The 57,465-nt window shown below is 69.2% G+C and carries 45 protein-coding genes (2 of these 45 cut by a window edge); 21 read left to right on the top strand and 24 right to left on the bottom strand.

The features are described 5' to 3' along the window. Window positions 1–284 carry the 3' portion of a symmetrical bis(5'-nucleosyl)-tetraphosphatase gene (locus AB4Z46_RS22285; RefSeq protein ID WP_442285723.1) on the top strand. 559 nt of this gene lie to the left of the window's left edge, so only the last 284 of its 843 coding nucleotides appear in the window; its start codon lies beyond the left edge, outside the window; it ends in the stop codon at window positions 282–284. 9 nt (window positions 285–293) lie between these two features. Here the strand turns inward: AB4Z46_RS22285 and AB4Z46_RS22280 are convergent, their stop codons facing one another. The 4 genes from AB4Z46_RS22280 to guaD form a co-directional block, all read right to left on the bottom strand. Continuing rightward, window positions 294–1,760, bottom strand: coding sequence for a DEAD/DEAH box helicase (locus tag AB4Z46_RS22280; RefSeq protein ID WP_442285722.1), 1,467 nt, complete (start codon window positions 1,758–1,760; stop codon window positions 294–296). A gap of 86 nt (window positions 1,761–1,846) precedes the next feature. Then, window positions 1,847–2,734: a KPN_02809 family neutral zinc metallopeptidase gene (gene ypfJ / locus AB4Z46_RS22275; RefSeq protein ID WP_442285721.1), complete on the bottom strand. Its 888-nt coding sequence runs from the start codon at window positions 2,732–2,734 to the stop codon at window positions 1,847–1,849. 66 nt (window positions 2,735–2,800) lie between these two features. After that, complete coding sequence (gene dcd, locus AB4Z46_RS22270; protein WP_286371529.1) at window positions 2,801–3,367, bottom strand: dCTP deaminase; 567 nt, start codon at window positions 3,365–3,367, stop codon at window positions 2,801–2,803. Between the two features lie 61 nt (window positions 3,368–3,428). Beyond that, a complete protein-coding gene (gene guaD / locus AB4Z46_RS22265) occupies window positions 3,429–4,712 on the bottom strand; it encodes a guanine deaminase (protein ID WP_442285720.1) in 1,284 nt (427 codons plus the stop codon). 183 nt (window positions 4,713–4,895) lie between these two features. Between guaD and AB4Z46_RS22260 the strand changes: the two genes are divergently transcribed. Continuing rightward, window positions 4,896–6,041, top strand: a complete 1,146-nt coding sequence (locus AB4Z46_RS22260) for a glycosyltransferase family 4 protein (RefSeq protein WP_442285719.1) — start codon at window positions 4,896–4,898, stop codon at window positions 6,039–6,041. Continuing rightward, complete coding sequence (locus tag AB4Z46_RS22255) at window positions 6,038–6,700, top strand: acyltransferase (protein WP_442285718.1); 663 nt, start codon at window positions 6,038–6,040, stop codon at window positions 6,698–6,700. The genes AB4Z46_RS22260 and AB4Z46_RS22255 overlap by 4 nt, the downstream gene beginning before the upstream one ends. A 12-nt stretch (window positions 6,701–6,712) precedes the next feature. On the opposite strand, the gene AB4Z46_RS22250 is transcribed toward AB4Z46_RS22255, so the two are convergent. Further along, window positions 6,713–7,315 carry a short chain dehydrogenase gene (locus AB4Z46_RS22250; RefSeq protein WP_442285717.1) on the bottom strand — a complete coding sequence of 201 codons (603 nt, stop codon included), beginning with the start codon at window positions 7,313–7,315 and terminating at the stop codon, window positions 6,713–6,715. Window positions 7,316–7,415: 100 nt separating this feature from the next. On the opposite strand from AB4Z46_RS22250, the gene AB4Z46_RS22245 reads away from it, so the two are divergent. Then, complete coding sequence (locus AB4Z46_RS22245) at window positions 7,416–8,297, top strand: LysR family transcriptional regulator (protein ID WP_442285716.1); 882 nt, start codon at window positions 7,416–7,418, stop codon at window positions 8,295–8,297. Window positions 8,298–8,306: 9 nt separating this feature from the next. On the opposite strand, the gene AB4Z46_RS22240 is transcribed toward AB4Z46_RS22245, so the two are convergent. Next, complete coding sequence (locus AB4Z46_RS22240; RefSeq protein ID WP_442285715.1) at window positions 8,307–9,401, bottom strand: BMP family ABC transporter substrate-binding protein; 1,095 nt, start codon at window positions 9,399–9,401, stop codon at window positions 8,307–8,309. Window positions 9,402–9,570: 169 nt separating this feature from the next. Here AB4Z46_RS22240 and AB4Z46_RS22235 point away from each other — a divergent pair, with 169 nt between their 5' ends. Beyond that, complete coding sequence (locus tag AB4Z46_RS22235) at window positions 9,571–10,923, top strand: threonine/serine ThrE exporter family protein (protein WP_442285714.1); 1,353 nt, start codon at window positions 9,571–9,573, stop codon at window positions 10,921–10,923. A 2-nt stretch (window positions 10,924–10,925) separates the two neighbouring features. Here the strand turns inward: AB4Z46_RS22235 and AB4Z46_RS22230 are convergent, their stop codons facing one another. The 10 genes from AB4Z46_RS22230 to xdhA form a co-directional block, all read right to left on the bottom strand. Beyond that, window positions 10,926–11,978 carry an adenosine deaminase gene (locus AB4Z46_RS22230; protein ID WP_442285713.1) on the bottom strand — a complete coding sequence of 351 codons (1,053 nt, stop codon included), beginning with the start codon at window positions 11,976–11,978 and terminating at the stop codon, window positions 10,926–10,928. Then, window positions 11,978–12,976, bottom strand: a complete 999-nt coding sequence (locus AB4Z46_RS22225) for a Rieske 2Fe-2S domain-containing protein (protein WP_442285712.1) — start codon at window positions 12,974–12,976, stop codon at window positions 11,978–11,980. The genes AB4Z46_RS22230 and AB4Z46_RS22225 overlap by 1 nt, the downstream gene beginning before the upstream one ends. Before the next feature lie 68 nt (window positions 12,977–13,044). After that, on the bottom strand, window positions 13,045–14,214 hold the full coding sequence (locus AB4Z46_RS22220; RefSeq protein ID WP_442285711.1) for a BMP family ABC transporter substrate-binding protein: 1,170 nt from the start codon (window positions 14,212–14,214) through the stop codon (window positions 13,045–13,047). A 51-nt stretch (window positions 14,215–14,265) separates the two neighbouring features. Continuing rightward, window positions 14,266–15,186, bottom strand: coding sequence for an ABC transporter permease (locus AB4Z46_RS22215; protein ID WP_442285710.1), 921 nt, complete (start codon window positions 15,184–15,186; stop codon window positions 14,266–14,268). Then, window positions 15,186–16,340 carry an ABC transporter permease gene (locus AB4Z46_RS22210; protein ID WP_442285709.1) on the bottom strand — a complete coding sequence of 385 codons (1,155 nt, stop codon included), beginning with the start codon at window positions 16,338–16,340 and terminating at the stop codon, window positions 15,186–15,188. Before AB4Z46_RS22210 ends, AB4Z46_RS22215 begins: the two co-directional genes overlap by 1 nt. Further along, entirely contained in the window at window positions 16,333–17,874 is a 1,542-nt protein-coding gene (locus AB4Z46_RS22205) for an ABC transporter ATP-binding protein (protein WP_442285708.1), read from the bottom strand. Before AB4Z46_RS22205 ends, AB4Z46_RS22210 begins: the two co-directional genes overlap by 8 nt. A gap of 39 nt (window positions 17,875–17,913) precedes the next feature. After that, complete coding sequence (locus AB4Z46_RS22200; RefSeq protein WP_442285707.1) at window positions 17,914–19,281, bottom strand: NCS2 family permease; 1,368 nt, start codon at window positions 19,279–19,281, stop codon at window positions 17,914–17,916. Between the two features lie 80 nt (window positions 19,282–19,361). After that, window positions 19,362–20,315 carry a LysR family transcriptional regulator gene (locus tag AB4Z46_RS22195; protein WP_442285706.1) on the bottom strand — a complete coding sequence of 318 codons (954 nt, stop codon included), beginning with the start codon at window positions 20,313–20,315 and terminating at the stop codon, window positions 19,362–19,364. 65 nt (window positions 20,316–20,380) lie between these two features. Beyond that, on the bottom strand, window positions 20,381–22,807 hold the full coding sequence (gene xdhB / locus AB4Z46_RS22190) for a xanthine dehydrogenase molybdopterin binding subunit (RefSeq protein WP_442285705.1): 2,427 nt from the start codon (window positions 22,805–22,807) through the stop codon (window positions 20,381–20,383). Window position 22,808: 1 nt separating this feature from the next. Next, entirely contained in the window at window positions 22,809–24,392 is a 1,584-nt protein-coding gene (xdhA, locus tag AB4Z46_RS22185) for a xanthine dehydrogenase small subunit (protein WP_442285704.1), read from the bottom strand. 248 nt (window positions 24,393–24,640) lie between these two features. Between xdhA and AB4Z46_RS22180 the strand changes: the two genes are divergently transcribed. Further along, the gene (locus AB4Z46_RS22180; protein WP_442285703.1) at window positions 24,641–25,021 is read left to right on the top strand and encodes a hypothetical protein; all 381 of its coding nucleotides are present in this window, start codon (window positions 24,641–24,643) and stop codon (window positions 25,019–25,021) included. 18 nt (window positions 25,022–25,039) lie between these two features. Here AB4Z46_RS22180 and AB4Z46_RS22175 read toward each other — a convergent pair whose 3' ends face one another. Beyond that, window positions 25,040–25,951: a LysR family transcriptional regulator gene (locus tag AB4Z46_RS22175; protein WP_442285702.1), complete on the bottom strand. Its 912-nt coding sequence runs from the start codon at window positions 25,949–25,951 to the stop codon at window positions 25,040–25,042. 94 nt (window positions 25,952–26,045) lie between these two features. On the opposite strand from AB4Z46_RS22175, the gene AB4Z46_RS22170 reads away from it, so the two are divergent. The 11 genes from AB4Z46_RS22170 (at window position 26,046) to AB4Z46_RS22120 (ending at window position 43,202) form a co-directional block, all read left to right on the top strand. Continuing rightward, a complete protein-coding gene (locus AB4Z46_RS22170; protein WP_442285701.1) occupies window positions 26,046–27,242 on the top strand; it encodes a PQQ-dependent sugar dehydrogenase in 1,197 nt (398 codons plus the stop codon). Further along, complete coding sequence (locus tag AB4Z46_RS22165; RefSeq protein WP_442285700.1) at window positions 27,239–27,883, top strand: c-type cytochrome; 645 nt, start codon at window positions 27,239–27,241, stop codon at window positions 27,881–27,883. The genes AB4Z46_RS22170 and AB4Z46_RS22165 overlap by 4 nt, the downstream gene beginning before the upstream one ends. Window positions 27,884–27,896: 13 nt before the next feature. Next, window positions 27,897–30,050: a thiamine pyrophosphate-dependent enzyme gene (locus AB4Z46_RS22160; protein WP_442285699.1), complete on the top strand. Its 2,154-nt coding sequence runs from the start codon at window positions 27,897–27,899 to the stop codon at window positions 30,048–30,050. 5 nt (window positions 30,051–30,055) lie between these two features. Next, a complete protein-coding gene (locus AB4Z46_RS22155) occupies window positions 30,056–31,678 on the top strand; it encodes an indolepyruvate oxidoreductase subunit beta family protein (RefSeq protein ID WP_442285698.1) in 1,623 nt (540 codons plus the stop codon). Window positions 31,679–31,739: 61 nt separating this feature from the next. Next, complete coding sequence (locus AB4Z46_RS22150) at window positions 31,740–32,732, top strand: Bug family tripartite tricarboxylate transporter substrate binding protein (protein WP_442285697.1); 993 nt, start codon at window positions 31,740–31,742, stop codon at window positions 32,730–32,732. Window positions 32,733–32,839: 107 nt separating this feature from the next. Next, window positions 32,840–33,868, top strand: coding sequence for a TRAP transporter substrate-binding protein (locus AB4Z46_RS22145; RefSeq protein WP_442285696.1), 1,029 nt, complete (start codon window positions 32,840–32,842; stop codon window positions 33,866–33,868). Between the two features lie 34 nt (window positions 33,869–33,902). Then, window positions 33,903–34,427, top strand: a complete 525-nt coding sequence (locus AB4Z46_RS22140) for a TRAP transporter small permease (protein WP_442285695.1) — start codon at window positions 33,903–33,905, stop codon at window positions 34,425–34,427. Continuing rightward, complete coding sequence (locus tag AB4Z46_RS22135) at window positions 34,424–35,725, top strand: TRAP transporter large permease (RefSeq protein WP_442285694.1); 1,302 nt, start codon at window positions 34,424–34,426, stop codon at window positions 35,723–35,725. Before AB4Z46_RS22140 ends, AB4Z46_RS22135 begins: the two co-directional genes overlap by 4 nt. 147 nt (window positions 35,726–35,872) lie before the next feature. Further along, window positions 35,873–36,286: an acyl-CoA thioesterase gene (locus tag AB4Z46_RS22130; RefSeq protein ID WP_442285693.1), complete on the top strand. Its 414-nt coding sequence runs from the start codon at window positions 35,873–35,875 to the stop codon at window positions 36,284–36,286. Between the two features lie 109 nt (window positions 36,287–36,395). After that, the gene (locus tag AB4Z46_RS22125; protein WP_442285692.1) at window positions 36,396–37,238 is read left to right on the top strand and encodes a caspase family protein; all 843 of its coding nucleotides are present in this window, start codon (window positions 36,396–36,398) and stop codon (window positions 37,236–37,238) included. Between the two features lie 9 nt (window positions 37,239–37,247). Further along, window positions 37,248–43,202 carry a CHAT domain-containing protein gene (locus tag AB4Z46_RS22120; protein WP_442285691.1) on the top strand — a complete coding sequence of 1,985 codons (5,955 nt, stop codon included), beginning with the start codon at window positions 37,248–37,250 and terminating at the stop codon, window positions 43,200–43,202. A gap of 9 nt (window positions 43,203–43,211) precedes the next feature. On the opposite strand, the gene AB4Z46_RS22115 is transcribed toward AB4Z46_RS22120, so the two are convergent. Then, complete coding sequence (locus AB4Z46_RS22115) at window positions 43,212–43,574, bottom strand: SPW repeat protein (protein ID WP_442285690.1); 363 nt, start codon at window positions 43,572–43,574, stop codon at window positions 43,212–43,214. Window positions 43,575–43,688: 114 nt separating this feature from the next. Next, window positions 43,689–44,591 carry an alpha/beta fold hydrolase gene (locus AB4Z46_RS22110; RefSeq protein ID WP_442285689.1) on the bottom strand — a complete coding sequence of 301 codons (903 nt, stop codon included), beginning with the start codon at window positions 44,589–44,591 and terminating at the stop codon, window positions 43,689–43,691. 211 nt (window positions 44,592–44,802) lie between these two features. Here AB4Z46_RS22110 and AB4Z46_RS22105 point away from each other — a divergent pair, with 211 nt between their 5' ends. Together AB4Z46_RS22105 and AB4Z46_RS22100 are read left to right on the top strand one after the other, a co-directional pair. Continuing rightward, window positions 44,803–48,375 carry a S8 family serine peptidase gene (locus AB4Z46_RS22105; RefSeq protein ID WP_442285688.1) on the top strand — a complete coding sequence of 1,191 codons (3,573 nt, stop codon included), beginning with the start codon at window positions 44,803–44,805 and terminating at the stop codon, window positions 48,373–48,375. 13 nt (window positions 48,376–48,388) lie between these two features. Beyond that, window positions 48,389–49,714, top strand: coding sequence for a hypothetical protein (locus AB4Z46_RS22100; RefSeq protein ID WP_442285687.1), 1,326 nt, complete (start codon window positions 48,389–48,391; stop codon window positions 49,712–49,714). A 395-nt stretch (window positions 49,715–50,109) separates the two neighbouring features. On the opposite strand, the gene AB4Z46_RS22095 is transcribed toward AB4Z46_RS22100, so the two are convergent. Further along, on the bottom strand, window positions 50,110–51,345 hold the full coding sequence (locus tag AB4Z46_RS22095) for an MFS transporter (protein ID WP_442285686.1): 1,236 nt from the start codon (window positions 51,343–51,345) through the stop codon (window positions 50,110–50,112). Between the two features lie 113 nt (window positions 51,346–51,458). On the opposite strand from AB4Z46_RS22095, the gene AB4Z46_RS22090 reads away from it, so the two are divergent. Next, window positions 51,459–52,244, top strand: coding sequence for an AraC family transcriptional regulator (locus AB4Z46_RS22090; RefSeq protein ID WP_442285685.1), 786 nt, complete (start codon window positions 51,459–51,461; stop codon window positions 52,242–52,244). A gap of 18 nt (window positions 52,245–52,262) precedes the next feature. Here the strand turns inward: AB4Z46_RS22090 and AB4Z46_RS22085 are convergent, their stop codons facing one another. The 4 genes from AB4Z46_RS22085 to AB4Z46_RS22070 form a co-directional block, all read right to left on the bottom strand. Beyond that, a complete protein-coding gene (locus tag AB4Z46_RS22085) occupies window positions 52,263–53,138 on the bottom strand; it encodes a carbohydrate ABC transporter permease (RefSeq protein ID WP_442285684.1) in 876 nt (291 codons plus the stop codon). Continuing rightward, on the bottom strand, window positions 53,135–54,028 hold the full coding sequence (locus tag AB4Z46_RS22080) for a carbohydrate ABC transporter permease (RefSeq protein ID WP_442285683.1): 894 nt from the start codon (window positions 54,026–54,028) through the stop codon (window positions 53,135–53,137). The genes AB4Z46_RS22085 and AB4Z46_RS22080 overlap by 4 nt, the downstream gene beginning before the upstream one ends. Before the next feature lie 141 nt (window positions 54,029–54,169). Beyond that, window positions 54,170–55,498, bottom strand: coding sequence for an ABC transporter substrate-binding protein (locus tag AB4Z46_RS22075; protein ID WP_442285682.1), 1,329 nt, complete (start codon window positions 55,496–55,498; stop codon window positions 54,170–54,172). Between the two features lie 94 nt (window positions 55,499–55,592). Continuing rightward, complete coding sequence (locus AB4Z46_RS22070; protein ID WP_442285681.1) at window positions 55,593–56,666, bottom strand: ABC transporter ATP-binding protein; 1,074 nt, start codon at window positions 56,664–56,666, stop codon at window positions 55,593–55,595. Between the two features lie 172 nt (window positions 56,667–56,838). Between AB4Z46_RS22070 and AB4Z46_RS22065 the strand changes: the two genes are divergently transcribed. Then, window positions 56,839–57,465 carry the 5' portion of a FadR/GntR family transcriptional regulator gene (locus tag AB4Z46_RS22065; RefSeq protein ID WP_442285680.1) on the top strand. It continues 174 nt past the right edge of the window, so the window shows 627 of its 801 coding nt (coding positions 1–627); its start codon is at window positions 56,839–56,841; its stop codon lies beyond the right edge, outside the window.

Raw genomic sequence — 57,465 nt, 5'->3', positions numbered from 1 at the left:
TCTGCACGGCCGAGGGCGAGATGGAGTTCGACAGCAAGGACGGCTTGGCGGCCGCGCCCGAGGGCTTCATGCCGTGGTTCGACGTGCCCGGCCGCAGGACGGCATCGGCCACGGTGGCCTGCGGCCACTGGTCGACGCTCGGCTGGCTGTCACGGCCCGACCTCCTGGCGACCGATACCGGTTGCGTCTGGGGCCGCTGCCTCAGCGCGGTCCGGATCGGGGCGACGCTGCAAGAGCGGGAACTGATCCAAATCCGCTGCCCGCCAGCCCGGCAACCGGGCTGATCCCGCGGATCAGCTGGTTTCGGTTGCCTTGAAGAGCGCCGCCACCTTGCGCTTGGTCTTGATGTTGGCCGAGATGCCGCGTGCGGGGGCGGCCTTGGCGGCAGCCTCCCAGGCCGGCTCGGCCTCGCGCTCGGGCGTCTCGTAGGGCTGCTCGAAGAAGGGGTCGCGCGGCCCGGCAGGTGCGCGGTGCGGACGGGTGCTGCGCACCGGACGGGATTCGGCACGCTCGCGCGGGCGCTCCAGGGTGTCGAGCACGTCGCGCGCGTCGCCGGCCTCGCCCTCTTCGCGCCAATGGCGGCGCCCGTCGTTGATGCGGCCGCGCGGACGGTCTTCCTCGAACTCGACCGGCTCGAGCTCGATCTTCTTCTTGATCAGCTTCTCGATGTCGGCCACCAGGCGCACGTCGTTGCCGCCGCTGGCGAAGCTCACCGCCAGGCCCGAAGCACCGGCCCGGCCGGTGCGGCCGATGCGGTGCACGTAGTCCTCGGCATTGAACGGGATGTCGAAGTTGAACACCGCCGGCACGTCCTTGATGTCCAGACCGCGGGCGGCGACGTCGGTCGCCACCAGCAGGTCGACTTCGCCGGCCTTGAAGGCCGCCAGGGCCTTCAGGCGCTCGTCCTGGCTCTTGTCGCCGTGCAGCGCCGTGGTCTTGAGGCCTTCGCGCTCGAGCGAGCGCGCCAGCCGGGCGCAGCCCAGCTTGCTGTTGACGAAGACGAAAGCCTGCGTGATGCCGCGCTGACGCACGATCTGCTTGAGCGCGCGGCGCTTGTCGTCATCGCTGACGCTGTAGAAATGCTGCTCGACGGTGGAGGCCGTTTCGTTCGGCCGCGCCACTTCGATCGTGACCGGGTTCTGCAGGTAGCTGCCGGCCAGGCGCTTGATCTCGGGCGAGAACGTGGCCGAGAACAGCAGCGTGGTGCGCTGCTTGGGCAGGTAGGACAGGATGCGCTGCAGGTCGGGCAGGAAGCCGATGTCGAGCATCCGGTCGGCCTCGTCGAGCACCACGTACTCGACCTGGTTGAGCACCGCGTTCTTGGCCTCGATGTGGTCGAGCAGCCGGCCGGGGGTGGCGACCAGCACCTCGACGCCCTTCTTGAGCTCGAGGGTCTGGGGCTTCATGTCGATGCCGCCGAACACCACCGCACTGCGCAGGTTCGTGTACTTGGCGTAGAGCTTGACCTGCTGGGCGACCTGGTCGGCCAGTTCGCGCGTGGGCAGCAGCACCAGCGCGCGCACCGGATGGCGCGCGGGCGACGTGGAGGTGTTCTCATGCTTGAGCATCCGCTGCAGCAGCGGCAGCGAGAAGGCCGCCGTCTTGCCGGTGCCGGTCTGTGCCGCACCCATCACGTCCTGGCCCGACAGAACCACCGGAATGGCCTGTTCCTGGATCGGCGTCATTGTCTCGTAGCCCATTTCGGCGACGGCGCGCGCGAGGGGTTCGGCCAGGGAAAGATTGGAGAAGGAGCTTGTCATGAAGCCCTCGATTGTCGCACTTTGGCGAAAAACGACGGTGACAGCACCGTAACCGCCGCTTTTGTCTCCCGAAAACGCGGCCCGAACTAGAGAGATTTGCTGGCGAAAGTGTCGCAATCCTGCATGTTGCCGGACTTGAAACCGGCACCGAACCAGCGCTGGCGCTGGGCGCTGGTGCCGTGGGTGAAGCTGTCGGGCACCACGGCGCGGCCGGCGGAGCGCTGCAGGGCATCGTCGCCGATCTTCTGGGCGGCATTCATGGCCGCTTCGATGTCTCCGGGGTCCAGCCACTGCTTGGACTGCTGCGAGTGGTGGGCCCAGACGCCGGCCAGGCAATCGGCCTGCAGTTCGACGCGCACGCTCAGCGCATTGTTCTGGGCCTGGCTCAGGCGACCCCGCATCTGGTCGACCTTGCCGGTGATGCCGAGCTCGTCCTGCACGTGGTGGCCGATTTCGTGGGCGATGACGTAGGCCTGCGCGAACACGCCCGGCGCACCGAGCTGGGTCTTGAGGGTGTCGAAAAAGCCCAGGTCGATGTAGACCTTCTGGTCGCCGGGACAGTAGAAGGGCCCCATGGCCGACTGCCCGGTCCCGCACGCGGTCGGCGTGGCGCCGCGGAACAGCACCAGCCGCGCGGGCGCGTAGCTGCCGCCGTTCTGGCGGAAGAGGTCGCTCCAGACCACCTCGGTGTTCTTCAGCACGGTCGAGACGAAGGCGGCCTCGCGATCCTCGGGCGGCGGCTTGTGGGCCGGCCCCTGCTGCTGCACCTGCGGCGACGGTTCGCCGCCGCTCAGCAGACCCAGCACGGTCAGCGGGTTGATGCCGAAGACCCAGCCGGCGATCAGGGCCACCGCGATGGTGCCGATGCCGATCCCGCGCCCGCCGATGCCGAACCCGCCCCCGCCTCCGCCTCCGCCACCGCCTTCACGGCGGTCTTCGACGTTGTCGGATTGTTCGTTGCCTTCCCATCTCATGACGCGCTCCTTGCGGCCTGCCAGACGGCCGTCGCAGGATGGTACGCCCTCACCAAGACCTCGTCCTCAGGCTTTCGGAAGGGTGACGCCGCGCTGGCCCTGGTACTTGCCGCCGCGGTCCTTGTAGCTCACCTCGCAGACCTCGTCGCTCTCGAAGAACAGGACCTGGGCGCATCCCTCGCCGGCGTAGATCTTGGCCGGCAGCGGCGTGGTGTTGCTGAACTCCAGCGTGACGTAGCCTTCCCATTCGGGCTCGAAGGGCGTGACGTTGACGATGATGCCGCAGCGCGCGTAGGTGCTCTTGCCCAGGCAGATGGTCAGCACGTTGCGCGGGATGCGGAAGTACTCGACCGTTCGCGCCAGCGCGAAGCTGTTGGGCGGGATGATGCAGCTGTCGCCGTGGAAGTCGACGAAGCTCTTCTCGTCGAAGTTCTTCGGGTCGACCACGGTGCTGTGGATGTTGGTGAAGACCTTGAATTCAGGGGCGCAGCGGATGTCGTAGCCGTAGCTCGAGGTGCCGTAGCTGATGATCTTGTGGCCGTCCTGCTCGCGGATCTGGCCCGGCTCGAAGGGCTCGATCATGCCGTTCTTCTCGGCCATGCGCCGGATCCACTTGTCGCTCTTGATGCTCATGTCGGGGGTCCTTCCTCGGGGCCGCTATTCTAAGGAGGCGCCCAGGGACGGAGCGTGGGGGCTATCCGGCCTGCGAAATGACCGTGCGCTCGATCAGCCGGTCATCACCCAGCACGATCAGCGAGAACAGCAGCTCCTCGAGGTTGTTCGCGAGCGCCGTCTTGCGCGCCAGCAGCGGCGTGGCCTTCGGATTGATCACCAGGAAATCGGCCTCGCAGCCCGGCTGCAGGTTGCCGATGACGCCGTCGAGCCCGAGCGCACGCGCCGCGCCGCCCGTGTGGCGCCACCACAGCTGCGACGGCGCCATGCTGACGCCGGGCTTGGTCTGGCCCTCGCGGCCGACGTAGTAGGCCGCGAGCATGGTCGCGAACGGGCTGAAGCTGGTGCCGCCGCCGACGTCGCTGGCCAGGCCGTAGCGGTAGCCGATGCGGTCGGCCCCCTCGAAGTCGAAGAAGCCGCTGCCGAGGAACAGGTTGCTGGTCGGGCTGACGGCCGAGGCGGTGCCGGTCTCGCGCATCAGGCGGCGGTCGTCGTCGTCGAAATGGATGCAGTGGGCGTAGACGGCTCGCTCGCGCATCAGGCCGAAGCCCGCGTAGACGTCGAGGTACGAGCGGGCCTTCGGGAACAGCTCGCGCGCCCACTTGATCTCGTCCTTGTTCTCGGCCACGTGCGAATGGACCCAGGTGTCGGGATATTTCGCGGCCAGTTCGCCCGCGCCGCGCAGCTGCGCGTCGGTGCTGGTGGGGGCGAAGCGCGGGGTGATGGCGTAGCCCAGGCGGTCCTGGTTGTGCCATTGGCGGATCAGCGCCTCGGTGTCGATCAGGCTCTGCTCGGTTTCGTCGCGGACGCCGTCCGGTGAATGGCGATCCTGCAGCACCTTTCCGGAGATCATGCGCAGTTGCCGCCGTCGGGCCGCCTCGAAGAAGGCCTGGACCGACTGCGGGTGCGAGGTCGCGAAGGTCAGCGAGGTGGTGACGCCATTGCGCAGCAGTTCGTCGAAGAACACCTCCGCCACCTCGGCCGAATGGACCGGGTCGGCGAACCGGCTCTCGGCCGGGAAGGTGTAGTTCTCGAGCCAGGGCAGCAGTCCGTCGGCGGGCGCGCCGATGATGTCGGTCTGCGGAAAATGGATGTGCATGTCGACGAAACCCGGCGCCAGGATCCGGCCCGGCCAGTGGGTGACCGGCACGGCGGGATGGCGGGCCACGACGTCGCCAAAGGCACCGGCGTCCAGCACCCGCTGGCGGCCCTGGGCGTCGGGGCCGACGACCAGCAGGCCGTCGGTGTCGAAAACCGGCTGGCCGGCGGCGTCGAATCGCAAAAGAGAGGCGCGGTAGGCTTGCATGGCCCCGAGGGTAAGGCGGCAACGCCGGGATGCAATGTGCTTGCTCGTATGGAGGCTATATGTCACAAAGAGGTCGACTGCCCGCGCGACTGTCGGCGTCGATCCGGTCGACGGTCGAACATAATCCCGCAACCCTTTTTCTTACAGGATGACTGCTCGCGACGCCAGCGACCCCCAAGAACGATGAAAGTGCTTCTCGTCGCGAACTACGAACCCGACGCCCAGACCAGCATGCTCGCCTTCCGGCGTGTGCTCGAACGCGAGCTTCCCCGCCTCGGCTGCGAAGTCCGCGTGGTCGCCCCGCCCCCGCGCGTGCAGCGCTTTGCCAGCTCGTGGCGCTGGCGCAAGTGGTTCGGCTACGTCGACAAGTTCATTCTCTTCATCCCGTCGCTGGCGCGGCAGGCGCGCTGGGCCGACGTCGTCCATGTGACCGACCATTCCAACGCGATGTACATCCCGTGGGTCGACGGCAAGCCCAATGTCATCAGCTGCCACGACGTGATCGCGGTGCAGGCCGCCCAGGGGATGGTCGAAGGCTGGAACGTCGGCTGGAGCGGCCGGCTGTTCCAGCGCCTGATCGTCAAGGGACTCGCGCGCGCCGACGTGGTGGCCTGCGCCTCGGACCTGACCCGGCGCGAACTCATCGCCCTGAGCGTGGTCCGGGAGTCGAGAGTGACGACCGCGCGCCACGGACTCAACGACGATTTTTCTCCGGTGCCCCTCGAGGAGGCGCAGCCGCTGGTCGCAAGCCTGGGAATCCCCGCCGGGGAACCCTTCCTGCTCCACGTCGGCCTGGAACTGCCTCGCAAGAACCGCCGAAGGGTTCTGGAGACCTTCATCGCGCTGCGGCAGCGCGCCGCCGCCGAGGGCCGGCCCGCCATGGTCGAGCGGCTGGTCTTCGTCGGACCCGAGCCCGGGCCCGAACTGGTCGAACTGGCGCGCCAGCATGGCGTCGCGGACCGCGTCATGGCCGTACAGGGCGTCTCCCACCAGCAACTGCGGGCGGTCTATGCCAGCGCGACGGCATTGCTCTTTCCTTCGCTTCAGGAAGGCTTCGGGTGGCCCGTGATCGAGGCCCAGGCGTGCGGCTGCCCGGTGTTCACCTCCGATCTCGCGCCGATGAACGAGATCGGCGGCGACGGCGCCGTCTACATGGACCCCAAGGATCCCGCCGCCATGGCCGCCGCGATCGAGCGCGCGGGCCCGCGCCTGGAAGAGATGCGCCGCCAGGGGCTCGCCAACGCCGCGCTCTACGCCCCGGCGCAGATGGCCGCCGCCAACGTGGCCGCCTACCGGCGCGCGATCGAAGAACGCGGACGGCAGCCGTGAAGCGGCTGCTGTCGCTCGGCGTGGTGTTCCTTCCCTGGGTGCTGAAGCGCTGGCTGCTGCGCCGCTTCTGGGGCTACCAGATCGCGGACGGCGCCCGCATCGGACTGTCCTACATCTTTCCGGGCCGGCTGGTCATGGGGGAAGGCGCCTACATCGGCCACCTGAACGTCGCCATCCACCTGGAACGGCTGGAGTGCGGCGCGCATTCCATCATCGAGCGCTCCAACTGGATCACCGGGCACGCGCTCGCGGGCGGGCATTTCAGGCACCGGACGCAGCGGGATCCGGCGCTGCTGCTCGGCGAGCACGCCGCGATCACCAAGTCGCACATCATCGACTGCACCGACAAGGTCGAGATCGGCGCCTTCACGACCATCGCGGGCTACCACTCGCAGCTCATCACGCACGGCATCCACGTGGTCGACGGCCGGCAGGACTGCAAGCCGATCCGCATCGGCGCCTACTGCCTGGTCGGAACGCGCGTCACGGTCCTCGGCGGCGCGGCGCTGCCCGACCGATCGGTGCTCGGCGCGGGCTCCGTGCTCAACAAGGTCCACACCGAGGAATTCGCGGTCTATGCGGGACAGCCGGCGGTGCGGGTCAAGGGCCTTCCCACCGACGCCGCCTACTTCCATCGCGCCAGCGGCTTCGTGGACTGAGCCGCGCGGACCTCACTGCCAGACCCGGTAGACGCGCCCGGTCTGCGCCCCCTCGACGCTGCGGACGTAGGCCAGGGCCGCGCGCGCGGCAGGCACCGATTCGAAGCCGGGAAAGAAGGCACCGTAGTCCGCCAGCGATTCGGTCAGCACCGTCGGACTGACCGCATTGATGCGCAGGCCGCGCGGCAACTCGATGGCGGCCGCGCGCACGAAGCCTTCGACCGCCGCGTTGACCGCGGCCGCGTTGGCGCCCTGGCGGATCGGCTCGTCGGACACGATGCCGGTGGTCAGCGTGATCGAGCCGCCGTCGCGCAGCGCCCGCTGGCCGAGCAGCGCCAGCCGCACCTGGCCAAGCAGCTTGTCCTGCAGGCCGAGGTTGAAATCGGCCGGACGCATCGCCTCCAGTGGCCCGAAGAAAACGCCGCCCGCGGCCGAGACGATCGCATCGAGCGGGCCGACGGCGTCGAACAGCGCCGCCACGCTGGCATCGCTCGTGATGTCGACCGGGTGGTCGCCATGCTGCCGGCCGGCGCCGATGACCTCGTGCCGGGGCGCCAGGGCCGACGCGACCGCGCGGCCGACGGCGCCGCTCGCGCCGACAAGAAGAATCTTCATGGGGAACTCCAGATCAATGAGATGACCGCCATTGTTTTACGAAGAATCTATTTGATAAATAGGCTTAAGCTTTGCCCATTCGAAACTTGAAGTTCTGAATATGGACAAACTGCGCGCCATGGAAGTCTTCGTTGCCGCCGTCGATGCCGGCAGCTTCGCGGGCGCCGCGCAGGCGCTGGGCCTCTCGGCGGTGATGGTCGGCAAGCACATCCACGCCCTCGAAACCCGGCTCGGCGCGCGCCTGCTCGAGCGCAGCACGCGCCGCCACCGGCTGACCGAGATCGGCGCGGCCTACCTGGAGCGCTGCCGCGACGTGCTCGCCAGCGTGCACACCGCCGACGGGGTGGCCGAATCGCTGCGCGCGGTGCCGCAGGGCACGCTGCGGGTCACGGCGCCCGTGGCCTACGGCGCGCACCGGCTGATGCCGGTCGTCGGCGACTACATGGCGGCCTATCCGCAGGTGCGGGTGGAGCTCAATCTCAACGACCGGGTGGTCGACCTGGCGGAGGAAGGCTTCGATTGCGGCGTGCGCTCGGGCGCTCCGGTGGCAGACGGCTTGGTTGCACGCCCGCTGGCGCGCTCGCGCATGTTCGCGGTCGCGAGCCCGGGCTTCGTCGCCCGCCACGGGGCGCCGGATCATCCTTCGGCGCTGGAAGCCTTGCCGCTGCTGTCCTTCGCGGCCTGGGGCCCGGCGCATGCATGGCGCTTCACGCGCGAGGGCCAGACCGTGCACGTCCGGGTCAACGGCCCGCTGGTGAGCAACAACGGACAGGCGCTGCTCACCGCGGCCATCCAGGGCGTCGGCGTGATCGTGCAGGCCGATCCGCTGCTCGCCCCGGCGCTGGCAGCGGGCCAGGTCGTGCAACTGCTGCCGGACTGGGAGCTGCCCACGAGCGACGTGTACGTCGTCCGGCTGCCCGAGGCACGGCCGAGCGCCAAGCTGCGCTCTTTCGTGGACTTCGTGATGGATCGGCTAGGCTGAGGCCGAGGCTCAGGGCGTCCGGCGCGCGACCCTGCCTTGCACGCCTTCAACCAGCCAGTTCATGTTAAGGATCTGCTCGTCGCTCAGGCTCTGGCCCTTGGCGATCACCACCCGGCCCTCGTTGTCGCGCACGTCGGCCGCGGCGCGGAAGGGCTGCAGCCGACCGGCCGCGATGTCCTGCTGGCGCGCGAGCACCTCGTCCTGCACCGGCTTCGGCACCTTGGGGCCGAAATCGCCGACCCGGATCATCCCCTCCTTGACGCCGCCCCAGACGCTGCCGCTCTTCCAGCTGCCGTCGAGGACCGCGCGGGCGCGCTCGGTGTAGTAGCCACCCCACTGGTGGGTGACGGCGACGATCTGCGCATCGGGGGCGACCTTGCGCATGTCGGAGTGGTAGGCCACGGCCATCTTGCCGCGCTCCTGCGCCGCGGCCATGACCGCGGTCGAACCGGTGTGGAAGGCGATCACGTCGACGTCCTGGTTGAACAGGGTCATCGCGGCGTCGCGCTCCTTCGGCGGATCGACCCAGGCGTCGAGCCACACGACCTTGACCTGCGCCTTCGGATCGACCGAGCGCATGCCGAGCGCGAAGGCGTTGATGCCCTGCAGCACCTCGGGGATCGGGAAGCCGGCGACGTAGCCCGCGACGTGGGTCTTCGTCAGGCGCCCGGCGGCGACGCCGGCCAGGTAGCGGCCCTCGTAGTAGCGCGCGTTGGCGATCGCCACGTTGGGCGCGGTCTTGTAGCCGGTGATCGACTCGAACTTCACGTCGGGGAAGTCGCGCGCCACCTTGAGCGTCGGCTCCATGTAGCCGAAGCTGGAGGTGAAGATCAGCTTGTGGCCCTGGCGCGCCAGGTCGCGGATCACGCGCTCGGCGTCGGCGCCCTCGGCGACGTTCTCGACATAGGTGGTCTTCACCTTGGCGCCGAGCGCGGCCTCGACCGCCTTGCGGCCGTCCTCGTGCTGGCGGACCCAGCCGGCGTCGGTCACCGGCGCGACGTAGACGAAGCCGATCTGCAATGGATCGGCCGCCGGCGCGGGTTGGGAAAAAGAAGGCGATAAAAAGCAGGCGGCCGCAAGCGCGGCTGCGAGGTTTTTGTACATGGTGTTCCTCTACATGGCCCCAGAATGAAAGAGACGCTGCGGGGCAGCAGCGCCGGCGGTGATTTTACCCGCAGCGTCGGCCACGCCATGGCGCGGCAGAATGCGGGCACCAAGGATGGGCACTCATGCAGCGATCACTCCGATCGGACAGATCCCGCAAGCAGGTCGCATGGCGATAGACGCCACGCTGCCGGGCGCCGCCGAAGCGGTCGCCGCGGTCTCGCCGGCCGATGCCGAGCGCCAGCTGCGCGAGCGCCGGCGGCTGCTGCGCTTCCTGCTGCGCCTGGGCCACCTGCTGCTGGCCACCGGGGCCCCGGCAGGCGTGGTCGAGACCAGCCTGCGGCGCGTGGCGCAGACCTGCCAGGTCGACCACTTCAACGCGCTGGCGCTGCCCACCGTGGTGTTCGTGAACTTCGCCGACGAAGAGGTGCAGCAGATCGAATTCACCGCCGAGCAGGGCCTGGTGCTGCGATTCGACCAGATCGAGGCCGCCTACGAGCTGGCGCGCGATGCCGAGCGGGCGCCCATCGATCCCGCCGAGGGACTCAAGCGCATCAACGCCATTCTCGCGATGCAGCCACGGCTCGGCCTCGCATGGGGGGTGCTCGGCCATGTGCTGGTGACGGTGGGCATCGCGCTGGTGCTGCGGCCCTCGGCCGACGTGGTGGGTGCGGCGGCCTTTTTCGGCCTGGTGGTCGGCGTGCTCAAGGTGCTGGCGCGCGACCGCGGCGTCATCACCACGCTGCTGCCCACGGTGGCGGCCTTCGTGGTGACGCTGGTGTCGCTGCTGGCCGCCCGCCACGGCTTCGCGGCCAGCCCGATCTACGTGCTGGTGGCCTCGCTGGTCACCTTCCTGCCCGGCGGCACGCTCGCCATCGCCACCATCGAGCTGGCCTATGGGGACGTGGTGTCGGGGGGTACCCGCCTCGTGTCCGGCCTGCTGCAGCTGGTGTTCCTGGTGCTCGGCATGCTGGCGGCCGCTTCGATCATCGGCCTGCCGCCCGACACGCTGTTCGTGCCGGTGGCCGACGCCGCCGTCCGTGCCTGGGCGCCGTGGCTCGGCGTGTTCCTGTTCGGCATCGGCCACACGCTGCACTACTCGGCCCGCCTGAGCACCCTGCCCTGGCTGCTGGCGCTGCTGTGCGTCGCGCAGGCCGGCCAACTGGTCGGCAATGCGGCCTTCGGCGGCTACATGAGCGGCTTCTTCGCCGCGCTGCTGATCACGCCGGCCTCCTACATGGTCCAGTACCGCCTGGGCGGACCGCCGTCCATGGTGACCTTCACGCCCGCGCTGTGGCTGCTGGTCCCCGGCTCGCTGGGCCTGATCGGCATGGCGGAACTGGTCGTCAACGACCGGCTCGCGGGGGTCGAGAACTTCGTCGCGACGCTGTTCTCGATCGTGGCGATCGCGCTCGGCTCGGTGATCGGCACCGGCGTCTACAACGCGCTGTTCGAGCCCGTGCTGCAGCGCGCCGGCACGATGGCGGACGTGATGCTTCGCTACTTGCGCCTGCGGCGCTGAGCTCAGGCGAACGAGGCGAACACCGCGTCGAGCTTGTCGGCATAGGCCCGCTTCGCGGCGGCGTCGACGAAGCTGCCCTCGAAGCTGTTGGCCGCGAGCTGCCAGGCGTGCTGCGCCGTGAGGCCGGTGGCGGCGAAGGTCTCGACGAAGTTCTGGTTCAGGTAGCCGCCGAAGTAGGCCGGGTCGTCCGAGTTCACCGTGGCGACCAGGCCGCCATCGAGCAGCGCCCGCAGGTTGTGCTGGCGCAGGTCGGGGAATACGCAGAGCTTCAGGTTCGACAGCGGGCACACGGTCAGCGGAATGCGGTCCTGCGCCAGCCGCTTCATCAGCGCCGGGTCCTTGGTGCTCTGCACGCCGTGGTCGATGCGCTCGACCTTGAGCACGTCGAGCGCGCTCCACACGTAGGCCGGCGGCCCCTCCTCGCCCGCGTGCGCGACCAGGTGGAAGCCGAGCTCGCGGCAGCGCGCGAACACGCGCGCGAACTTCTCGGGCGGATGGCCCAGTTCGCTCGAATCGAGTCCGACGCCGATGAAGCGGTCGCGAAACGGCAGCGCTTGTTCGAGCGTGGCGAAGGCCTCCTCCTCGCTCAGGTGGCGCAGGAAGCACAGGATCAGCGCCGCATCGACGCCGAGCTTCGCCTTGGCGTCGACACAGGCGCGGTGCAGGCCGTCGATCACGGTCTGCATCGCGACGCCACGCTCGGTGTGGGTCTGCGGGTCGAAGAACATTTCGGTGCGCAGCACGTTGTCGGCCGCCGCGCGCTCCAGGTAGGCCCAGGCCATGTCGTAGAAATCCTGCTCCTTCAGCAGCACGCTGGCGCCGGCGTAGTAGATGTCGAGAAAGGTCTGCAGGTTGGTGAAGGCATAGGCGGCGCGCAGGTCCTCCACGCTCGCATAGGGAATGGCGACGCCGTTGCGCTGCGCCAGCGCGAAGATCAGCTCGGGCTCGAGCGAACCCTCGATGTGGATGTGCAGCTCGGCCTTGGGCATGGCACGCAGCAGCGCGGGCAGGCGTTCGGCGGCGATATCGGGAACGGTGTGGCGGGGCGGGTTCATCAGCAGACTCCGAAGGTGATGCCGCGCGTCTTCAGGTGGCGGCGGTAGAGGGAAGAGGCCTTGTCGGCCACCGTGTGAAGCTCGGCCCGCAGGTCCAGCGGCAGGCGGCGCGGCCGCTGCGATTCGAGCACCGGCTTGTCCTGCAGGAAGATCGTGTCCTGGAAGGCCCGCAGCGCCGCGTCGTCGCGCTCGAAGTCGGCGGTCGCGAAGCGGAACCAGACCCGGCTGCGCTCGGGGTCGACCGGGCAGATGTAGAGCGCGATCGCTTCGCGGTAGCCGTCGATGCCGACGCTCGCGGCCTCGGGCACCTTGGTCAGCACCGCGGCATAGGGGTCCATGACCTCGTAGCTGTACTCGACCTGCGCCGGCGCGGTCGAATGGACCGTCGACTGCGGCTGCCAGGCCTTGCAGCCGGTCGCGAGCAGGCCTCGCGGCGTCGGCTCGACCCGGTAGTCGTCGATCGCCGCCATCTCGCGGGCGCCGAGCCAGCCCTCGTGGACGAAGCCGAAGTGCGCCATGTCGAGGAAATTCTCCACCAGCCGCGGTGCGCTGGTTTCGACCTCGTAGGGGCCGCAGTTGAGCTTGCGCAGGCGCGGGTCGGCCTCCGCGGCGAAAGCCGGTGGCGCTTCGTCGCCCGCCTCCGCCGCCTCGAGCCGGACCCACACCAGCCCGTGCGCTTCACGCGCCTCGTGGACGGTGGTGCGATGCGTGGCCGGCGGCACGAAGTCCGGCAGCGCCGGCACCCGGGTGCAGCGGCCGCCGGCCTCGAAGCGCCAGCCGTGGTAGGGGCACTCCAGGGTCGCGCCGCCTTCGCAGGCCACCACGCGGCCCAGCGAAAGCTGCGCGCCGCGGTGCGGACAGCGGTCCGCCCAGGCGTGGACGGCCGACGCCTCGTCGCGCCACAGCACCAGGTCTTCGCCGAGCAGCCGCACGGCCAGCGGCGCGTCCCGCACCTGGTCCGCCAGCACCACCGGATGCCAGAGTCGTCTTTCAATCATCGTGGAACCTCAAACGAAAAAGGGTTGCCCCAAGGACAACCCTTCGCACCGGAATCCGGGGCCTTCGATTACTTCTTCTCGCCGCCCGGCACCTTGCCTTCGACGCCCTTGACGTAGAAGTTGACGCCGCTCAGGAACTTGTCGTCGGCCACCGCACCGGCGGCCACCACTTCCTTGCCGTCCTGGTCGACGATCGGGCCCTTCCAGATCGAGAAGCTGCCGTCCTTCAGGCCCTTCTTGACTTCCTCGACCTTGGCCTTGGTCTCGGCCGGAACGTCCTCGGCAATCGACACCAGGTCGATCGCGCCTTCCTTCACGCCCCACCAGGTCTGGCCCGTGGTCCACTTGCCGTCGAGCATTTCCTGCACCGCCTTGGTGTAGTACGGCGCCCAGTTGATCACGGCCGAGCCCAGGTGGGCCTTGGGGCCGTAGGCGGTCATGTCGGAATCCCAACCGAAGGCGCGCTTGCCCTTTTCCTGCGCGGTCTTGAGCACGGCCGGCGAATCGGTGTTCTGGAACAGCACGTCGGCGCCGCCGTTGATCAGCGCGGTGGCGGCCTCGGTCTCCTTCGGCGGGCTGAACCACTCGTTGACCCACACCACCTTGGTCGTGACCTTCGGATTGACCGACTGCGCGCCCAGCGTGAAGCTGTTGATGTTGCGCAGCACTTCGGGGATCGGCACCGAGCCGACCACGCCCAGTGTGTTGCTCTTGGTCATCGAGCCGGCGATGACGCCGGCCATGTAGGCACCCTCGTACGTGCGGCTGTCGTAGGTGCGCATGTTCTCGGCCGTCTTGTAGCCGGTGGCATGCTCGAACTTGACTTCCTTGTTGTCCGCCGCGACTTTCAGCATCGGCTCCATGTAGCCGAAGGTGGTGCCGAAGATCAGCTTGTTGCCCTGGCTGACCATGTCGCGGAACACGCGTTCGGCATCGGCGCTCTCGGGCACGCTCTCGACGAAGGTGGTCTTGATCTTGTCGCCGAATTCCTTTTCGACCGCCTTGCGGGCGTTGTCGTGTGCGAACGACCAGCCGCCGTCGCCGACCGGGCCGACATAGGCGAAAGCGATGTTCAGCGGTGCCGCCGGCGCGGGTGCCGCAGCGCTCGGCGCCGGGGCCGCGGGTGCGGCGGCCGGCGCGGCTGCTTCTTCCTTCTTGCCGCAGCCGATGAGGGCGGCCGAAGCGACCGCCGTGACGGCGGCCAGCTTGAGCAGGGAACGCTTGTTCAGATCATTCATTGTTAGAAATCCTCGAAGGACAGGTTGACGGAGAAACAAAACGACACGCGATTATGAGCCGGGGTAGAACGGTTTTCCTATGGAGGCCGGCATGTTGACGCGGATGAACGCCGGGTTGCGCGAGATCAGCGCCAGCACCACGATCGGCGCGATGTAGGTCAGCATGCTGAGGAACTGGCTCGGGATGTTGACGCCGGTGCTCTGCAGGTGGAAGCCCAGCATCGAGACGCCGCCGAACAGGTAGGCGCCGAGCAGCACCCGCACCGGCCGCCAGGTCGCGAAGGTGGTCAGCGCCAGCGCGATCCAGCCGCGGCCGGCGACCATGCCCTCGACCCACAGCGGCGTGTAGACCGTCGACAGGTAGGCGCCCGCGAGCCCGCACAGCGCGCCGCCGGCGATCACCGCCAGGAAGCGGATGCGGCGCACCGGGTAGCCCAGCGCGTGCGAGGATTCCGGCGACTCGCCGACCGAGCGCAGCACCAGGCCGGCGCGGGTCCGGTAGAGGAACCAGATCAGCCCGATCGTCAGCAGCACCGCGAAGTACACCAGCGGGTGATGGCGGAACAGGGCTGACCCGACCAGCGGGATATCGCCCAGCACCGGCAGCGCGTACGACACGCTTTCGGGCAGCTTGGCCTGCACGAAATTGATGCCCGCGAAGGCCGAGAAGCCGACGCCGAACAGGCTCAGCGCCAGCCCGGTGGCGTACTGGTTGGTGTTGAGCCAGATCACCAGCACGCCGAAGAAGGCCGCCAGCAGCGCCCCGGCCGCCATGCCGGCCAGAAAGCCGAGCCAGGTGCTGCGCGTGACCACCACGGTGGCGAAGCCCGCGATCGCGGCGCACAGCATCATGCCCTCGGCGCCGAGGTTCACGATGCCGGCCTTTTCGTTGATCAGCAGGCCCAGGGCGGCGATGGCCAGGACCGTGCCGGCGCTGAGCGTGGAGCCGAGGAGGAGTGCGTAGGATTCCATCATGCGGCTCCTTCGGTGGGACGGGCGACGGGCGCGGTCAACGGCGTGCTGGCCTGCAGCGAGCCGGTGCCGCTCGCCGTCGCGGCGACGGTCTTGGGCGCCGACTTGCGGCTGATGCGGTACGCGATCAACGTGTCGCAGGCCAGCAGCGTGAACAGCAGCAGGCCCTGGAACACGCCGGTAAGCGATTTCGGCAGCCCGAGCCGCGACTGGGCGAGTTCGCCGCCGATGTAGAACATGCTCATGAGAATCGCCGAGAAGATCATGCCGACCGGATGCAGCCGGCCGACGAAAGCCACGATGATGGCGGCGAAGCCGTAGCCCGCCGGCACGTAGGGCGTGAGTTGGCCGATCGGGCCCGCCACTTCGAGCGCACCCGCAAGGCCGGCCGCGCCGCCCGAGGTCAGGAGCGCGATCCAGACCGCGCGCCGGGCCGAGAAGCCCGCGTAGCGCGCGGCCGCCGGCGCCAGCCCGCCGACCTGCTGGGCGAAGCCGGCGCGGGTGCGGAACAGGAAGATCCACAGCGCCGCCGAGCCGGCCAGCGCGATCAGGAGCCCGATGCTCACGCGCGAGCCCTTCAGGAGCCGCGGGATCTGCGTCACCGCCTCGAAGGTCTTGGTCTGCGGGAAGTTGTAGCCCTGCGGGTCCTTCCAGGGCCCGTAGACCATGTAGCCCAGCAGCAGCACCGCCACGTAGACCAGCATCAGGCTCACGAGAATCTCGTTGGCATTGAACTTGTCGCGCAGGAAGGCCACGATGCCGGCCCACACCATGCCGCCCAGGATGCCCGCGGCCAGGATCGCGGCCACGATCCAGGAGCCGGTGGTCTTGTCGGCCAGCAGCGCGACGCCGCCGGCGGCGATGGCGCCGAACACGAACTGCCCCTCGGCGCCGATGTTCCAGACATTGGAGCGGAAGCACACCGCGAGGCCGAGCGCGATGATCAAGAGCGGCGTCGCCTTGACCATCAGCTCGCCCAGCGCATAGCCGCTCTTGATCGGCTCCCAAAAAAACACGGCGAGGCCCCTGACCGGGTCCTTGCCGAGCAGGGCGAACAGCACCATGCCGATCAGCACCGTGATCAGGAGCGCCAGGATCGGCGAGCCATAGCTCCAGAAGCGCGACAGCTGCGGGCGGGGTTCGAGCTTAAGCATGGGCCACCTCCGTCGCCGCCGTGGCGGCATGCTGCGACTTGTCCCAGAGTCCGCTCATCCACTCGCCGATCTGCGGCACCGTGGCGGCGGCCCGGGCGATCGAGGGCGAGAGCCGCCCCTTGGCGATCACGTAGAGCCGGTCGCTGATCTCGAACAGCTCGTCGAGCTCCTCGCTCACCACCAGCACCGCGCAGCCGGCGTCGCGCAGCGCCAGGATCTCGCCGCGGATCAGCGCCGCGGCGCCCACGTCCACGCCCCAGGTCGGCTGCGAGACGATGAAGATCTTCGGATTGGCGTCGATCTCGCGCCCGACGATGAATTTCTGCAGGTTGCCGCCCGACAGCGAGCGCGCCGCCGCGCCCGGCCCGCCGGCCTTGACGTTGAAGCGCTGGATGATGTCGCTCGCGTGCTGCTGCAGCGCGCGGGTGCGGATCCAGCCGCCGCGGCCGACCGCGTTGCTGCGCGTCAGCAGCATGTTCTGCGCCAGGGCCAGGGTCGGCACGGCGCCGCGGCCCAGCCTTTCCTCGGGCACGAAATGCAGGCCCAGCGCCCGTCGGCGGCGCGGCCGGAAGTGCGCCGCCGGCTGGCCGAAGACCTCGATCATGCGGGCCTCGGCCCGCGTGTCCTCGCCCGAGAGCGCATAGAGCAACTCCTTCTGGCCGTTGCCCGAGACGCCCGCGATGCCCACCACCTCGCCGGCCCGGACGTCGAGCGAAATGCCGTCGAGGTCGACGCCGAACTGGTCCTCGCGCGCCAGGCTCAGGGCCTTGACCTGCAGCGCCACCGCGCCCGCATGCACCGGCCGGTGCTGCAGGGGCGGCGGCTCGGCGCCGATCATCAGCCGCGACAGCGACTCGTTGGATTCGTTCTGCGGGTTGCACACGCCCGTGACCTTGCCGCCGCGCAGCACCGTGCAGGCGGTGCACAGCTCGCGGATCTCGTGCAGCTTGTGGCTGATGTAGAGGATGCTGCAGCCTTCGGAGGCCAGCTTCTTGAGCACGACGAACAGCTTCTGCACCGCCTGCGGCGTCAGCACCGAAGTCGGCTCGTCGAGGATCAGGAGCTTGGGGTCGGTCAGCAGCGCGCGGATGATCTCGACCCGCTGCATTTCGCCGACCGACAGCGTATGGACCGGCCGCGAGGGGTCGATGTCCAGCCCGTATTCGCCGGCCTTGGCCTGGACGCGGCGCACCACCTCGGCCAGCGCCAGGCTCTTGTCCAGGCCGAGCCAGACGTTCTCGGCCACGGTCAGGGTGTCGAACAGGCTGAAATGCTGGAACACCATGCTGATGCCGAGCGCCCTCGCCTCCTGCGGGTTGCGCACGTTGACCGGCTGGCCGTTGAACATCACGCTGCCTTCATCGGGCTTCACCGAGCCGTAGATGATCTTCATGAGCGTGGACTTGCCGGCGCCGTTCTCGCCGAGGACCGCGTGGGTTTCGCCGGGCGCCACCGTCAGCGAGACATCGCTGTTGGCGACCACCGCGGGATAGCGCTTCGTGATGTGCGCGAGCTGGAGTCTGTGGATTGTCATGCCTGTGCCTGGCCTTTGGGTTTTAGCGACGCATTGTCGTCAGTGTCCGCCGATATAGATGAACTTGAACAGGAACACGCCGCCGATCAGCCAGACCATCCAGTGGACTTTCCTGGCCTGGCCGGTGAACAGCTTGAGCACCGCATAGGTGATGAAGCCGAACGCCAGGCCGTTGGCGATCGAATAGGTGAAGGGCATGGTCAGCGCCGTCACGGCCGCCGGAACCACCTCGGTCGTGTCGTCCCAATCGAGTTCGGTCAGTTCCCTAAGCATCAAACAGGCCACGAAGAACAGCGCCGGCGCCGTCGCATAGGCCGGCACCGCGCCGGCCAGGGGCGAGATCACCAGCGCGGCCAGGAACAGCACCGCCACCGTGAGCGCCGTGAGGCCGGTGCGGCCGCCGGCCTGCACGCCGGCCGCGCTTTCGACGTAGGCCGTGGTGCTGGAGGTGCCCAGCAGCGAACCCGCGAAGATCGCGCCGCTGTCGGCCAAGAGCGCCTTGTTGAGGCGGTCCATCTTGGCCGGCACCAGCAGGCCGGCGCGCCGTGCCACGCCCATCAGCGTGCCGGTGGCGTCGAACAGCTCGACCAGGAAGAACACCAGGATCACGTTGAGGATGCCGCCCGACAGCGCCGCCTTGATGTCGAGCTGCAGGAAGGTCGGCGCGATCGAGGGCGGCGGCGCGAAGATGCCGTGGAAGACGTTGCCGGCGAAGAAGAAGGAAGCCACGGTGACGGCGATGATGCCGATCAGGATCGCGCCCGGCACCTTGAGCCGGTCGAGCACCACGATCAGGAAGAAGCCCAGGGTCGCCAGCACCACCTCGGGCGTGTGCAGGTCGCCGAGCGTGACGTAGGTCGCCTTGGACGGCGCCACGATGCCGGCGCTCTTGAGCGCGATGATCGCGAGGAAGAGGCCGATGCCGACCGTGATCGCCACCCGGATCGAATGCGGGATGCCGCGGATGATCAGCTCGCGCAGCTTGAACACCGTGACCAGCAGGAACAGGCAGCCCGAGACGAACACCGCCCCCAGCGCCGCCTGCCAGGTGAAGCCCATCTGCAGCACCACCACGTAGGCGAAATAGGCGTTGAGCCCCATGCCCGGCGCCAGCGCGATCGGGTAGTTGGCGTACAGCGCCATGATGCCGGTGCCCAGGGCGGCGATCAGGCAGGTGGCGACGAACACCGCGTCCTTCGGCATCCCCGCGTCGCCGAGGATCGACGGGTTGACGAAGATGATGTAGGCCATCGTCAGGAAGGTGGTGAGGCCCGCCACCAGTTCGGTGCGCACCGTGGTGTCGTGCTCCCTGAGCTTGAATATCCGCTCGGCCCAGCCGCCCGCGGAAGGCTGCGGCGTGGTGGTGGCGCGCTCATCGAGCTCGAGCGCTTGTTCTGTCCGGTTCATCGCTGTTGTCTCCGTCTCATTTCTTGGGGCCCGTGGCGTTTCTGCAGGGGTCGCGACGCCGGCGCGACAAACGAATCGGTCTAGTCAGGTCCGGTGGCGGCCGGCGGCGGGCGCAGCGAGGCCGCCACCGACTTGGTGCGCTCGCGCAGCCAGCGCGCCGAACTCGACGAATGGGTGCGCTCGTGCCACAGCTGGTAGTACATGAGGCGCGGCAGCGGCACCGGGCAGTCGAGGACCGCGACCGGCAGCCGGTCGAGGAAGCGCTCGCAGTACTGGCGGCCGGTGGTGAGCACCAGCAGGCTCGAGGCCACCATGTCCGGGATCAGCCCGAAGTGGGCGCAGCGCGCCATGATGTTGCGCTGCCGCCCCATCTCGTCGAGCATCTGGTCGATGATCCCGCGCGCCCCGGGATGCAGCGGCGTCGGCGCGATGTGCTCGGCCGCGAGCCAGCTTTCCAGGTCCCAGCCGCGGCGCACCGCCGGATGGTCCTTGTTGACCAGCGAGACGATCTCGTCGCCGAAGAGGCGCGCCATGTGCAGGTCTTCCGGTGGCTTGAGCCAGTTGCCGATCACCAGGTCGACCTGCCCGAGCGACAGGTGCGAGTGATAGTCCGAATCGGACGACAGCGGATGGATCTCGATGTGGCACAGCGGCGCCTGGCTCTTGATCTGCGCCACCAGCATCGGCAGGAACTGCGGGTCCAGGTAGTCGCTGGCGGCGATGCGGAAGGTGGTCGCCGCGGTCTGCGGATCGAAGCCGCGGGCGTCGCTGAACAGCACCTCGGCCGAGCGCAGGATGGCGGCCGCCGGTTCGATCATGCGCAGCCCGGCATCGGTCGGCACCATGCCCGAGCCCGAGCGCACCAGCAGCGGGTCGCCCGAAAGCTCTCGCAGCCGCTTGAGGGCGGCGGAGACGGCGGGCTGGTACATCCCCAATCGGATGGCGGCACGCGAGACGCTGCGGTCGGTCAGCACGGTGTGTAGAACCCGGATGAGGTGAAGATCGATCTTGTCGAGAAGCGCTTGGTCTCTCATGTCTGCCCGCCGTGGTCTGGAATGTGCGGGCAGTTATACAGCGCTGCATTCACATGGAAAGGCCCTCAGGCGGCAGCCTGCTGCACCGCGGTGATCGCCTTCAGGATCGCTTCGCTGGTGGCCGGCGCGCGCAGCGGCGGATCGGCCCGGTGGCCGCCCACCGCCGACACCGCGTCGCGAATCGCGAAGAAGACCGAGAACGGCAGCAGGAGCGGCGGCTCGCCGACCGCCTTGCTGCGGTGGATCGAGTCCTCGAAGTTCTGGCCCTCGAACAGCCGCACGTTGAACACCGGCGGGCAGTCGTTGGCGGTCGGGATCTTGTAGGTGCTGGGAGCGTGGGTGGTCAGGAGGCCGGTCTTCGGGTGCCAGACCAGCTCCTCGGTCGTGAGCCAGCCCATGCCCTGGATGAAGGCGCCTTCGACCTGGCCGATGTCGACCGCCGGGTTCAGCGACTTGCCGGCGTCGTGCAGGATGTCGGCGCGCAGCAGCTTCCATTCGCCGGTCAGCGTGTCGACGATCACCTCGCTCACCGCCGCGCCGTAGGCGAAGTAGTAGAACGGGCGGCCGAACATCCGGTCCTTGTCCCAGGAGAGGCCCGGCGTGGCGTAGAAGCCGTCCGACCAGAGCTGCACGCGGTCGAGGTAGGCCTCGCCGATCACGGTGGCGAAGGGCAGCGTGCGGCCGTTGACCTCGACCTTGTCGTTGGCGAAGCGCACCTGCGACGCGTCGCCGCCGTGGCGCGCCGCGGCGCAGGCGGCCAAGCGCTCGCGGATCTGGCGCGCGGCGTCCTGCGCGGCCTTGCCGTTGAGGTCGGCGCCGGTCGACGCGGCGGTCGCCGAGGTGTTGGCGACCTTCTGCGTGTCGGTCGCCGTGACCCGCACGCTCTCGAAGCTGACGCCGAGTTCGTGCGCGACCACCTGTGCCACCTTGGTGTTGAGGCCCTGCCCCATCTCGGTGCCGCCGTGGTTCACGAGGATCGAGCCGTCGGTGTAGACATGGACCAGCGCACCGGCCTGGTTGAAGTGCTTGACGTTGAACGAGATGCCGAACTTGAGCGGCGCCAGTGCGATGCCGCGCTTGAGCACCGGGCTCCTGGCGTTGAAGGCCGCGATCTCCTCGCGCCGCGCGCGATAGCCGCTCGTGGCTTCGAGATCGGCCACCAGCTCGTGGATGATGTTGTCGCTGACCAGCTGGCCGTACGGCGTGACGTTGTTCTCGCCCTTGCCGTAGAAATTGATGCGCCGCACGTCGAGCGGGTCGCGGCCCAGTTCGCGCGCCACGCTGTCGAGGATGTTCTCGATCGCGATCGCGCCCTGCGGCCCGCCGAAGCCGCGGAAGGCGGTGTTGCTCTGCGTGTTGGTCTTGCCCGAAAAGCCGTGCATGGCCACGTCGGGCAGCCAGTAGGCGTTGTCGAAGTGGCACAGCGCGCGGGTCATCACCGGGCCCGACAGGTCGGCCGAGTGGCCGGCGCGCGACACCATCGTGATCTCGGCGCCGAGGATGCGGCCCTCGTCGTCGTAGCCGACCTCGTACTCGTACCAGAAGCAGTGGCGCCGACCGGTGATCATGAAGTCGTCGTCGCGGTCCAGCCGCAGCTTGACCGGACGCCTGAGCTTGTTGGCCGCCACCGCCGCCACGCAGGCGAACAGCGCCGACTGCGACTCCTTGCCGCCGAAGCCGCCGCCCATGCGCCGGCATTCGACCTGGACCTCGTTCGCGTGCAGATGCAGGGCGTGCGCGACCAGGTGCTGCATCTCGCTCGGATGCTGGGTCGAGCAGAACACGTGCATCGTGCCGCCCTCCTTCGGGATCGCGTAGCTGATCTGGCCCTCGAGGTAGAACTGCTCCTGGCCGCCGACGTCGAGCTCGGCCTTGAGCCGGTGCGGCGCCTTCGCGATCGCGGCCTGCGCGCCGCCCTCGTTCGTGCTGCGCACCAGGTGCATCGGCGGCACCACGTACTGGCCCCTGGCGTGCGCGTCCTGCGGCGTCAGCACCGGCGGCTCGGCCTCGATCTCGAGCGCGTCGCCGGCGCGGGCGGCGGCGCGGCGTGCGGCGTCGCGCGTCTCGGCGATCACCGCGAACACCGGCTGCCCCAGGTAGCGGATGTCGCCGCTGCAGAGGATCGGGTCGTCGTGGACGATCGAGCCGCAGTCGTTGCTGCCCGGGATGTCGGCCGCCGTGAGCACCGCCACCACGCCCGGCATCGCACGGATCGCGTCGAGCTTCATGGCCTTCAGGCGGCCGTGGGCCGCGGGCGAAAGGCCGAGCGCGCAATGCAGCGTGCCCGCGAGTTCCGGGATGTCGTCGATGTAGGTCGCTTCGCCGGCCACGTGCAGCTGGGCCGACTCGTGCGGCCGGCTGATGCCCACGCGCGCACCGTCGTCGTGCGCCTTGGCCTCGGCCCGCTCGTCGATGCGGGCGGCCGCGTTCGTGAGGTAGTCCGCGAAGGCTTCCGCGGGCTGGAGCAGGCTGGGGTCGAGGGGTTTGTTCATGTCAGGCTCCTTGCACGGCGTCGAGGGCGGCATGGGGCATCACGCTCCAGACGCTGGTGGCTTCCACCGGCAGCGGGTCGGTGGTGCGCGTTTCCAGCCACAGGCGCTGCAGCAGGTTCTGCGCCACCTGCAGGCGGTAGTCGGCGCTCGCGCGCATGTCGGTCAGCGGCTTGAAGTCCTGCGCCAGCGCGAGCTTCGCGGCATTGACGCTGGCCTGGGTCCAGGGCTTGGCCGTCAGCGCGGCCTCGGCGCGCGCGGCGCGCTTGACCGTGGCGGCCATGCCGCCGAAGGCGAGGCGCACCTCCTTCACCACGTCGCCGTCGAGCGCGATCGAGAAGCCGCCGCACAAGGCCGAGATGTCGCAGTCGAAGCGCTTGCTGATCTTGTAGGCCCTGACCTGCCGCCGGAGCGCCGCGAGCGGCACCGACATGCCCTGCACGAACTCGCCGGGCTCGAGCCGGTTCTTCATATAGTCGACGTAGAAGTCCGGCAACGGCATGCGGCGCACGCGTTCGCCGCGGCGCAGTTCGATCTCGGCATCCAGCGCCATCAGCACCGGCGGCGAATCGCCGATCGGCGAGCCGTTGGCGACGTTGCCGCCCATGGTCCCCGCATTGCGGATGGGTGGCGAGGCGAAGCGAAGCCAGACGTCGGTCAGGCTGGGCGCGCGCTGCGCCAGCGCGCGAAAGGCAAGCTCGAGCGAGGCGCCGGCGCCGATGTAGAGCGCGTCGCCGCGCTCCTCGACCACCTTCATCTCGGCCACGTCGCCCACCGAGATGATGTCGCCGAGATCGCGGAACTGCTTGTTGACCCACAGGCCGACGTCGGTCGAACCCGCGAGCAACTGTGCGCCCGGCTTGGCTTCGCGCAAGGCGGCGAGTTCGGCCAGCGTGGTCGGCGCATGGAAATGGTCCAGCCGCTGGCCCAGGGGCGCGGCGTAGTCGAAAGTGCCGTCGCGCTTCAGGGTGGACAGGGCCTCCACCACGGGCGCGGTGGCGAGCCGCACGCCGGGCAGGTCGAACATGCGCTGGCCGGCATCGAGGATCGGCCGGTAGCCGGTGCAGCGGCACAGGTTGCCCGACAACTCGTCGGCCAGCTGCTGGCGGGTCGGCCGGCTGCCGCCTTCCTGGTGATGCTCGTAGGTCGACCACAGCGACATCACGAAGCCGGGAGTGCAGAAGCCGCACTGCGAGCCATGGCAGTCGACCATCGCCTGCTGCACCGGGTGCAGCCGCTGCACCGGATGCTTGTCGTGCTGGGCCGGATCCCTGCCGTGGCTGCACTGCGTCTTCAGGTCCTCGACCGTGAACAGCGCCTTGCCGTGCAGCGTCGGCAGGAACTGGATGCAGGCATTGACCGTTTGCAGCCGAAGGCCGCCCACCGCATCCTTTTCGCCGGGCTGGGCCAGTTCGCCGATGACCACGGTGCAGGCCCCGCAATCGCCCTCGTTGCAGCCTTCCTTGGTGCCGGTGCAGCGGGCATCCTCGCGCAGCCAGTCGAGCACCGAGCGGGTCGGATGCACGCCGCTGACGTCGACGATCCGGCCGCGGTGGAAGAAGCGGATGGGTTGGGTGCTCGGGGTCATGCGGATCTCGTGGGTGTCTTAGTCAACGCTCTGGGGCGATCAAGAATCGGGCCAACTGGAAGTTAGTGCTTTGCGGCGCCGCACGCATACGGTCGCCGCCATATCTCTTATGTGGGCGCCGGTATGTGACGCTCGGGAAAACCCTTGGGGCCGGGTCTCATTGTGGCGCTGCGAAGGGCCGGCGAACAGCGAACTTTGCCCGGGAACCCGGGGTCCAACCGGACTCCCCCTCACAGCTGGAGTTCTTCATGAAGAAACTGCTGGCTTTGGCCTTTCTGATCGCCGCCGCGGCCGGCGGACCGACCCCCAGCCTTGCCTTCAACGGCATGCAGGGCGGCAGCGGCCACGGTGGCGGCTCGCAACACAACGGTGGAGGCTTTCAGCACAATGGTGGAAGCTTCCACGGAAGCCCTGGATTCCATCCATTCCACGGATTCGGCGGATTTCCCGCGCGGCACGCGTTCTTCGCCAGGCGTGGTTTCGTGTTCGTCGGCGTGCCGTTTCCCGTGGCCGTGAACGCGGTCGGCTACGCGGGCGCGCTGCCCGTCTACCTGTATTGCCAGAACCCGGTGGGCTTCTTCCCCGACGTCCAGGCCTGTCCGACCGGCTGGCTGCAGGTCTCGCAGTAGCTCGGGACGCTTGCCGCTTCAGCGCTCGGTGAACAGATCCTTGATCACCTGGCGCAGCCACCGGTTCGCCGGATCGGCCTCGAAACGCTTGCTCCAGTGCAGCGACACGGTGAAGTCGCGCAGCGGAAAGGCCGGCTCGACGATCGTGTAGCCCCCCTCCTGCGCGAAGCCGCGCGCGATGTTGCGCGGCATCACCACCGCCAGATCGGTCGCCCGCACGATCGCCGGCAGCACCATGAAGTGCTCCGCCGTGAGGCGCACGCGGTCTTCGAGGTTCATCAACTGCAGGATGCGCAGCGTCTCGGCATGGGTGCGCACGGCGACGTACTCGAGGGCCTGCAGCGCCTCCAGCAGCGCCTGGCTGTTGCGCCGCCCGCGCGTGAACGGATGGCCCTGGCGCAGCAACACGATGTACCGGTCTTTCAGCAGCGGCGCGCGCTGGGTGTCGCGCACCTTCGGCAGGAAACCGAAGGCGAAGTCGATGCGGCCGTTGTCGAGCGCCGGGGCGATGTCCGCCGACTGCAGCGGCTGGGTCTCGAGCCGAACGCCGGGCGCGATCTCGCCCAGCCGCGCCATCAGCGGCGGCAGGAAGCGCCCCTCCCCGATGTCGCTCATGTGGATGCGGAACACCTTGCGCGAGGCGGCCGGCTCGAAGCGGTCGGGCTCGTTGAGCGCTTCCTCCAGCATGCCCAATGCCGACTGCACCGCGGACGCCAGCCGCTCTGCGCGCGGCGTCGGCGCGACCCCGCCCGGCGCCCGCGTGAACAGGGCGTCTTTCAACAGCAGGCGCAGCCGGCCCAGGCCGTGGCTGGCCGCCGGTTGCGTGAGTCCGAGCGACTCGGCCGCGCGGCTCACGCTGCGCGCCCGGTAGACCGCGTCGAACAGCCGCAGCAGGTTCAGGTCGATCGCATCGATATGCATGAGATTCATGTTACTTAGTTCGATCATTTTATTGAAGAAGGATCGACACGCCCGCACACTGCGGACGGCCTCCGGGCCGCCCCCCACAAGAAGGAGACACGAGATGACCCCGATCCGTCAACGCGCGGCGCTCGCCGTGCTGCTCTTCGCAGCGACCGCCGCCTGGGCACAGCAACCCCCGGCCGACGAACCCGGCTGGGCGCGGGGGCGACCGAAGACGGAGGCCGCGGCCCGCATGGCGCCGGTGCCGGCCTTCCCGATCCCGACCGCGGCCGACCAGCTGCCGACGGCCAGGTTCAAGCTGCCGCCGGGCTTCAAGGTCGAGACCTGGGCCTCGGGCGTGCTCGACGCGCGCGCGCTGCGCCAGGGCGCCAAGGGCAATGTGTTCGTGAGCACGCTGTTCGTCGGCAACAAGGTCTACGCGATCCCCGAGAAGGGCAAGCATGACCCGAAGACCATCATCGACAAGATGGAATTCGCCACCGGCATCGAGTACTACAAGGGCTCGCTCTACGTGGCGACCCACAAGCAGATCCTGCGCTACGACAATGCCGAGGACAAGCTCGACAACCTCGGCGCGCCCGTGGTCCTGAACGACAAGCTGCCGGGCGGCCAGGACCACAGCTGGCGCTACCTGCGCATCCACAACGACAAGCTCTACTACGCGGTCGGCGCGCCCTGCAACCTCTGCGACCCGGACGACGCCCATGCGCGCATCTTCCGCATGAACCTCGACGGCAGCGGCATCGAGACCGTCGCGCGCGGCGTGCGCAACACGGTGGGCTTCGACTTCGATCCCAAGACCGGCGACCTCTGGTTCACCGACAACGGCCGCGACTGGTTCAGCGAGTCCCTGCCGAACGACGAACTCAACCACATCACGGCGAAGGACCAGCACTTCGGCTTCCCGTACTGCCACCAGGGCAACATCCTGGACGGCGAGTTCGGCTGGGGCAAGAACTGCGACGACTACGCCAAGCCGGCCGCGCTGCTCGGGCCGCATGCCGGCTCGCTCGGCCTGACCTTCTACCGCGGCAAGATGTTCCCGCCCAAGTACCAGGGCGCGATGTTCATCGCCCGCCACGGCCCCTGGAACCGCACCATCAAGTACGCCGACATCGCGGTCGCCTGGCCCGATGGCAAGGGCGGCGCCCGGGTCGAACCCTTCATGACCGGTTTCGTCGAGAACAACGCCTACCTGGGCCGGCCGGTCGACTTCCTGGTGCTCAAGGACGGCTCGATGCTGGTGAGCGACGACCACGCCGGCGCCATCTACCGCATCAGCTACGGCGGCCGATGAGGAGCGCGGCAAGACACGCGATCACCGTTGCGACCGCCCTGTTCTGGCTCGCGGCGCTGCCCGCCGCTGCCCAGGGCAACAAGCCAGGCGCCCCGGGCGCCTACGGGCAGCGCTTCGCGGCCCTGTGCGCGGCCTGCCACGGCGCCAACGGACGCGCCGACATGCCGGGCACGCCGGCGCTGGCGGGCCAGCATGCGTTCTACGCGATCACGCAGCTGTTCCTGTTTCGCGAAGGCCGGCGCGCCAACGAAGCCATGTCGGCGGTGGCCAAGACCATGACCGACGCCGACCTGCGCGGCTTCTCGGACTTCATCGCCACGCTGCCGCCGGTGCCGGCCCCGCCGCCGGCCACGCCCGGCGATGCGGCGCGCATGCTGCGCGGACAGTCGCTGGCGCAGGCGCATCGCTGCGTGAACTGCCACGGCGCGGACTTCAGCGGCGGGCAGCAGGTGCCGCGCCTCGCCCAGCAGCGCGAGGACTATCTGCAGCTCACGCTGCGCGAGTTCCGCTCGGGCAAGCGCCCCGGCTACACGCAGGCGATGGGTGCCGCCGTCAGCGGCATCCCGCCCGAGGATCTGGACACCCTCGCCTACTACATCTCGCGCTTTACCGGCGCGGGCGACAAGCAACCCGGCAAATAAGGAGCCATTTCTCTTGGAAGTTTCATTCAGCAAGGAGATCGAGGCGCTGCGCCTCGGTGCCGGCGACACCTTTCACGGCGAGGGCATTCTCGCGATCACCAAGGGGCTGCTGCAATCGGGCGTGGCCTACGTCGGCGGCTACCAGGGCGCGCCGGTCTCGCACCTGCTCGACGTCATGGTGCAGGCCAAGCCCTACATGGACGAGCTCGGCGTGCACGTCGAGGCCTGCTCCAACGAGGCGTCGGCGGCGGCGATGCTCGGCGCCTCGATCCACTATCCGCTGCGCGGCGCCGTGACCTGGAAGTCGATCGTCGGCACCAACGTGGCGGCCGATGCGCTGTCCAACCTATCGTCGCCGGGCGTCAAGGGCGGCGTGCTGATCGTGGTCGGCGAGGACTACGGCGAAGGCGCCTCGGTGATCCAGGAGCGCACGCACGCCTATGCGCTCAAGTCCAGCATGTGCCTGCTCGACCCGCGGCCCGACCTCGGGGTGATGGTGGACATGGTCGAACATGGCTTCCGGCTCTCGGAAACCTCCAACATGCCCTGCATGATGGAGCTGCGCATCCGCACCTGCCACGTGCGCGGCAGCTTCGAATGCAAGGACAATCTGCCGCCGCCGGTCTCGACCCGGGCGCTGATCGAGGAACCGGCGGGTTTCGACTACATGCGGCTCGCGCACCCGCCCGTCACCTTCCGGCACGAGAAGCTCAAGGGCGAGGAGCGCCTGCCGGCCGCCCGCCGCTACATCGCGCAACACAAGCTCAACGAACTGATCCCGGGCACCCATGCCGACCTCGGCATCGTGGTGCAGGGCGGGCTCTACAACGCCCTCGTGCGCAGCCTGCAGCAGCTCGGCCTGGCCGACGCCTTCGGTGCCACCGACATCCCGCTGCTGGTGCTCAACGTCGCCTATCCGCTGGTGCCCGACGAGGTCGCGGATTTCTGCATCGGCAAGCGCGCGGTGCTGGTGGTCGAGGAAGGCCAGCCCGAGTACATCGAGCAGGAGATCGCGACGTTGCTGCGCCGGCGCGACATCCAGACGCCGCTGCACGGCTGCGACATGCTGCCGGCCGCGGGCGAGTACGGCGTCGAGGTGCTGGCCGCCGGCCTCACCCAGTTCGCGCAGCGCTACCTGCCCGGGCACGCGCAGGATTCGGCCAAGGACTGGCTCGCGGGCAATCGCGACCGCCGCGCTGCCGTGGCGACGAAGCTCGACGCCCCGCTGCCCAACCGCCCGCCGAGCTTCTGCATCGGCTGCCCCGAGCGGCCGGTGTTCGCGGCGCTCAAGCTGGCCCAGCAGGACAGCGGCCCGGTGCACATCGCCGCCGACATCGGCTGCCATGCCTTCGGCACCTTCGAGCCCTTCTCGATGGGGCACTCGATCCTCGGCTACGGCATGAGCCTGGCAAGCCGTGCCGGCGTGTCGCCGATGATGCAGCGCAGGGCCCTGTCGATCATGGGCGACGGCGGCTTCTGGCACAACGGGCTGCTGACCGGCGTGCAGAGCGCGCTTTTCAACGGCGACGACGCGGTGCTGCTGATCTTCAAGAACGGCTACACCTCGGCCACCGGCACGCAGGACATCATCTCGACGCCCGACGACGACATGAAGGAGCGCGCGGTCGACAAGCAGCAGAGCCTGGTCGACAAGAACCAGACCATCGAGGCCACGCTGAAGGGCCTGGGCGTGCAGTGGCTGCACACGGTCCACACCTATGACGTCGACAAGATGCGCAAGACGCTCAACGACGCCTTCACGAGCGACTTCAACGGCCTCAAGGTGATCATCGCCGAGGGCGAATGCCAGCTCGAACGGCAACGCCGCATCAAGCCCTGGATCGCGAGCCTGCTGCGAAAGGGCGAGCGCGTGGTGCGCGTGAAGTACGGCGTCGACGAGGATGTCTGCAACGGCGACCACGCCTGCATCCGGCTGTCGGGCTGCCCGACGCTGACGATCAAGGACAACCCCGATCCGCTCAAGGTCGACCCGGTGGCCGTGGTGATTGACGGCTGCGTCGGCTGCGGCCTGTGCGGCGCGAACGCGCACGCCGCCACGCTGTGCCCGAGCTTCTACCGCGCCGAGGTGGTGCAGAACCCCAAGTGGCACGAACGCCTGCTTCACGGCCTGCGCGGGGCACTGGTTCGGGTGATGCAACCGGCATGAACACGATGCACACCCAACAACGCCCCCTCACACTGCTGATCTGCGCCCTTGGCGGCGAAGGCGGCGGCGTATTGACCGAATGGCTGGTCGACACCGCGCGCCACGCCGGCTATGCGGCGCAGAGCACCTCGATCCCCGGGGTGGCGCAGCGCACCGGCGCCACCACCTACTACGTCGAGGTCTTCCCGGTGCCGCTGGCCCAACTCGGCGGCCGCAAGCCCGTGTTCAGCCTGAGCCCGGTGCCGGGCGCACTGGACGCCATCGTTTCGTCCGAACTGCTCGAGACCACGCGCCAGATCGGCAACGGCATGAGCGCGCCCGAGCGCACGGTCGTCATCAGCTCCTCGTCCCGCACCCTGACCACCGCGGAGCGCATGCAGCCCGGCGACGGCCGCGCCGACGCCGCTCGCCTGCTCGATGTCGTGAAGGCATTCAGCCGCGAGCACCACGTGTTCGACATGGGCGCGGCGGCGCGCGAGGCCGGCACGGTGGTCAGCGCCGTGATGCTCGGCGCGATCGCGGGCAGCGCGCTGTTCCCCTTTCCGCGCGCGGCCTACGAGCGCGTGGTGCGCGGCGGCGACGCCGGCACGGCGGAGAAGCCGAGCCCGATGGCCGCCGCCAGCCTGCGTGGCTTCGCGAAGGCCTTCGACGCCGTGAACACGCCGCGCGAACAGGCCGCCCTGGTCTCTCGCTTGTTGGCCACGACGGCCAACGACGTCGTACGGCCGCAGTCGCTGCCGCCGGCCGTGGCCGCGCAGTTTCCCGCGCCGGTGCACGACCTGCTGGCGCTCGGCCATGCGCGCGTGCTCGACTACCAGGACGCCGCCTACGCCGCGCTCTACGTGCAGCGCCTGGCCCAGGTGCTGGCCGCCGAGCGCGCGGCCGACCCCGCGGGGGCCCATGGCTTCGCGGTCACGCGCGAGATGGCGCGCTGGCTCGCGCTGTGGATGGCGTTCGACGACATCGTGCGCGTGGCCGAGCTCAAGAGCCGCGCCAGCCGGGCGCAGCGCGTACGCGGCGAGGTCAAGGCCACGCAGGGCGACATCGTCAAGGTCTACGACCACTTCAAGCCCGGCGCGCCCGAATTCGCGGCATTGCTGCCAGCCTCGCTGGCCCATCGCGTGACCGCCTGGGACCGGCGCCGCAAGACGCCGTGGGCGCTGCCGCTCAAGGTCGGCAGCCATTCGGTCGTCGGCATGGCCGCGCTGCGCCTGCTGGCCTCGCTGCGCTGGCTGCGCAAGCGCGGCAACCGCTTCGCCGAGGAGCAGGCGCTGATCGGGCGCTGGCTCGAAGCCGTGGTCGCCGGCACGCGCGCGGACTGGCGCCTGGGACACGAGATCGCGCTGTGCGGCCGTCTCATCAAGGGCTACGGCAGCACCAACGAGCGCGGCAAAGACAACCTGCTGCACGTGATCGACCATCTGGCGACGGCACGGCTGCCCGATGGCTCGCCGTCGGCGCGCGCCACCGCGATCGCCGCCGCCCGCGACGCGGCGCTGGCCGACGAGGCCGGCACCGCGCTCGATGCCGCGCTGGTCCGCCACGGCGCGCCGCCGCGGCCCGTGAAGGCGCAGCCGATCCGCTGGATGAAGCGGCCGCCGCAGTCCGCGCCGGGCCGTCGCACCTGAACGCGCCCGGACGCCGACCGCGTCGGCGTCCGACCCGAAATCGAAAAAAGGAGACTCCCCCATGTACGACAAAGAACCCCGCTCCCGACGACGCATCCTGTCCGCCTGCGCCATCGCGGCCCTCGCGCTCATCGCACCGGCCGCCGCACTGGCGCAATCCTGGCCGAGCAAGCCGGTGAAGATACTTGTCGGTTTCCCGCCCGGCGGCGTGGCCGACATCATGGCGCGCACGGTCGCGCCGCTGATGTCCGAGACGCTCGGCCAGCCCGTGGTGGTCGAGAGCCGCGCCGGCGCCAACGGCAACGTGGCCGCCGATGCGGTGGCCAAGTCGCCCGCCGATGGCTACACGCTGGCGCTGACGAGCACCGGCATCGAGTCGGTCAACCCCTTCCTGTTCGGCAAGATGCCCTTCGATGCCGACAAGGACCTGGCGCCGGTGGCCGCCACCGGCCGCATCCAGCTCTTCCTCACGACCCGGCCGGGGCTGGCCGCCAACGACGTCGACGCCTTCGTGCGCTACGCCAAGGCCAACCCGGGCAAGCTGTCCTTCGGCTCCGCCGGCTCGGGCAGCACGCCGCATCTGGTGGGCGAACTGTTCAAGCAGAGCGCCGGCATCTATGCCGTGCACGTGCCCTACCGCGGAGCCGCCCCGGCACTGCAGGACCTGCTGGCCAGCCAGATCGACTTCTTCTTCGATCCCGGCATCTCGTTCGCGAACGTGCGCGCCGGCAAGCTCAAGATGCTGGCGGTGGCCAGCGGGCAGCGCTCGCAGCTCTTTCCCGACGTGCCCACGCTGGCCGAGCGCGGCTACAAGAACATGGACTACGACACCTGGTTCGGCCTGTTCGCGCCGGCGGGCACGCCGCCCGAGGTACGGCTGCGGCTCAACGCGGCGGTCAACAAGGCGCTGGCCAACGAAACCGTGCGCAACCGGTTCCGCGAAGTCGGCGGCGAGGCGACGCCGATGACGCCCGAAGCCTTCAAGGCCGTGGCGCGCAAGGAAGCCGCGGTGTTCAGCCAGCTCATCAAGGACCGCAACATCCAGGCGGACTGAGCCGCCCCAGGGTCAACGTAAACGCGAATAGCCGGGCCCGGACGATTCTTATAGAACATAACCGGTTCCGGCGGCCCCTCGCCCTTCGATCACGCTAGGAGACACTCATGAAGCCATCGCGCATCCAGGCCTTCGCGGCGCTCGCCGCCCTGCTGGCCCTTTCGTCCGCGCCCGCCCACGCGCAGGACAAGCCCGTCAACCTCAAGATGTCGAGCTGGGTGCCGGCGCAGCATCCGCTGAACCCTTCGCTGCAGGCCTGGGCGGACGACATCAAGAAGGCGTCCAACGGCACCATCACGGCGACGCTGTTCCCCTCGGAGCAGCTCGGCAAGGCCTTCGACCACTACGACATGGCGCGCGACGGCATCGCCGACTTCGCCTACATCAACCCGGGCTACCAGCCGGGCCGCTTCCCGATCATGGCGGGCGCCTCGCTGCCCTTCCTGTTCGCCGACGGCAAGGGCGGCTCGGCCGCGATCGACGCCTGGTACCGCGCCTACGCCGCCAAGGAAATGAAGGACGTGAAGTTCTGCTTCGCCTTCGTGCACGACCCGGGCACTTTCCATGCGCGCAAGAAGATCACGTTGCCGACCGACATCAAGGGCATGAAGATCCGGCCCGCGACCAGCACCATCGGCCAGATGGTGACCTCGCTGGGCGGCACCAACGTACAGGCCTCGGCGCCCGAGTCGCGCGACATGCTGGAGCGCGGCGTGGCCGACGCGATCACCTTTCCGTGGGGCTCGATCGGCCTGTTCGGGATCGACAAGGTGGTGAGCTTTCACATGGACGTGCCGCTCTACGTCACGCCCTTCGTCTGGGCCATGAACCAGAGCAAGTACGACAGCATGTCGGCGGCGCAGAAAAAGGTGATCGACGACCACTGCACCAGCGAATGGGCCGAGAAGGTCGCCACGCCCTGGGCCGACTTCGAGTTCGCGGGCCGCGCCAAGATCGCCGGCCAGGCCGGCCACGAGATCTACAAGCTCACGCCCGAGCAGCTCGACGCCTGGCGCAAGGCCACCGCGCCCGGCGAGGCGCAATGGGCCGAGGGCGTGAAGAAGGTGGGGCAGGATCCGAAGGCGGTGATGGATGCGCTCAAGGCCAGCCTCGTGAAGAACAAGTCGGCACTCTGAGCGCCGCGAGCGTCCGATGGCAACCGGAGCCGGGATGACCAAGCCCCGCGTGGGGATCATGGATCGGATGATCAATTCGATCGAATGGCTGGCCGCCATGTTCGTGGGGATCGTCGCGCTCAACATCTTTCTCGCGGTGGTGCTGCGCAAGTTCTTCAACACCTCCATTCCCGATTCCTACGACTTCGGCCGCATGCTGCTGGGCATCCTGATCTTCTGGGGCATCGCGGCCACCAGCTACCGCGGCGGCCACATCACGGTCGACCTGGTGTGGACCGCCGCCGGCCCGCGCATGAAGCGCTGGATCGACGTCTTCGCCACGCTGGTGCTGTTGTTCGTGGTCGCGGTGCAGACCGCCACGCTGTTCGACAAGGTGCGCGCGACCTACGTCGACAACGTGCTGACCTACGACATGAACATCCCGACCTGGCCGTTCTACGCGGTGGCCTGGATGGGCGACGTGTCGGCGGTGGTGCTGATCGCGATCCGGACCTACAGGCTGATCTTCCATCCCGAACTGCTCGAAGAGACGAAGCCTGAAATGAAAGCCGACGAATGAGCACCGATGCGATCGCGGTTCTTGGCTTTGTGGTTCTCTTCGCACTGATGCTCCTGCGCGTGCCGGTCGGCATGGCGATGGGCCTGGTCGGCGTCACCGGCTACGCCTGGATCGTCGGCCCCGGCCCGGCGCTCAAGCTGGTCGGCCAGACCTCGATGCGGACCGTCACCGACTACACCTTCGGCGTGATCCCGATGTTCATGCTGATGGGCGCGCTGGTCTCGGTGTCGGGCGTCAGCCGCGAACTCTTCAAGGCCGCCAACTCGATGATCGGCCACCTGCGCGGCGGCCTGGGCGTGGCCACCGTGCTGGCCTGCGGCGGCTTCGCGGCCATCTGCGGCTCCTCGGTCGCCACCGCCGCGACCTTCTCGGCCGTGGCCTATCCGGAGATGCGGCGCTTCAACTACCCGCAGTCGTTCTCCACCGGCGTGATCGCCGCGGGCGGCACGCTGGGCGCGATCCTGCCGCCGTCGACCGTGCTGGCGGTCTACGCCATCCTCACGCAGCAGGACATCGGCAAGCTCTTCATGGCCGGCATCATCCCCGGCATCCTGGCCATGGCGATGTACGTGCTGACCATCGCGGTGATCGTCCGGCTGCGGCCCGACTGGCTGCCCGGCGGCGAGCTCAAGCCCTGGGCCGAACGGCTGGCCGACCTCAAGAACGTGTGGGCGCCGCTGGTGCTGTTCGTCTTCGTCATCGGCGGCCTCTACGGCGGCTTCTTCACGCCCACGGAAGCCGGCGGCGTGGGCGCGAGCGGCGCCTTCATTCTCGGCCTGCTGCGGCGCAAGCTCGACGGCCCGAAGATCCGCGAGGCGCTGCTGTCGGCCACGCGCACCGCCGCGGCGGTCTTCACGGTGCTGATCGGCGCGCTGCTGTTCGGCTATTTCCTGACCATCACGCAGAGCCCGCAGAAGCTCACCGAGTTCCTCACCAGCCTGGGCATCGGCCGCTACGGCGTGCTGGCGCTGATCATGGTGATGTACCTGGTGCTCGGCTGCCTGATGGACGCCATGGCGATGATCATCCTCACGGTGCCGATCATCTTCCCGGTGATCGTGCATCTGGGCTTCGACCCGATCTGGTTCGGCGTCATCATCGTGATGACGGTGGAGCTGGGCTTGATCCATCCGCCGGTGGGGATGAACGTGTTCGTGATCAAGAGCGTGGTGAAGGACGTCAGCTTCACCACCATCTTCAAGGGCGTGCTGCCGTTCATCCTGACGGACATCCTGCGACTGGTGATCCTGATCGCGTTTCCCATCATCGCCTTGTGGCTCCCGACGAAAATGGGGTGAGTGAGCTCGCCCCCAGGTTGCCCGGCACTTCGTGTCCGGGCGCCCACCCCCTGCCGGGGGCAACACCAGCGGCCCGGCCAAGCCGGTTCCGCGGTGTTTCACCAACGGGCCTGGCTGCGCCGGCCGCGAAATCACAGAGGCATCGCCATGAGCATTGAAGTCACCTATTCCGTCCGCGTCGAATTCGGCGACTGCGACCCCGCCGGCATCGTCTGGTTTCCCAACTTCTTCCGCTGGATCGACGCCGCCTCGCGCCACTTCTTCGCCGAACGCGGCGTGCCGCGCTGGGAAGAGACCGCCAGGACCCTCGGTGTCATCGGCACCCCCCTGGTCGACACCCACACGCGCTTCGTCAAGAGCGCAAGCTATGGCGACACGCTGCAGATCGCGGTGGCGATCCCCGAGTGGCGCGAGAAGAGCTTCGTGCAGGCCTACCGCGTGACACGTGGCGAGGACCTGATCCTCGAATGCGAGGAGGTGCGCATCTTCGCGGCGAAGCGCGAGGGCGGAGGCATCCGTGCGGTGCCGATCCCGCCCGAGATCCGGCGGCTCTGCGAGTAGGCGCGGGGTTCGGCCCCCTGCCGAACCCTAGCGTGCGCCATACCTCGTTTGGCGGACGAATTGCGCCGCCGCGGCGTGTCCAATGCCTGGAGACGACCGGAGACTCCGCATGAACAAGCTCGCCCTGTGCATCGGCATCAACAACTACCCAGGCACCGACATGGACCTGGCGGGCTGCGTCAACGACGCCAACGACTGGGCCGCCGAACTGTCGGCGCGCGGCTTCAGTGTCAGCAAGCTGCTCGACGAGCAGGCCACCAAGGCCGGCATGATCGCGGGCTTCCGGCGCGTGATCGGCCAGGCCGCCCCCGGCGACGCGGTGGTGATCACCTATTCGGGCCACGGCACCTACCAGTACGACACCGATGGCGAAGAGGCCGACGGCCTCGACGAGGCCCTGTGTCCGCACGACATCCGGGCGCTCGGCGCCGCGCTGATCGACGACGAAATCCACGCCATCTTCAAGACCCGCCGCGACGGCGTGCACCTGGTACTGATCTCCGACAGCTGCCACTCGGGCACCGTGAACCGGGCGCCGCCCGACAACAGCGACAAGGAGGCCGGCCGGATGCCGCGTTTCATGCCGATGCGCGCCTGGATGCCCGAGGCGCGCCTGGCCACCGCGGGGCCGCAGGGCGCGGCGGTGCCGAAGAAGGGCAAGCACGGCGCTTCTTCGGCCTTCGCGACGGAACCGGAAGACGAGGTCGGCGACGTGCTGCTGGCCGGCTGCGAGGAAGGCGAAGGCCACTTCAGCTACGACGCGAGCTTCCAGAACCGGCCGAACGGCGCCTTCACCTTCTACGCCCTCAAGGCCCTGCGGACGCTGCCCGCGGGCGCCAGCTATGCCCAGTGGCACCAGGCGCTGGCGGACGATCTCCCCTCCACGCGCTATCCGCAGAAGCCGCAGATCCAGGGCAGCAGCGAAGCCACGGGACGCCCGATCTTCAGCTGAGGGAACGCCATGGCCGAAGCGATCGTGCTGCAGATCACCGGACGCCGGAGCGACAAGCCCGAGGTTCCTTCCCTGCTGCGATCGACCGCGAGCCGCGGCGTCGGCACCGACCGCACGCCCGATGAATTCCTGCCGCCGGGCCTGCTGGAAGCCAAGGCCAGCATCGACCTCTCCAGCGCGGCGCGCGGCCTGCCCGAAGGCGTCGGCGCCGAGCTCGAAGCCGAGGCCGGCCAGGTGCTGGTGATCGAACTGGCCGACGGCGGCACCCTGATCACCAGCCCCGCGGGCCTGAAGGCGGCACTGCTGCGCAACCGACCGGACCTGGTCGATGCCGCAGGCCGCATCCTCTTCGACCGCATGAATGCCGAGGGCGCGGTGCTGCAGCGCGGCGTGTTCGCCGGCAGCGCCGGCAGACTGGTCAGCCAGGTGATCTCGCTGGCCGTGGGCCGGGACCCGCTGATCGACGCGGCACAGGCCCGGCTGGCCGAGCTCATCCCCGGCAAGGGCAAGGACAAGCTCGCGGACCTCGCCGGCGTCGGCGTCAGCTGGCTGGGCACCAAGGCCTTGATGTGGGCGGTCGAGGAGCGGCTCGCGCGCCCTGCCGGGCACCTCTACCGCTGGGAAGACGGCGGCGGCACGCTCGAAGGCGGCGTCGCCGACGACACCGCCCGGATGATCGATGCCGAGGGCAAGCCCCGGCCGGCGCTGGTCTTCATCCACGGCACCGGCTCCAGCACGCTGGGCAGTTTCGGCGACCTGCAGCGCAGCGACCGCGGGCTCTGGGCCCGGCTCGAGAGCCGCTTCCCGGGCGGCATCTACGGCTTCGAACACCGCACGCTGTCGGAGAGCCCGATCGAGAACGCGCTGCAGCTCGCGGCCCCCCTACCGCGCGGCGCCCGCGTCAGCCTGGTGACCCATTCGCGCGGCGGCCTGGTCGGCGACCTCCTGTGCCTGCAGGACATCGACCAGCACATCGACAGCTACAGCTTCGCCTTCCCCGGCGTCGGCGACGCCCAGGGCCGCGAGGCCGAGGTGCGTCGGGAACTGGACCGCGCGCATGCCGAGCATCGCGACCAGTTGCGCGCGCTGTTCACCCTGCTGCGCGACAAGTCGCTGGTGGTAGAGCGCTATGTGCGCGTGGCCAGCCCGGCGCAGGGCACCCGGCTCGCGAGCGGCAACTTCGACGTCTTCCTGTCGGGCCTTCTGACGCTGATCGGCCACGTGCCCTACTTCTTCGGCAACCCGCTGTACTCCGCGTTCAAGCGGGTGGTGATCGAGATCGCGAGGAACCGCACCAACCCGCACCTGGTGCCGGGCCTCGAGGCGATGCTGCCCGACTCGCCGATGGCCGCGCTGCTGCGCGACGCCGCCGTGCAGCCCGGGATCCGCATGGCGCTGATCGCGGGCGACATCCAGGGCGGCAACCTGCTGATGCGCATGGGCGTGCTGCTGACCGACTTCCTGCTGTTCGAGAACACCGACAACGACCTGGTGGTCGACACCGCCGCCATGCTGGCCGGCGTGGCCGCGAAAACCCGGGCCCGGGTGCTGTTCGACCGCGCGGCCGACGTCTCGCATTTCAACTACTTCGGCAACCTCGAGACCCGCAGCGCGCTGCGCGACTGGCTGGTGGAAGACCGGCCCGAAACGCTCGACGCCTTCCGGGCCATCCCGGCCGGCTTCACCAGCCTCGATGCGGCCGGCATCGGCAAGTCGCGCGGCGTCGCCGCCGTGGACCGGCCGGTGGTGGTGGTGCTGCCGGGCATCATGGGCACCTGTCTCGATGCCGACGGCAAGCGGGTCTGGCTCGATCCGCTCTCGCTGGCCGCCGGCGCGCTCCAGAGCATCGCCTTCGGCGCCGAGCGGGTCACGGCCGGCGAGCTGTTCGGCAGGACCTATGGCGACATCTGCGAGCACCTGGCGGCCAGCCACCAGGTGCTGCCCTTTCCCTACGACTGGCGCCAGCCGCTCGACGTGCTGGGCGAACGGCTCGGCATCTTCCTCGAACTGCTGCTGAAGCAGACCGCGCAGCCGGTGCGCCTGCTCGCGCACAGCATGGGCGGGCTGGTGGTGCGAGCCTGCATCTATCGCCGCCGCGACGTGATGGACACCCTGATGCGGCGCGACGGCGCGCGCCTGGTGATGGCCGGCACGCCGCACCAGGGATCGCACTCGATGGTCGAGAACCTGCTCGGCAAGGGCAACGCGCTGCGGGCCCTGGCGCGGCTCGACTTCCGCCACGACATGCAGGACGTGCTGGACATCGTGGCCGGCTTCCGCGGCGCGCTGCAACTGCTGCCGAGCCCGGGCTTCGTCGACACCTTCCAGGGTCAGCCCGAAGGCGGCGAGGCGCAGCAGTACTGGGACGCCGAGGCCTGGAAGAAGTTGAGAGCCCTCAACACCGACCTCTGGTTCGGCGACCAGCGCTGCGGCCAGCCCGATGCCGACACGCTGGCTTCGGCCGGCTGGCTATGGACCGAAGACGCCAAGGCCGGCGCCGTGCCGAGCCTGCCCGCCGACTACCAGGCCAAGGCCATCTACGTCTTCGGCATCGCGCCCAACACGCCCTGCGGCCTGCGACTCGAGGACCGCGGCGGCAGCAAGCGCCTGCGCATGGTGTCGACCGCCCGCGGCGACGGCACCGTGACCTGGGACTCGGGGCGCATCGGCAACATCGGCAGCTTCTACTACCTGCCGGCGGTGCATGGCGACCTGCTGTCGACCGCCGACAGCTTCGCGGCCCTCGGCGAGCTGCTGGTCGGCGGCGCCACCGCCCGGCTCGACCGCAACCCGCCGGCCACGCGCGCGGCCGCCCCCGAACGCCCGCAGAGCTACGACCCGGGACCACCGAACGCGATCGACGACCTCAACCTGGCGGCGGCGGTGATCGGCGGCACGCCCGGCAGCCACATGGCGCCGCGCGCCAGGCTGCGGCTCGAAGTTCGCATGAAGGCCATGGACCTGCGCTTCCTGGCCTGCCCGATCCTGGTCGGCCACTACGAGAACGACTCGATGGCCGGCACCGAGGCCCTGATCGACACCGAGCTGATGGACGGCCAGCTGGCCCAGCGCAAGGCGCTCGACCTCTACGCCGGGCCGCTGGGCACCGCCGCCGTGGTGCTGCGCGCGCCGAGCGCGCTGGACCGCCGGCGCGGCGTGCTCACGGGCGCGGTGGTCACCGGGCTCGGCCGCTACGAGGGCAGCCTGAGCCAGGACTCGCTGATGCTCGCGGTGCGCGCCGGCGTGCTGCGCTATCTGCTGCAGGTGGTCGACGTGATGGGCCGCGAGGATCGCGAGGTGCCGCTGGCGACGCTGCTGCTGGGCTACAACTCGTCGGCCAACCTGACGATCGCGGCCTCGGTCGAGGCGCTGGTGCGAGGTGTCATCGATGCCAACGAGAAGTTCAAGCGGACCACCGGACTGTCGGTGCGCGTGGCGCGGCTGGACATCGTCGAGCTCTACCTGGACACCGCGATCACCGCGGTCTATGAGCTGCGGCAGCTGGCGCCGCGGCTCGCGGCCACGGCCGCCGTCAAGGACACGCTGCTCGCCTGCAGCGCCGAGCTGGTGCAGGGCATCGGCCTGCGCCAGCGCCTGTTTGACATCCGTGGCGCCAGCTACTGGCCGCGGCTGATCGTGACCGACGCCGACGACCCGCCCGGCGTGTCGCGGCCCGAGGGCACGACCCGGCTCGCCAACCGGCTGCGCTTCCTCTATGTCGGCCAGCGCGCGCGGGCCGAGACCGTGGTGCAGCAGCGCCAGCCGAGCCTGATCGAGACCCTGGTGCGCCAGCAGATCAGCCAGACCAGCTGGAACTCCGACTTCGGTCGCATGCTGTTCCAGCTGATCGTGCCGCCGGAGTTCAAGGATGCCGCACGGCAGTTGCAGCGCATCGTGCTGGTGGTCGACAGCGCCACCGCGAACCTGCCGTGGGAGCTGATGCTGACCGATCCGCTGTTCACGCCCGAGGCCCAGAGCGACGGCCCGCTGCTGCCGCTGGCGCTGTGCACGCCGGTGGTGCGGCAGCTCTCCTCGGCGGCCTTCCGGCGCGACGTGCGCCAGAGCCTGGCACACAACGCCTATGTGATCGGCAACCCCTCGGTGCAGGGCTTCGGCGCGGCCTTTCCCGACCCGGCCAATCCCGAGCACAGGGACCCGGACGCGCTCGCCGGTGCCGAGGTCGAGGCGACCGCGATCGCCGCCCTGTTCGCCAACATGGGCTACGACGTGAGCCGCGCGATCGGCGACCACCACCTGGCCGCCGACGTGCTGGCCAAGCTCTACCGCAAGCCGTACCGGATCCTGCACGTGTCGGCGCACGGCGTCTTCGACCAGCTGCACGCCGACGGCCTGCGCCGCAGCGGCGTGGTGCTCTCGGGCGGCCTGCTGATCACCGCGGCCGAGATCGCGGCGATGGAATCGGTGCCGGAGCTGGTGTTCCTCAACTGCTGCCACCTGGGGCAGATCGACGCCGGCGCACCGGCCGGACCCACGGTGCGCGACGGCAACAAGCTGGCCGCCAGCGTGGCGCGCGAGCTGATGGACATCGGCGTGCGCTGCGTGGTGGTGGCCGGCTGGGCGGTCGACGACCAGCTCGCGCAGCAGTTCGGCGAGGTCTTCTACCAGGCGCTGCTGCAGGACCGCCGTCCCTTCGGCGATGCGGTCTTCGAGGCACGGCAGGCGCTCTGGGCCACCCGGCCCGACAACGTGACCTGGGGTGCCTTCCAGGCCTACGGCGACCCGCTCTGGCGGGCCGAGGCCGACGCCGACGGCGCCGCCGGCGCGTCGAAGGACGGCAGCGCCTTCGTCTCGCTCGACGAAATGCTCGACGAGCTGGCCCGCGCGCGGGTGGAGGCCTCGCGCCGGCCCGACCGCCCGCTCGAGAGCGACCGGCAGGCGCGCATCCGGGCCATCGAGGAGGCGCGCGACAAGCGCTGCCCGCCGGCCTGGCTGCGGTTGCCGGCGCTGCAGTCCGCGCTCGGCGCCACCTGGCGCGACCTCGGCTGCCTCGAGCAGGCGCAGCAGGCGCTGCTGGCCGCGATCCAGTCGGTCGACCAGCAGGGCCGGGTGCCGATCCGCGACATCGAGCAACTGGCCGCGGTCGAGATCGAACTCGGCGCCGCGTGCGCCGATCAGGACATCCACCGGATCCGCGCCGATCAGCAAGCCGGCAAGGCGCGCAGTCCGCGCCCCGGCCCCGAGGGCCTGTCGCTGATCGAACACGGCATCGAACGGCTGCTGTCGCTGGACAAGCTGGTGTCGAACGTGGGCCTCTTCCATTCCGGCCCGGCGGCGATCCTCAACGCCGACCGCTTCGCCCTGCTGGCCAGCGCCCACAAGCGCCGGGCCGTGGTGTTCGCGCAGCGGCTGCTGCGCCTCGACGCCAGCGCGACCCAGCGAGCCCAGTGGCGGGATGCGATGGCCGAGGCGGCCGACGCCGGCCTGCAGGCCTACACCCGGGCGCAGGGGGTGCCGGGCGACGACGGCTTCAGGCCCTACTACGCCTTGCACGGCCTGGCGCTGCGGGTGGCGCTCGACGGCTGGGACGAGGCCGACGAGATCTCGGCCGGCGTGGCCCTGGCCCGGCAATGCGGCCAGGCCGTGTCGCGTCTCTATGCGGCGAGCGGCGATCCCTGGGATGTGGTCCTGAGCCCGGAGGCGGTGCTGGTCGAACGCCTGCGCGACGGCAGCTTCGCGGCGCCGGACACGGCCGGCGAAGCGGCGCTGAGCGACGTGCTCCAGGCCTACCGCTCGGCACTGGAGAACCTGGGCCCGAAGGTCCGGCATGTCGACCGGACGGTCGACCACCTGGAGCTGCTGTCGACCCTCTTCGACGCCCGTTTCCTGATGGGCGCCGGAGAAGGCTACCGGCGCATGGCCGATGGTCTGCTGGCCCTCGTCAGCCAGTTGCGGCCGGGGCGCGACGCGCGCGGCGACCGGCCGAAGGCGGCATTGCCGGGCTGAGAAAGCCGTTCAATGCGCCGGGCCGTGCAGCCAGCCGCTGTAGTCCTTGTCGGTCCACAGTGTCCAGAGCGCCAGCACCACGATCACCAGGCCGCTGAACACCGCGGCGAGCATCGGGTTGCGCAGCGCATCGAACCCCAGCACCCAGGGCGAGATCATCAGCCAGGCACCCAGCGCGCACTCGGTCCATTCTTCCCAGGCGCGCGGCACCAGCATCGCGCCGAGCGCCGCCGCCACCAGCGCCACGCCCACGACCACGGCGTTGACCATGGCTGTCCGCGTGTCCTGGAAGCCCAAAGCCCATGGCGAAAGAACGACCCAGACGCCCAGCAGGGCATTGACCACATCCTGCCAATGTTTCAGTTGCTTCATGACACACCTCCTGCCGCCGGAGAGCGCGCACCAGCGCACCGGGCGGCATATTGTTGGATCAGGCAACAACCGTGATGTTCCGCATCGATGAGGTCCGCGCGCCCATTTCGTCCGTCAGGCCAGAAATTCGAGCAGCGCCGGCATCACCTGGTCTGGCGCCTCTTCCATGAGCCAGTGGCCCGAGCCTTTCACCACCACGCCCTTGACGTTGCCGGCGACCAGCCTGCCCTGCTCGATCAGGAAGCTGCCGCCGGCCTTCTCGCCCGACAGCACCAGCATCGGCATCGGCAGCGGCGTCGCCGCCAGCTTCGCGAAGTCGTCGGCGTCGCGCTCGAAGTTCTTGAAGTACTCGAAGCCGGCGCGCATGCCGCCCGGCTGCGCATAGGCGGCGGCGTAGAACTGCCGGTCGGCCTCGGACAGCGAGCGCGTGCGGTCGGCCGCGAAGTCGTTCCAGAAGTGCTCGAAGTAGATGCGCTCGCGGCCCTTGACCAGCGCCAGCGGCGTTTCGCCGTGGAAGTGGAAGTGCCACAGGTCGCGCAGCAGCCAGACGTCTTTCCAGCTGCCGATGCCCGGCAGGAAGGCATCCATCAGCACCACCCGCTCGGTCTGGCCGGGGAACTGCGCCGCGTAGGCGTAGGCCACCATCAGGCCGATGTCGTGGCCCACGACGCTCGCCCGTTCGATGCCCAGCGATGCCACGAGTTCGTGGATGTCCACGGCCATGTTCTTCTTGTCGTAGCCGCCCTCGGGCTTCGACGACCGGCCCGCGCCGCGCAGATCGGCCGCGATCACGGTGTGGTCGCGGGCGAGCAGCGGCATCAACGGATTCCACATGTGGCTGGTCTCGGCATAGCCGTGCAGCAGCACGACCGCCGGCCCCGTGCCGCCGACGCGGTAGTGGATGAGCGTGCCGTTGACCTCGGCGTCACGGGCCTCGAAGCCCGGAATGGCCAGCTCGGGCACGATGGCGGGCGGCGCCGGATCGGAGGAGGGGTCGCGGGGACTGTCTGCGGTCATGGCGTCCATTCGAAGTCGGCGGGATCGCGAGTATCGGTCGCGGCGCTGTTGAAGACCAGTGCCTGCGGCGCCCCTATGCCTTTCGTACGGCGGCGTCTGCGGGCGACACGGTCCTCCCTCCGCCGTTTGGTGGAAGGCACCGCCCCTGCATGCGGGTAGAACGGACGCCAGCCGCGGCGCGACCAGCCGCTCCAATCCAACCGGGAGTGCCATGGCACGGGCGCAACGATTTCTGGTGAAGATGCGCGCGCCCGGCGGCGCTGCGTCGCTGCAGCTGTCCGGCACGACCGTGGGCCTCAGCGTGCGCCCGCTGTTCGAAAGAATCGGCCGACCGGCAGGCCTCGGCGTCGATGCCGGCGCCGCGTGGCACATCGTCGAGCCGCCGCTGGGGCTGGACATCGGCCATCCCTGGGACGCCTGCCATGCGCTCGTGTCGCAGGGCCTGGGCCTCGACGGTGCCGCCGCACCCGAGTTCGCCGAACCGGATTTCGAGCAATCCTGGAGCACCGGGTCGCCGCGCGACGAAGAGATCGCGCTCACCGCCTCGTGCCAGCCGGTGCCCCAGAAAACCGGCAGCGACGGCTATCCCGGCGACCCCGATCCGCTGTGGCACCAGGACGACCGTCACGCCGGATTCGCCAGCGCGCTGGCCGAACTGGGCCAGCCCGCCGAGGACGACCGGGTGCGGATCGCCCACCTGGACACCGGCTTCGACCCCCGCCATCAAAGCCTCCCGCAGCACCTGGATCGCGCGCTGCAGCGCAACTTCGTCGACGACCAGGCCGCGGACGATGCGAGCGACCTCAGCTCGGGTCCGCTCAACAACCGGGGCCACGGGACCGGCACGCTGAGCCTGCTGGCGGGCGCGCCGGCCGGCGGCCTGCCCCGGCTGGGTGCGGCGCCGTTCGCGCGCGTGGTGCCGATCCGGGTCGCCAACCGTGTCGTGCTGTTCCGCAACAGCGCGATCGCGCAGGCGCTCGACCACGTCCACAAGCTGTGCGACAGCCCCGCGACCGCCGTCGACATCGTGAGCATGAGCATGGGCGGCCTCGCCAGCAGCGCCTGGGCCGACGCGGTGAATGCGCTGTACGAGGCGGGCGTGCTGGTGGTCACGGCCGCCGGCAACAACTTCGGCAACCTGCCGACCCGCCACATCGTCTACCCGGCCCGCTTCAACCGCGTCATCGCGGCCTGCGGCGCCATGGCCGACCAGACGCCCTACGCCGACCTGCCGCTCGCGAAGATGGCCGGCAACTACGGCCCCGCGAGCAAGATGCGCACCGCCATGGCGGCCTGCACGCCCAATGTGCCGTGGGCCAAGTTCGACTGCGCCGACGTGGTCGATCTCGACGGCGCCGGCACCTCGGCCGCGACGCCGCAGATCGCGGCCGCGGCGGCGATCTGGCTGCAGCAGAACCGGGGCGCCTGCCGCGCCTACCCGCAGCCCTGGATGCGCGTCGAGGCCGCGCGCCTGGCGCTGTTCGCGAGCGCCACCGCTTCGGACCCGGAGAAGTTCGGCCGCGGCCGCCTTCAGGCCATGAAGGCGCTGGGCCAGAAGCCGGCGCCCGGGTCGGCGCTGAAGGCGGAGCCGCGCGACTCCGCCTCCTTCCCGCTGTTCAAGGTGCTCACGGGTTTCGGCTTCGAGGCGCAGGCGACGCCCGCCCGGGCCATGCTCGAGCTGGAGGCGCTGCAGCTGTCCCAGAGCGCGGCCCTCGAGGGCCTGCTGCCCGACCCGGCGATCGATCCGCTCACGCTGACGCTGGCTCGGCGCATGGCGATCGTCGAGGCCCTGCGCACGCATCCGCGCGCCTCCCGGGCGCTGCGAACCGCCCTCCAGGCACTCCCGGGCGGCGCGCCCGATCCGCAGACGCAGGTGCTGCCGCCAGCGCCCCGGCTCACGCGCATCGAGGCGCTGCACCTGGCGCATGCGTTGTCCCCGCAGCCACCGACGCCGGCGGCGCGGCGTCTGCGCATCTATGCCTACGATCCCTCGCTGGGCCGCGACCTCGACACGGTCGGCCTCAATGAAACATTGGCGGCGGTGCGCTGGGAAGCCGACCTGCAGCCCGGCCCGGTCGGCGCGTACCTCGAGGTGGTCGACATCGATCCCGCGAGCGGCTGCTGCTATGCGCCGGTCGACCTGAACGATCCGCAGCTGCTGGCGGTCGACGGCTTGCGCCCCTCGGAGGCCAACCCGCAGTTCCACCAGCAGATGGTCTACGCGGTCGCCATGCGCACCATCGACCACTTCGAAAAGGCGCTGGGCCGTGTCGCGCTGTGGGCACCGAGGACGACCACCGCGCGCACCGAGCGCTTCGTGCGGCGCCTGCGCATCTACCCGCATGCGCTCAGGGCCGAGAACGCCTACTACAGCCCCGAGCGCAAGGCCCTGCTGCTGGGCTACTTCGCGTCGAGCACGGCGCTCACCGGTGCGCCGTCCGAGTACGTATTCACGGCCCTGTCGCACGACATCGTGGCCCACGAGACCACCCACGCGCTGCTCGACGGCCTGCATCGGCGCTTCCGCGAAGCGACCAACCCGGACGTGCTGGCCTTCCACGAAGCCTTCGCCGACATCGTCGCGCTGTTCCAGCATTTCTCGATGGGCGACTCGCTGCGCGAAGCGGTGGCCGGAGCGCGTGGCGACCTGTTCCGGCCGACGCTGCTGGCCAAGCTCGCGGTGCAATTCGGCAACGCCACCGGCCACTACGGCGCCCTGCGCCAGGCGATCGGCAAGGAGATCAGGGACCCCACCACCGGCCAGAACTTGTGGCAGCCCGCGGCGCCGCCCGACAAGGGCGACTACCAGCGCTCGACCGAGGCGCATGCGCGCGGCGCGGTGCTGGTGTCGGCGGTCTTCGACGCCTTCCTGAAGATCTACACCCGGCGCGCGCGAGTGCCGATCCGGCTCGCGACCCACGGGTCCGAGCTGCTGCCCGAAGGCGCGCTGCCCGCGCAGCTGGTCGACGCGCTCACCGAGGTGGCAAGCAAGGTGGCGAGCCAGATCCTCGGCATGTGCATCCGCGCGCTCGACTACTGCCCGCCGGTCGACATCACCTTCGGCGACTACCTGCGTGCCCTGGTGACCGCCGACCGCGACCTGATCCACCACGACCCGCTCGGCTACCGCGTCGCCTTCGTCTCGGCCTTCGCGGCCCGCGGCATCTACCCGGAGAACGTGCGCACGCTGTCGGTCGACACCATCGCCTGGGAACCGCCGCCGGCGCCCTTCCCGCGCCTCGAGAAGAAGCTGGCCGGGCTGCAGCTGAACTGGGATCTGCAGGTCGACCGCGAAACGGCCTGGAAGGATGCGCGCAGCAACGCCGCACTGCTGCATGGATGGCTGGTGGACCCGGGCGTCGTCGACGACGATGAGCTCGCGGTATTGGGCCTGCGCCGCACGGCGCAGGCCCGCGTCTCGCTGGTCAGCACGGACGGCACGGTCGTGCCCTGCATCCTGCACGGCATCGAAGCGCACTCGATCCGCCCCCTGCACCGCGTCGGGCCCGATGGCCAGCTGCTGTCCCAGCTGGTGATCGAGCTGACCCAGTCGCTGCATGCCAGCGACGGCTCGGGCATGGTGTTCCGCGGCGGCGCCACCCTGCTGTTCGACATCGGCAAGGGCGCCATCACCTACCTGGTGCGCAAGCGGGTGGACCAGCCGGCCCGGGTCGGGTCCCAGCAGGCGCTGTGGGCGGCGCGCAGGGCCGCGCAGCCCAACAGCTATTCGAGCCTGACAACGCAGGACGCCGAGCCCTTCGCGCTGCTGCACCGCGCCCACTGAGATGAGGACCGCCATGGCCGCTGCGAAGAAGACCCCGACCTCGAAGAAGAAGCCGCCGCGCGCCACGGTGCGGACCTACCGCCACGGGCTCGGCGACTGCCACCTGGTGACGCTGTACGGCGCCCGCAAGGCACGCTTCCAGATCATGATCGATTGCGGCGTGATCCTCGGCACACCGGACGCCGGCGCCGTGATGACCGAGGTCATGGACGACATCCTGGCCGCCACCGGCGGCAGCATCGACCTGCTGGTCGCGACCCACGAGCACTGGGACCACGTGTCCGGCTTCGCCCAGGCCGCCGAGTCGTTCGCCAAGCTCAAGGTCGGCGCCGTGTGGATGGGCTGGACCGAAGATCCGAAGGATGCCGACGCGATCAAGCTGCGCAGGGAGCGCGACAGCGCCCTGGCCTTGCTCCAGGCTGCCGCCGCGCGGATGCAGGTCGACGGCGGCGGCGAACCGGGGCTGTTGTCCTCGGTGCTCGATTTCTTCGGCGCCGCCGCCCGGATCACCACCGCCTCGGCGCTCGAACTGGTGCGCGCCAAGGTGGCCCGTCCGCGCTATTGCGACCCCAAGGACGCGCCGGTGGCGCTCGCGGACTTCCGGGCCCGCATCTACACGCTGGGCCCGCCGCGCGACATCAGGATGCTGAAGAAGACGCTGCCGAGCGCCAGCGCGCCCGAGACCTACGGCATGGCGCTGGCCGCCGCCGAGCGCAGCGTCGGCCAGGCGCTGTCCGACCCGGAGCAGCAGCCGTTCTCCAATTCGGTCCGGATCCCGAACAGGGTGGCGCAGAGCACGCCCTTCTTCCAGCAGCGCTACTGGAACGACGATGACTGGCGCCGCATCGACGTCGCCTGGATGGACGACGCCTCGGAGCTCGCGCTCGCGCTCGACAGCATGACCAACAACACCAGCCTGGTGCTGGCGATCGACCTGGCGGACGCCGGCGTGCTGCTGTTCGCCGCCGATGCCCAGGTCGGCAACTGGCTGTCGTGGGACGACTGCAAGTGGCGGGTGAACGGCAAGCAGGTGACCGGGCCCGACCTTCTGGCGCGCACCGTGTACTACAAGGTCGGGCACCACGGCAGCCACAACGCGACCTTGAGGGCCGAAGGGCTGGAGCGCATGAAGGCGCTCGACGTCGCGGTGATCCCGGTCGATCACGCGATGGCGCTGAAGAAGAAGTGGGGCGACATCCCGCTCGACACGCTGGTCACGGCGCTCGACCGCGCAACCACGCAGCGGGGCTATGTGCTGCGGACCGACCAGGAGCCCTCGGCCACCGCGACCCGGCGCGGTGCGCGCAGTACGCGGCTGCATGTGGAGGTGGATATCTAGCCCACTGCGCGCTGGGGGCCTTGCCTCCCCTGGGCGGGGCGCCCGGCACGCGGTGCGGGGTGCGCAACGGGCGCGAGCGCCTCGAACGTCGAGAGCCTGCGCGCAGGTGATGCGTTGGAGGCGAACAGTTCAACCCCAGCGTGTCAGCGGCGGTGGGCGGTATGCCCCGGGCCGGCCGTTGAGGCACCGCCGAGCAGCGCAGCGGTACGCGGATCAGGGCTCGCGACTGTTTGAGCCGAAGGCGAGTTTGAGCGAGACCCCGCGTACCGCGAGCAGCGCAGGGCAGCCGCGCAGCGGCCGGTGACGTCGGCCGGCCCGGGGCATGCCGCCCGCCGCCGACGCACACACGCAAACACGCAAGCACCCGCCAGCAACGCGAACAGCCTCCCGCAGCGTCAGGCCGCCGCCAACCTCGGCGCCCGCTCGATGTTCGGCAGCAGCACCGCGACCACGCCCAGCAGCGGCAGGTAGGCGATGACCCGGTACACGTAGTCGATGCTCGTGTGGTCGGCCAGCAGGCCGAGCAGCGCGGCGCCCAGGCCGCCCATGCCGAAAGCGAAGCCGAAGAACAGGCCCGACACCATGCCGACCTTGCCGGGCATCAGTTCCTGCGCGTAGACCAGGATCGCCGAGAAGGCGGACGACAAAATCAGGCCGATCAGGATCGTCAGCGTCGTGGTCCAGAACAGGTCGGCGTGCGGCAACAGCAGCGCGAAGGGCGCGACACCGAGGATCGAGGCCCAGATCACCGGCTTGCGCCCGATCCGGTCGCCGATCGGGCCACCGGCCAGCGTACCCAGCGCCGAGGCGAAGAGGAAGATGAACAGGTGGTACTGCGCGCTCTGCACCGAGAGCCCGAATCGCTCGATCAGGTAGAAGGTGTAGAAGTTGCTGAGGCCGGCGACGTAGAAGTACTTCGAGAAGATCAGCAGCAGCAGCACGCCGATCGCGCCGAACACCGTGCCGCGCGGCAACGGCGGCGCCGTCGGCCGCCGTGCCGCCCGCGCGCTGGCGACCGCATGGTGCGTGGCGTACCAGCGGCTCACCTGCATCAGCAGCACGATGCCCAGCAGCGCGGCCAGCCCGAACCACGCCACGCTGCGCTGCCCGAAAGGCGCGATCACCGCGGCCGCCACCAGCGGGCCGAGCGCGCTGCCGGTGTTGCCGCCGACCTGGAACAGCGACTGCGCCATCCCGTGCCGCCCGCCCGACGCCATGCGCGCCACGCGCGAAGACTCGGGATGGAAGATCGACGAGCCGGTGCCCACCAGCGCGGCGGCCAGCAGCAGCACCGCGAAGCTCGGCGCAAAGGCCAGCAGCACCAGCCCGGCCAGCGTGAAGCCCATGCCGACCGGCAGCGAGTAAGGCACCGGCTTGCGGTCGGTATAGAGCCCGATCAGCGGCTGGAACAGCGACGCCGTCAGCTGGTAGGTCAGCGTGATCAGGCCGATCTGGCCGAAGCTCAGGTGGAAGTCGCCCTTCAGCACCGGATAGATCGCGAGGATCAGCGACTGCATCATGTCGTTGATCAGGTGCGAGGCGCTGATGGCTCCCAGGACGCCGAAGGCGACGCCGTCTGGATGGGGTGCGCCGGGAACGGCGGATGCTTGGGTTGCGGCTGACGAGGACATGGGGTTGGCGCGGAAAGGCGCGCGGTACATGGAACAGGAAAGCGGATCGTAGCGATAGCATCGAGGCCTGTCGCACGCCGTTCGGGCTGCGATCTTCGTGAAAAAGACATCGCATGCGCCATCCGTCCAGCACGCCGAGCCCCGAATTCCTGGCCCAGGTCGACCGCAACCCGACGCCGGTCAGCTGCAAGGCCACCGACTATGCGGCCGGCCGCATGATCGCGCCGCATGCGCATGCCAAGGGCCAGCTGATCTACGCGGTGCACGGCGTGATGATGGTGAGCGCGGGCGAAGGCCGCTGGATCGTGCCGCCGACCCGCGGCATCTGGATGCCGGCCGGCCTGCCGCACGCCATCCGCTGCATCGGCGAAGTCCGCATGCGCAGCATCTACGTGCAACCGGACGCGGCCCCGCATCTTCCGGCCCACTCCCAGGCGGTCGGCATCTCGCCCCTGCTGCGCGAGCTGATCCAGGCTGCCAGCGAGATCGACGCGGGCTACGTCGACAACTCGCGCGACGGCCGCGTGATGCGCCTCCTGCTCGACGAACTGCACGCGCTGCCGGTGCTGCCGCTGCATCTGCCGCAGCCCGCCGACCCGCGCCTGCGACGCATCTGCTCGCGCCTGCTGGCTGCGCCCCACGACGCGACGACCCTGGGCGACTGGGCCCGGCGGCTGGCGGTCGATGCCAAGACCCTGCAGCGCCTGTTCGCGCGCCAGACCGGCATGACCTTCGGCAAGTGGCGCCAGCAGGCGCGGCTGCTGCACGGGCTCGAACGGCTCGCCTGCGGAGACAAGGTGGTCGACGTGGCGCTGGCGCTGGGCTACGACAGCCCGAGTGCGTTCGCCACCATGTTCAAGCGCCAGTTCGGGCTGGCGCCGAGCGAGTTCTTCCGTTGAGCCGCGGCGCGGCCGGCCTCACTCCTTGACCGATCCGGTCAGCCCCGAGACGTAGTACTCGACGAAGAACGAATAGATGAAGGCCACCGGCAGCGAACCCAGCAATGCGCCGGCCATCAGCGGCCCCCACTGGTAGACGTCCCCCTGCACCAGCTCGGTCACCACGCCGACCGGCAGCGTCTTGATCTCCGACGAGGAGACGAAGGTCAGCGCGTAGATGAACTCGTTCCACGACAGCGTGAAGGCGAAGATGCCGGCCGAGATCAGGCCCGGCACCGCCAGCGGCAGCACGATCTTGACCAGGATCTGCCAGCGGCTGGCGCCGTCGATCAGCGCGCACTCCTCGAGCTCGGCCGGGATCGAGCGGAAGTAGCCCATCAGCAGCCAGGTGCAGAACGGGATCAGGAAGGTCGGGTAGGTCAGCACCAGCGCCCAGCGGGTGTCGAACAGCCCCAGGTTGAAGACCACGTTGGCCAGCGGAATGAAGAGGATCGACGGCGGCACCAGGTAGGCCAGGAAGATCGCCAGCCCGGTCTGGCGCGAGCCCTTGAAGCGCAGCCGCTCGATCGCATAGGCGGCCAGCACCGACACCACCAGCGAGCCGAAGGTGGACACCACCGACACCAGCACCGTGTTCCACAGCCACTGCGGATACGCGGTCTCGAACAGCAGCTTGTGGAAGTGCGCGAGCGTCGGCGCGATGACCCAGAACGGGTTGCCCTCGCGCGACAGCAGCTCGGGCTCGGGCTTCACGGCCGTGATCGCCATCCAGTAGAACGGGAACAGCAGCACGATCAGGAACACTACCAGCGGCAGGTACACCGTCACCGCCTTGCGCGGCACGGTGTCCAGGTAGCTCATGCCGACGACGTCGATCTGGCCGGATTTGCTCATTTTTGCCAGGCCCGCCTTTGCAGTCCGAAGTAGCTGAACATGATGCAGCCCAGCAGGAACGGCACCATCGCGATCGCGATCGCCGCGCCCTCGCCGAGCGCGCCGCCCGAGATCGCGCGCTGGAACGACAGCGTCGCCATCAGGTGGGTCGCATTGAGCGGCCCGCCGCGCGTGATCACGTAGATCAGCTGGAAGTCGGTGAAGGTGAACAGCACCGAGAAGGTCATCACCACCGCGATGATCGGCGTCAGGAGCGGCAGCGTGACGTGGCGGAACTGCTGCCACGGCGTCGCGCCGTCGATCGCCGAGGCCTCGTAATACGAGGGCGAGATGGTCTGCAGCCCGGCCAGCAGCGTGATCGCCACGAAGGGCACGCCGCGCCACACGTTGGCCGCGATGACCGCGAAGCGGGCATTCCACGGATCGCCGAGAAAGTCGATGTAGTGGTCGATCAGGCCCATCTTGACCAGGGCCCAGCTGATGATCGAGAACTGCGAGTCGTAGATCCACCAGAAGGCGATCGCCGACAGCGCCGTCGGCACGATGTAGGGCAGCAGGATCACCGCCCGGAAGAAGGTCTTGAAGCGGATGTTCTTGTTCAAGAGCACCGCCAGCCACAGGCCGAGCAGGAACTTGAAGACGCTCGCCACCACCGTGTAGAAGAGCGTATTGAACAGCGCCAGCCGCGTGACCGCATCGCCCCAGAGGAAGATGTAGTTCTCCAGCCCGATCCACTCGCCCGGCCGCCCCACCTTGGCGTCGGTGAAGCCGAGCCAGGTGCCCAGGCCCAGCGGATAGGTCAGGAACAGCAGCAGCAGCACCGCCGCCGGCAACATGAACATGTAGCCGAGGGCGTTGCGGCTGTTCTCCAGCCGGGCAAGAAGGGTCATAGCGAGCGTCGCATGGCCGGTTCCCGAATGGCTGTCTTCCAGGAACACCGCGGAACCGGCTTCGCCGGGCCGCTGGTGTTGCCCCCGGCGAGGGGGTGGGCGGCTACACGAAGTGAGCCAACCTGGGGGAGAGCTTTCATCCTAGACCTTGTAGTAGCGTTCCGCGCGTTTTTGTGCGCGCTCCGCCGCTTCCTTGGGCGTCTTCGATCCGCTGGCGGCTTCCGCCACCATGTTGGGAATGATGAAGTCCGCTGCTGCCCCGGCCGAGGCATAGCCGAGCTTGCCTTCGTAGCCCGCCGGCCGCAGGTTCTTGACCGAGTCGCGGTACGGCGTGTTCTTCGGGTCGGAGGTCCAGATCGGATTGGCCTCGTAGGCCCGCAGCGGCTGTGCGACATAGCCGCCGCCGCCCTTGAGCCAGTCGTCGAACTGCGGCCGCTCCATCATGAAGCGCAGGAACTCCTTGGAGGCCTGCGGGTACTTCGTGTACTTCATGATCATCTGGTTGAAGAACAGGTGCGACTCGGTCGGCACTCCCACCGGACCGACCGGGAACACCGCGTGGTTGATGTCGGCGGCCATTTCCTTAACCTTCGGATCGGGGGAATTCTTGGCCGCGTAGTAGATCGAGATACCGTTGTTGGTGACGCTGATCTGGCCATCGAGGAAGGCCTTGTTGTTGTTCGGATCGAGCCACGACAGCGTGCCCGGGATGAAGTTGGCATAGAGCTCCTTGGCGTACTCCAGCGCCTTCAGGGTCTCGGGACTGTCGATCACCACCTTGTTGTTCTTGTCGACCAGCTTGCCGCCGAAGGACCAGATCAGCCAGTTGGTCCAGGTGCTGTCGCCGGTCGCGTTGCCGAGCGCCATGCCGCCGGGCGTGCCCTTTTCCTTCAGCGCCTTGTAGAGCTTGAGGAAGTCCTCGTTGTTCTTCGGGAAGGTGTCGAAGCCGGCGGCCTTGACCATGCTTTCGCGATACACGATCAGCGAGCCCGAGGCGCCCAGCGGCAGGCCGATCCACTTCTTGCCGTCGGGCCGCATGAAGAGCTCGCCGGCGGTGTACCAGCCGCCGTATTTCTTGCCCAGGTATTCCGCCAGGTCGGTGACGTCGAGCAGCTTGTCCGGGTACAGGTTGGCGTCGTCGTTGGTCGACAGGATGATGTCGGGGCCGGCGCCGGTGTTGGCCGCCACCGCCGCCTTGGGCCGCACGTCCTCCCAGCCCTCGTTGTCGACCCGCACCTCGATGCCGGTGGCCTCGCTGAAGCGCTTGACGTTGGCCATGTAGGCGTCGATGTCGCCCTGCACGAAGCGGCTCCAGCGCAGCACCCGCAGCTTGGCGCCCTTCTCGGGCTTGAAGGTGATCGACTGCGCGTTCGCCAACGGCGAGAAGATCGCGGTGCCGACGCCGAGCGAGGCGGCGGCGGCGATGCCGGCCGAGCTTTTCAGAATCTTGCGGCGATTGAAATCACTCATTCATGTCTCCTGTTGTTGAACGGCCAAAACGGTTCAGTCAGTCGAGGACAGCGCAAAAACTGCTTCGCAGTTTCTTGATCTGTCCCGCGAGGTCTCAAGCCACCAGCCTCTGGCCGGTGCCGGCGTCGAAGAGATGCGCGCGCTGAAGATCGGGTTGCAGGTGGATCGTGGTGCCGGGCGCGAAATCGTGACGCTCGCGGAAGACCGCGGAGAGCTCGGCCCCTTCATGGCGGCAGGCGACGAAGGTGTCCATGCCGGTCGGCTCCATCACCGCCACCTGGGCGGCAATGCCGCCATGATCGGCCAGCGTCAGGTGCTCGGGCCGGGTGCCGTAGACCACCCGCTGGCCATCGGCCCCGCCGGCCGCGACCGGTGCGTCGAGCTGCGTGCCGTCGGCCAGTTCGACCCGGGCCACGCCACCGCTGCGGCGCAATGTGCCGGGCAGGAAGTTCATCGAGGGCGAGCCGATGAAGCCGGCCACGAACTGGTTGGCCGGATGGTCGTAGAGCTCCAGCGGGCTGCCGGTCTGCTCGATCCGGCCATCGCGCATGACGACGATCTTGTCGCCCATGGTCATGGCCTCGATCTGGTCGTGCGTGACGTAGATCGAGGTGGTCTTCAGGCGCTGGTGCAGTTCCTTGATCTCGCTGCGCATCGCCACCCGCAGCTTGGCGTCGAGGTTGGACAGCGGCTCGTCGAACAGGAACACCTGCGGATCGCGCACGATGGCGCGCCCCATCGCGACCCGCTGCCGCTGGCCGCCCGAGAGCTGGCGCGGATAGCGGTCGAGCAGCGGCGCCAGCGCCAGGATCTCGGCCGCGCGCCGGACCTTGCCCTCGATGGTCGGCTTGTCCATCTTCGCCAGCGCCAGCGCGAACGCCATGTTCTCGCGCACCGTCATGTGCGGGTAGAGCGCGTAGTTCTGGAACACCATCGCGATGTCGCGCTCCTTCGGCGGCAGGTCGTTGACCCGCTTGTCGCCGATGCGGATCTCGCCGCCGTTGATCTCCTCGAGCCCGGCGATCATGCGCAGCAGGGTCGATTTGCCGCAGCCCGAAGGTCCCACCAGCACCGTGAACGAGCCGTCCCGGATGTCGATGTCCACCCCATGCAGGATGGCGACTTCACCGAAGTTCTTCTTGACTGACTGGATCGTGACACTGGCCATGCACTGAAGTCCTGAAAGGTCGCGAATCGACGTCGGGCCATGGAGGGCTCCATGCCGCAAGCGCGGAGTATTGGCATCGCGACCCGACGGCGCATCAGGGCAAACCGTTAGGCATTAACCCGCGCAAAATTTGTATGATGACCTGATAACCGCCCTTTTCTCTTCCACCGCCGTGCGGGATTCCGCCTCCCCCCAACCCCAGCCGCTGGTCGTCGACCGGCTGTCGGACCGGTTGGCGGCGCTGCTGGGCGCGCAGATCGAGGGCGGCACGCTGCAAGAGGGCGACCGGCTGCCGACCGAGCAGCAGCTGGCCTCGGCACACGGCGTCTCGCGCACCGTGGTGCGCGAGGCGGTTCACCAGCTCAAGTCCAGGGCCCTGGTGCAGTCGCGCCAGGGCTCGGGCGTCTTCGTCGCGCCGCGGCCGGTCCACCGGGCGCTGGCCTTCGACCCGGCGGTGCTGACCTCGGTGCAGGCGGTGGTCCACGTGGTCGAGGTGCGGCGGGTGCTCGAAGGCGAGATCGCCGCGCTGGCCGCCGAGCGCGCCACGCGCAGCCAGATCGCAGCGCTGCGCCGCGCCCTCAAGGCCATCGACGCCGCGGTGGCCGAGGGCCGCGACGGCGTCGCCGAGGACCTGGCTTTCCATCGCGTGATCGGCGAGTCGACCGGCAATCCGCAATTCCGCCTGCTGCTCGGCTTCCTCGAGCAGTACCTGCGCGAAGGCATGCGCATCACGCGCGGCAACGAGGCCCGGCGGGCCGACTTCATGAGCGCGGTGCAGCGCGAGCACCGCGCCATCTTC

The organism is Variovorax sp. M-6, from assembly GCF_052114385.1.
In the GTDB taxonomy this organism is placed as follows: Bacteria; Pseudomonadota; Gammaproteobacteria; order Burkholderiales; family Burkholderiaceae_C; genus Variovorax.
The sequence above is the reverse complement of the archived record's forward strand: the minus strand, read 5'-3'. Positions and strand labels throughout refer to the sequence as shown.

Excerpts from the sequence above, each read along its gene's own strand:
- AB4Z46_RS22280 (WP_442285722.1), bottom strand. The coding sequence starts at position 1,760 with ATGACAAGCTCCTTCTCCAATCTTTCCCTGGCCGAACCCCTCGCGCGC.
- ypfJ (WP_442285721.1), bottom strand. The coding sequence starts at position 2,734 with ATGAGATGGGAAGGCAACGAACAATCCGACAACGTCGAAGACCGCCGT.
- dcd (WP_286371529.1), bottom strand. The coding sequence starts at position 3,367 with ATGAGCATCAAGAGCGACAAGTGGATCCGGCGCATGGCCGAGAAGAAC.
- guaD (WP_442285720.1), bottom strand. The coding sequence starts at position 4,712 with ATGCAAGCCTACCGCGCCTCTCTTTTGCGATTCGACGCCGCCGGCCAG.
- AB4Z46_RS22260 (WP_442285719.1), top strand. The coding sequence starts at position 4,896 with ATGAAAGTGCTTCTCGTCGCGAACTACGAACCCGACGCCCAGACCAGC.
- AB4Z46_RS22250 (WP_442285717.1), bottom strand. The coding sequence starts at position 7,315 with ATGAAGATTCTTCTTGTCGGCGCGAGCGGCGCCGTCGGCCGCGCGGTC.
- AB4Z46_RS22245 (WP_442285716.1), top strand. The coding sequence starts at position 7,416 with ATGGACAAACTGCGCGCCATGGAAGTCTTCGTTGCCGCCGTCGATGCC.
- AB4Z46_RS22240 (WP_442285715.1), bottom strand. The coding sequence starts at position 9,401 with ATGTACAAAAACCTCGCAGCCGCGCTTGCGGCCGCCTGCTTTTTATCG.
- AB4Z46_RS22235 (WP_442285714.1), top strand. The coding sequence starts at position 9,571 with ATGGCGATAGACGCCACGCTGCCGGGCGCCGCCGAAGCGGTCGCCGCG.
- AB4Z46_RS22230 (WP_442285713.1), bottom strand. The coding sequence starts at position 11,978 with ATGAACCCGCCCCGCCACACCGTTCCCGATATCGCCGCCGAACGCCTG.
- AB4Z46_RS22225 (WP_442285712.1), bottom strand. The coding sequence starts at position 12,976 with ATGATTGAAAGACGACTCTGGCATCCGGTGGTGCTGGCGGACCAGGTG.
- AB4Z46_RS22220 (WP_442285711.1), bottom strand. The coding sequence starts at position 14,214 with ATGAATGATCTGAACAAGCGTTCCCTGCTCAAGCTGGCCGCCGTCACG.
- AB4Z46_RS22215 (WP_442285710.1), bottom strand. The coding sequence starts at position 15,186 with ATGGAATCCTACGCACTCCTCCTCGGCTCCACGCTCAGCGCCGGCACG.
- AB4Z46_RS22210 (WP_442285709.1), bottom strand. The coding sequence starts at position 16,340 with ATGCTTAAGCTCGAACCCCGCCCGCAGCTGTCGCGCTTCTGGAGCTAT.
- AB4Z46_RS22205 (WP_442285708.1), bottom strand. The coding sequence starts at position 17,874 with ATGACAATCCACAGACTCCAGCTCGCGCACATCACGAAGCGCTATCCC.
- AB4Z46_RS22200 (WP_442285707.1), bottom strand. The coding sequence starts at position 19,281 with ATGAACCGGACAGAACAAGCGCTCGAGCTCGATGAGCGCGCCACCACC.
- AB4Z46_RS22195 (WP_442285706.1), bottom strand. The coding sequence starts at position 20,315 with ATGAGAGACCAAGCGCTTCTCGACAAGATCGATCTTCACCTCATCCGG.
- xdhB (WP_442285705.1), bottom strand. The coding sequence starts at position 22,807 with ATGAACAAACCCCTCGACCCCAGCCTGCTCCAGCCCGCGGAAGCCTTC.
- xdhA (WP_442285704.1), bottom strand. The coding sequence starts at position 24,392 with ATGACCCCGAGCACCCAACCCATCCGCTTCTTCCACCGCGGCCGGATC.
- AB4Z46_RS22180 (WP_442285703.1), top strand. The coding sequence starts at position 24,641 with ATGAAGAAACTGCTGGCTTTGGCCTTTCTGATCGCCGCCGCGGCCGGC.
- AB4Z46_RS22175 (WP_442285702.1), bottom strand. The coding sequence starts at position 25,951 with ATGAATCTCATGCATATCGATGCGATCGACCTGAACCTGCTGCGGCTG.
- AB4Z46_RS22170 (WP_442285701.1), top strand. The coding sequence starts at position 26,046 with ATGACCCCGATCCGTCAACGCGCGGCGCTCGCCGTGCTGCTCTTCGCA.
- AB4Z46_RS22165 (WP_442285700.1), top strand. The coding sequence starts at position 27,239 with ATGAGGAGCGCGGCAAGACACGCGATCACCGTTGCGACCGCCCTGTTC.
- AB4Z46_RS22155 (WP_442285698.1), top strand. The coding sequence starts at position 30,056 with ATGCACACCCAACAACGCCCCCTCACACTGCTGATCTGCGCCCTTGGC.
- AB4Z46_RS22150 (WP_442285697.1), top strand. The coding sequence starts at position 31,740 with ATGTACGACAAAGAACCCCGCTCCCGACGACGCATCCTGTCCGCCTGC.
- AB4Z46_RS22145 (WP_442285696.1), top strand. The coding sequence starts at position 32,840 with ATGAAGCCATCGCGCATCCAGGCCTTCGCGGCGCTCGCCGCCCTGCTG.
- AB4Z46_RS22140 (WP_442285695.1), top strand. The coding sequence starts at position 33,903 with ATGACCAAGCCCCGCGTGGGGATCATGGATCGGATGATCAATTCGATC.
- AB4Z46_RS22135 (WP_442285694.1), top strand. The coding sequence starts at position 34,424 with ATGAGCACCGATGCGATCGCGGTTCTTGGCTTTGTGGTTCTCTTCGCA.
- AB4Z46_RS22130 (WP_442285693.1), top strand. The coding sequence starts at position 35,873 with ATGAGCATTGAAGTCACCTATTCCGTCCGCGTCGAATTCGGCGACTGC.
- AB4Z46_RS22125 (WP_442285692.1), top strand. The coding sequence starts at position 36,396 with ATGAACAAGCTCGCCCTGTGCATCGGCATCAACAACTACCCAGGCACC.
- AB4Z46_RS22120 (WP_442285691.1), top strand. The coding sequence starts at position 37,248 with ATGGCCGAAGCGATCGTGCTGCAGATCACCGGACGCCGGAGCGACAAG.
- AB4Z46_RS22115 (WP_442285690.1), bottom strand. The coding sequence starts at position 43,574 with ATGAAGCAACTGAAACATTGGCAGGATGTGGTCAATGCCCTGCTGGGC.
- AB4Z46_RS22110 (WP_442285689.1), bottom strand. The coding sequence starts at position 44,591 with ATGACCGCAGACAGTCCCCGCGACCCCTCCTCCGATCCGGCGCCGCCC.
- AB4Z46_RS22105 (WP_442285688.1), top strand. The coding sequence starts at position 44,803 with ATGGCACGGGCGCAACGATTTCTGGTGAAGATGCGCGCGCCCGGCGGC.
- AB4Z46_RS22100 (WP_442285687.1), top strand. The coding sequence starts at position 48,389 with ATGGCCGCTGCGAAGAAGACCCCGACCTCGAAGAAGAAGCCGCCGCGC.
- AB4Z46_RS22095 (WP_442285686.1), bottom strand. The coding sequence starts at position 51,345 with ATGTCCTCGTCAGCCGCAACCCAAGCATCCGCCGTTCCCGGCGCACCC.
- AB4Z46_RS22090 (WP_442285685.1), top strand. The coding sequence starts at position 51,459 with ATGCGCCATCCGTCCAGCACGCCGAGCCCCGAATTCCTGGCCCAGGTC.
- AB4Z46_RS22085 (WP_442285684.1), bottom strand. The coding sequence starts at position 53,138 with ATGAGCAAATCCGGCCAGATCGACGTCGTCGGCATGAGCTACCTGGAC.
- AB4Z46_RS22080 (WP_442285683.1), bottom strand. The coding sequence starts at position 54,028 with ATGACCCTTCTTGCCCGGCTGGAGAACAGCCGCAACGCCCTCGGCTAC.
- AB4Z46_RS22075 (WP_442285682.1), bottom strand. The coding sequence starts at position 55,498 with ATGAGTGATTTCAATCGCCGCAAGATTCTGAAAAGCTCGGCCGGCATC.
- AB4Z46_RS22070 (WP_442285681.1), bottom strand. The coding sequence starts at position 56,666 with ATGGCCAGTGTCACGATCCAGTCAGTCAAGAAGAACTTCGGTGAAGTC.